Source organism: Rothia sp. HMSC065B04, assembly GCF_001812285.1.
In the GTDB taxonomy this organism is placed as follows: Bacteria; Actinomycetota; Actinomycetes; order Actinomycetales; family Micrococcaceae; genus Rothia; species Rothia mucilaginosa.
Genome location: NZ_KV808411.1, coordinates 1 through 57,671, shown reverse-complemented (window position 1 = coordinate 57,671; position 57,671 = coordinate 1). Strand labels below are relative to the sequence as shown.

Genomic DNA, 57,671 nt, shown 5'->3' with positions numbered 1-57,671 from the left:
CAAAAACGTATGGTGCTCGCGGTACACCGCGAATTTTCAACCATTATACGCGAGGAACCGCGCCCCGCCCCTACAGGCAGTCACCGAACCAGCGGTGCATCCCGCCGTTGCCTCAGCCCTAGCCGAGGTTGCGGTAACGCATCGCGCGGCGCGCCTCCAGGTCATCCTGACGCTCACGCAAAGCCTGACGCTTATCATACTCACGCTTACCGGTCGCCAAAGCAATCTCAACCTTCGCACGACCATTCGAGAAGTACATCTTCAACGGAACCACCGTGTAACCGGTCTCCTTCAGCTTCTGCGCCAGCTTATTAATCTCAGAACGATGCAGCAGTAGCTTACGGCGACGACGAGCCGCATGGTTCGTCCACGTACCGTAACCGTACTCCGCAATATGAATACCCTCGAGCCACATCTCGTTATCGGTCACCTGGCAGAAACCATCCACAATGGACGCCCCACCATCACGCAGAGACTTCACCTCAGTACCCAGCAGAACAATACCCGCCTCATAGGTATCCACAATGTTGTAGTTGTGGCGAGCCTTCTTATTCTGGGCAATAATCGCGTTATTCGGGTCCTTCTTCGCGTCTTTCTTCTTTTTCTGAGCCATCACTCAATCCTTATACGTCTTAGCTCTCTTCAGCCGCGCGCCCCGAAGCACGCCAGCGAATACCAGCATCAATAAAGGCGTTCAAACCGCCATCCAAAACATTAGAGGTATTACCCTCCTCATAGCCGGTACGCAGATCCTTCACCATCTGGTACGGATGCAGAACATAGGAGCGCATCTGATCGCCCCAGCTTGCCTTAATATCACCGGCAAGCTCCTTCTTCTTCGCGTCCTCCTGCTCCTTACGCAACAGCAACAGGCGAGACTGCAGCACACGCAAAGCCGCCGCACGGTTCTGCAACTGCGACTTCTCATTCTGCATCGACACCACAATACCGGTCGGCAAGTGAGTCATACGCACCGCCGAATCCGTCGTATTCACCGACTGACCACCCGGGCCCGAGGAGCGGAACACATCCACCTTAATCTCAGACTCGGGAATCTCAATAGCATCCGTCTGCTCAATCAGAGGAATCACCTCAACCGCCGCGAACGAGGTCTGGCGGCGGCCCTGATTATCGAACGGCGAAATACGCACCAGGCGGTGAGTACCCGCCTCCACCGACAGGCGACCAAAAGCATACGGTGCGTTCACCTCGAAGGTCACCGACTTCAAGCCCGCCTCCTCAGCGTAGGAGGTGTCCAGAACCTTCGTCGGGTAGCCGTTCTTCTCCGCCCAACGCAGGTACATGCGCAGCAGCATCTCCGCAAAGTCAGCGGCGTCCACACCACCGGCGCCCGAACGGATCGTCACCACAGCCTCACGCTGATCGTACTCACCCGACAGCAGCACCAGCACCTCTAGCTCTTCCAGCTTGGCGCGGATCTCACCGCACTCACGCTCAGCATCAGCGAGCAGCTCGGCGGCAGTCTCCTCATCCTCCGCTTCGGCAAGCTCCACCATCACCTCAACATCATCAATGCGAGAAGACAGCGAACGCAAACGGTTCAGCTCTGACTGCTTATACGACAGTGCACTCGTCACCTTCTGCGCGTTCTCCACGTCATCCCACAAATCGGGCGCGGCAGCCTGCGCAGACAGGTCCTCAATGGCGCGCTCAATCCCCTCAATATCGCTCACAGCAGCAATAGAGGTGAAAATCGCGCGAAGCTCTTTAATCTCAGCAGAAAAGTCGAAGGATGCCATAGCTTTTAACACTATCGCGAAACTGCCAGAAAGTCCCGCCGTTACAGTCCGCAACAGCCCACAGCGCAGAAGGATGGGGCATACAGAGGGCAGAAGCCGCGCAACGAAGACATAAAAAGGCATAAAACGAGGGCACATCCGCTAGCCGTTACACTACCTTGCGGATGCGCCCTCGCAGTCTATGGGGCTCAAACGTCTCTAATCGGTGGACGGGCCCTGGCTCGTCTTCAAACGCGACGAACCGTGAGCGGTTACCTCAATACCATCAGGCACCAGAATCGACAGCAGCGGCGGACGAATACGAGCCGACAGGTACACGTGCACACTGTGATCAGAATCCACGGACACGTTCTCCAGACGCAACGCCTGAAAATCCTGCCCCGGCTGAACCTCAGCCAGGTACGCACTCGCGTACTCCCACGCCGCCGAACCACTCGCTTCATCAGGAGTGCGCATCGTGCGGGTAATCGAGTTCGCCTGAGCATCCGCCATATCCTGCAGATGCTGAGTCTGCAGATACGCACCCGTAATCGCCACCGTCACCGAACCGATGAGCAAAAGCAACGCCAGCATGCCCACAATCAGCGGGGCAATGCTGCCCTCTTCCGGGTCTGAGGCGACCGGGTCAGCGGCGAGGCGGTCTGAGGCGATCGGGTCAGCGGCGAGCGCCCGGCTCTGCGCACGGGCTCGAATCTTCATGTTGGCACGAGCCAGCAAACCATTAGGAATCAGCATGACCAGACCCCCAACTCGTCGCATGAGAACTCACCGGAATCACGCCGCCACCCATAAACGAAGGCAGAAGCGGAAGACGCGCCTGAACCGTCACCGTGGCGTACGCCTTTGTACCCGAGACGCATTCCCCCGACGCACAGCTCAACGACACGCTCACATCGGAGGGCTCAACCCCGTAATCCGCGGCAGCATGCACCGCCAGACGCTGAGCCAAATCCGGGCCAACCGACGAGTCCTGCGGCTGCTCCTGCACATACAGCACCACCTGGGCGCTCGCCGCATGAGCCGCCATCACCGAAGACTGCAAGCTAAAAATCGTCAGAATGCCGTAGAGCACCGGGATGAGCAAGGTAATGCCCAAACCCAGGAACTCCACAATGGCGCTACCCTCTTCAGGGGTGTGCTGGTTAGAAAGAGGCCGATCAGAGCGGCTCTTCAGGCGTTCCTTCACCCGCTGCCGAAGCGAAAAGCCACTAATCACCGGAACGATGCTCCGCATAAATCGCATGCCCCTTCACCTCAATAGAATCCGGAAAACCCCACGGGCCCAGCACCGGCAACGGCGACTTCACCGTCACCTCCAAAGTGCGCACACCCGTAGAATCACTACTCTGACGGTACGAAATATTCTCAGCATACGAAGACGGAAGAACCCCCTCAATCATCTGACGGGTACGCTCCATGCCCTCCTGCGGAGTGCGGTCACGCATCGTACCGTAACGTGCCCCAGCCGCCGCAGCATCCACCAACATGGTTCGTGCATACAGGGCGAAAGAAACCTGCAGAATCGCCATAGTCAGCAACACCAACAGCGCACCGACCATGACGAATTCCGTGCTGGCATCACCGCGCTCGCTCTCCTCCACAGAATATTCCGCGGAGGATAGCTCAGCGGCAGTCAGCTCAGAAGCGATGCGGGGCTTACGCATTACTGGTGAACCAGAGCAATCGCATCGTTGAACATCTTGGTCAGAGCGGGCTGAGCAATCGCCAAGATAGCGGCAACCAGCACGGCGCTCATCATGGTGATCATGACCCAGCCGGGCACGTCACCGCGCTCGGGGTCATCCTGCTTGTTCTTCAGGCGCAGAGCCAGCACGGATGCGATAGCCAGGGCAATCAGCACGGTGAGGGTGGTGCGGAAACGACGGAACATGATTTTCTCCTTCAATCAAAGGGTGTAGTGTGTGGTTGGTGCGGCGCGCCGGGCAATCAGCCCAGCCCACCGCGGTGCAGCCGGTACGGTGTGTACCCGCCGCAAAATCTAAAAGTTCAAACGCATGAGCGACAAGCCCGGGAAGACCGCAAAAATCACCGTCAGCGGCAGGATAAAAAACACCACCGGGGCGAGCATCGCAATCTCCTTCTTACCGGCTGTTTCCATCAGCTCACGCTTAGCGTTATCGCGCACATCCTGAGCCTGCGCACGCAACACATCAGCCAGAGGGGTACCGCGCTCAATCGCAACAGCAATACCCTCAACGAAGCGGCTCAACGCCGGAACGCGAGTACGCTCCGCAAACTCCTGCAGCGCGCTCAGCAGCGAAACACCGGTGCGGGTCTGCGCCAAAATCTCAGAAAACTCACGAGCCAACTCGCCGCGAGAGGTCAAACAGATACGCTCCAGGGCCGCCAGCGCCGACTCGCCCGCTGTCACCGACAGAGCCATCATCTCCGCCAGCGCCGGGAACTCAGCAACCAGCTGCTTCTCACGCTTAGTCACCGCCTCACCCAGCCACCAGTCACGCGCCAGAAAGCCGCTCAAACCGCTCACCAGCACCAGCACAAGAGCCACCAGGATGGAGAAACGCTCCTGCACCACGCCAATGACGGTCAGCGCACTCATGACGGTCACACCGGCAAGAGCCCACAGCAGCTGCTCAGCACGAAACGCGCTCACACTCTGCGAAGAGCCAGCACGACGCAGACGCTCCTGCACCGAACTATCGCTCAGCGACGAGCCACTCAACGACGAAGACAGCGAACGCAGAAGCGGCGCGCAGAACGCCGAAATCGCCTCCAACAGGCTCGGCTCGCGGCGCTCCTGCTCCTTCAAAAGCGACTCACGTAGAGTCTCACCGCGCAGCTGCGACGCCACACGATCAGAGAACGAAATACTGCGAGTATTCAGCACCGATGAGAGAATCAGACCCACGCCGGTCGCCAGCAGCAGACCAAAAATCAGAGGCAGATTCATCCGAAAACCCTCCGTTCACGCGGCAACTCACCAATACGCAGCATCAGACGATACGCCGCCAAAGAAATAGCGGCACCGGCAATCATCAGCATCGCACCGGCAAACGAGTTATACACCATGCGCGCGGCAGGCTGAGTCGCCATCAGGCACAACACAAACCAGGGCGCCACGCAGGAAAGGCGAGCCGCATTCACAGTCCACGACTGACGCGCCAGAAGCTCCGAACGGGTACGCGCATTCTCACGCAGAAAATCACTCAGCGTACCCAGCAGCTTACCCAGGTCCGAACCACCCACCTCGCGGGCAATTTTCAACGCCTCAATAATGGTGTCCGCCACCGGGTCAGAGAGATACTCCTTCAAACGGTTCAGCGACTGCACGAACTCACCCGACGCACGGTAATCACGCGAGAAATGGGCAAAGGCATCACGCAGCTCTTCCGGGCCGCGGTACGAGAGCTGAATCAGCGCCTCCGGCAGGGACAGACCCGCGCGAATCGCAGAACGCAGGTGGTCCACAGCATCCGGCCACAGCTGCCAAATACGGGCATCCGCCGCGCGGGCACGATGATTCACGACCACGCGAGGCGCCACAAAACCACCAATCAGGCCCAGCAGACCCAACGGCAGAAGCTGAGTGACCATCAGCAACAACACCGAGGCAGTCACGCCGCTGGCAACGCTCACCCACATGAACGTGCGAGGCGTCAACGAATGCATGCCCGCCTTACGCAACGCCACGACCAGCGCCGGGTCGTTACTCGGCTTCGGCGGCTTGCCGTTATCAGGAAAGCAGGAAAGGTAAATCAGGCAGACGCCCAACCCCAAAATCAGGCTCAGAAACAGAGGCATTACTGACCCGCCTTCGCCGCAGCCAGCACCTGCTCGGGGCGGTGACCGGCACGAATCCAACGGTCCGGGTTCGGCAGCTCCAACGCCACACACATCATCTGACCGTCACGGCGCACAAACAGCGGGGACATCTCAATCACGCCGTCCTCAACGCGGCCGCCCAGCATGCTGATCTCTTCGACCTGGCGCTGACCGCGCGAATCGCGGCCGCAATGCACCACAATGTCAAAGCAGGACGCCACGGTCGGCACCACGAACGCCGAGGAAATATTCTCGCCCGCCAGCAGCGGCAGGGTACAAATCTTGGTCACCGCGTCACGCGCTGAATTCGCGTGAATCGTGCACATACCCGGCAGACCCGCGTTGAGCGCAATGAGCATATCCAGGGACTCCGCCTCACGCACCTCACCGATAAGGATGCGGTCCGGGCGCATACGCAGAGCCTCCTTGACCAGGCGGCGCAACTCAATCGCGCCGGTGCCCTCGAGGTTCGGCTGGCGGCATTGCAGACCCACCACATCGCGTAGCGGAACCGCGAGCTCAAAGATTTCTTCGCACGTAATCACGCGCTCACGCGGAGGAATGGATGCCGACAGGCAGTTCAGCATCGTGGTCTTACCCGCCTGGGTTGCGCCCGAAACGAGGATGTTCATGCCGCTCTCCACCGCCGCGTGCAGTAGGGACGCCGCGCCGGCACTCAGCGAGTTCATGCGCACCAGGTCGGGCAGGCGGCGGGCACGCACCACGAACTTACGGATATTGATGCTCGTGTGCCTGCGAGTAATATCCGGAATCACCGCGTGTAGGCGGGAGCCATCCGGCAGGGACGCATCAACAAACGGGGAGGAAAGGTCCACACGACGACCCGAAGGCTTGAGCATGCGCTCCAGCAGGCTATTGATCGCCTCGGCGCTCAGGTGCAGACCGGTCAATTCGCTTTCGCCGTTGCGGGCGATAAAGATTTCATCGGGAGAGTTGATCCAGATTTCTTCAACGCTCTCATCATCGAGGAACGGCTGAATCACGCCGAAGCCGCAGATTTCATCGTGCAGGCGCTGAATCACGGATTCACGGTCACCCAAATCCGGCAGGGAAATGCGGGCGCGCCGCTGCTCATAATCGTTCAGGTGCTCGTCAATGAGCCCGCGCACCGCATGCTGGTCCTCGTGCGGGTCCAGGCTGCGGTGGCGCATTGCCTCACGGATATTTTCTTCGAGCAGAGTTAGATGCTCCGCCCGGGTATCCAGTACGGTGTTCTCCATTGAAGTGATCCGATGCTGTGTGGTGTGGTTGTGTGGAATACGGTGAAGCATTGATACATCAATGCCACCATCACCCTACCCTCAGCGCATCAAATTTATCAAAATGTAATAAAACACCCCTTAATATTTACGAGTATAGTATTTGGGCATTTTTGATGCCTGGAATTGCGCATATCGTTACCCAACGTGCACTAAAATTCAAAGTGCCTAGTCAGCTGTGACTTGCAGAACAGTTGCAGGTACACCCCTCGAACCGCTCACCGTTAATCACTGCCATATTGCACTCGGTGTACACGTAACATTTCGTCTTAAAAGCCGCAGCCTCCCCTAGTAAAACGCAAGAACCCTACCCAGCAGCAGCACCTTCCCGGGCACAGCTTTCGGGCGCTCCTTCCCGTGCGCAACTTTCGGGCGCTCCTTCCCAGGCACAGCAAAGGGGCGTGCACTCCCCCAACGGGAATACACGCCCCATCACAAGCAATCACCTAGCGGTTAGTCGCCGCCACGAATCACCTTCACAGCTTCCTTAATCGGACCGTCAAAACGCAGGTTACCGTGCTCCAGCACCACGCCGCGGTCACAAATCTTAGACACCAAATCCAGGTCATGGCTCACCACGGCAAGAGTCTTACCGGCAGAGCACAGCTCCTGAATCTTCGCAATACACTTCTTCTGGAACGGCTCATCGCCCACCGCAAGAATCTCATCCACCAGGAAGATATCCGGGTTCGTATGAACCGCAACCGAGAATGCCAGACGCAGGTACATACCCGAAGAGTAGAACTTCACCTCGGTATCGATAAAGTCGTGAATCTCAGCGAAATCCACAATCGAATCGAAGGAAGCCTCAATCTCCTCCTTGGACATACCCAAGATCGCGCCGTTGAGGTACACGTTATCGCGGCCAGTCAGATCCGGGTGGAAACCAGCGCCCACCTCAATCAGACCCGCAATATTGCCGCGAGTGAGAACCTCACCCTCATCGGCGCGCATCACGCCAGAAATCATCTTCAGCAGCGTGGACTTACCCGAGCCGTTCAGACCCAGAAGAGCCACACGCTCACCCTGACGAATGTCCAGGCTCACGCCGTTGAGCGCATTGAACTTCTCCGAAAGATCACCCTTGCGGCCCTTAATCAGCCACACAAAAGCTTCCTTCATCGAACGGGTGTGGCGCAGAACGAAGCGCTTCACCAAATTCTCCACGTGAATCACCACGGGAGCGTCCGGGCTCACCGGCGGGAACTCAAGCTTCTTAATATCCACAGAATCAGAGCTCCTGGGCGAAGTTGCCCTCAAACTTACGGAAGAGCAAATCACCAATCAAAACGGTCAGCAGAGAAATACCAAGGGCAATCGGAGTCCAGAAGCTGAAAAGATGCGGAACCACCTGCGAAGCAGGAAGCGCCAAATCCTCAGGACGGAGCGTCGGATGCCAGAAGCCATAGTGGAACAGCTCCACCGCAACGGTCAGCGGATTAAGCATGAACACGTTGAACACCCACGGATAGAGAGTGTCACGCACCATGGTCCAGGAGTACAGCACCGGCGAGAACCAGGTAGCCACCATCAGCAGCATGTCCACAATGTTCTCCGAATCGCGGAAGAACACGTTCGCCACACCGAAAATCAAACCCAGACCATAGGACAGCATCATCACAATCAGCATGCCCGCCAGAATCGACCCAAACGCCAGGAAGGTCGGGGACCAACCCACCAAGAAGCAGGCCAGCAGCATCACAGCAATCTGAGGCACAAAATGCACCAGAGCCACCCACACCGTCGACAGCGAGAACAGCTCACGCGGCAGGTAAATCTTACGAATCAGCGCGCTGTTAACCACCATGGCGCGAGCACCATTACCAAAACCCTCCGAGAAGAAGTTAATGGCAATCATGCCCGAGAACAGGTACACCGCATAGTTGTGCATACCGCGTTCCAAGCCAAGGAACATACCCATGGCAATGTAGAACACCAGGAACTGCACACCCGGCTTAATGTACGACCACAAAATGCCCAGCACCGAGCCGCGGTAGCGGACCTGGATTTCCTTATCGACCAGCAGTCGAAGCAGGTAGCGGTTCTTCACCGCATCCAGGATGCCGCGCCCACGGCCGGGCGCCTTCAGGGGAACAGACTTCAGATCGTTCATCGGGTCAGCTCAGAATCCGTATGCTCAGCGAAGGTCTTAGCCCACGCATCGTAGGAGGCAACCTCAGCAGCCTTCGAACGGTACTGCTCACGCAGCTTATCCCAACCGGTCACCAGCTGAACGTGCAGCTTAGCGGCCTGAGCCAGCTTCGACTTGAGCTGCTCGGGATCGCGGCGGTACCAGAACAGACCGGTACCCTCAGCGTTAGTCGCCAGAGCCGAATCGAACTTCGACAGGGTCCACCAGTTGGTCTCACCGTAGTTCAGCTGAATCTGCGGGTGAGCCTTCGCCTCTTCACTCACCGGCTTGAGCAGCTGACGAGCAACAGTCTTCGCGGTCCAGGAAGCAAGCTTCTTGTAACCGGGGGACGCAAAGGCGCGGCGGCCACGGAACGGAGGCTTCTTCGTCTGGATAGCCGGGAAATCATCCACGTTCGGCTTCACCTGAGACTCCGGGTACTCCTTAGCCATCGCACGAATCACCGGCAGACGCTGCGAGAGCGAGGGGTGCAGGTGCTCGGGGCCGGAGAGCAGATCCTCCAGCGCCATCAGGCGGCCAGCCTCGGTGTAGTACTGCATGGACAGGGTGTGCTTGACGTCCAAGAACAGGGACTCCAGCAGCACGCGGCCACCCTTATCGAAGGGCGAGTGCAGCAGCGCCGTAATGAGGCGGTTGCGCTCGTGGTAGTACGCCTGCCAGCCGACCGAGTCATCCTTATCGGTCCAGGACACGTGCCACACGCCCGCACCGGGGAAGGACACGGTAGCGAAGCCCGCGGCCTTAGCGCGCAGACCGTACTCAGCGTCATCCCACTTCAGGAACAGGGGCAGAGACAGACCGATTTCCTTGATGACGGTGGTCGGGATGAGGCACATCCACCAGCCGTTGTAGTCCACGTCCACGCGGCGGTGCAGCCAGGGGGTGTTACGCAGGTTGTGGTGACCCAGGTTGTGACCCATCGCCATGTCATCGTGCGGCTTAGCGTAGAAGTTACGCCACGGGTCAACAACCTCACCGAATGCGTGCAGGACCGAACGGTCGAACATGTCGAACATGTGCGCACCCACGATGGTGGGTTCCTTGCAGTAGTTCGCGAAGGTCACCATACGCAGGATCGACTCGGGCTCAACGATAACGTCGTCATCGAGTAGCAGCACGTAATCGGAACCGTTGTTGACAGCCTCGAACATGCCGCGCGAGAAGCCACCGGAACCACCCAGGTTGCCCTGGTTGATAATACGGAACTTACCGGAGAGGGGCTTGACGACCTCTTCGAAGTCCTCGTGGTCCTGCACCTTCTGGGTGCCCTGGTCCACAATCAGGAACTCGTGCACGGCATCGAAAATCTCGGGGCTCTCACCCAGAGCACGAATGTTGTTGATGCAGTACTCCACCTTGTTCATGGTGGTAATCTGCACGGTTGCCTGACCAGCCTTCACGTCTGCGCGGGGCTCAATGTCGCCCAGCCAGTTCGCTTCAATCAGCTCAAGGTCGCCGGTGCCAGCCAGGTCGAACCAGTACCAGCCGCCGTCACCGAACGGTGCCAGGGGCAGGGTGAAGGTGTTGGTCTCCTCGCCGGAGAGCAGCTTCGCATCCACGCGCTGGATCACGCCACGGCCATTGGACTTGTACACAATGACCATGCCCTCGCCGCGAGTCTGAACGCTCAGCACGACCTTCTGCAGGTCAGTCCAGCGGCGCCAGTACGAAGCGGGGAACGCATTGAAGTACGTACCGAAAGACAGGCTCTGGCCCGCGTTCACGGTGATGGAGCGGCGGCTGTTCAGGCTGTTCGCGGCATCACGGTTCGCGCTAGCGTTCGATACAGACTGACCGGAGGTGTTCATCGCCTCCGCAATGGAGGTGGAAGCGTCGCCGTCAATACGGGTGGGCAACTGAACGCCGGTTGCGACACTCGCGTCCACGTACAGGGGCACGACGTCAGTCTCAACCGCGCTCGGGAAAATAACCCGCTGCAGGTTCTTCAAAGTCTTATCAGCCATGGTTATGCGTCAACACCACCGGACTCGATCTTCGCACCGTTAGCGAAATGCGGGCGGATCTTGTTGTCGAACATGGACAGTGCAGCACCGATAGCCATGTGCATATCCAGGTACTTGTAGGTACCCAGGCGGCCACCGAACAGCACGTTGTTCTCACCCTTAGCCAGGTCGCGGTACGCCAGCAGCTTCTCACGGTCCACGGAGGTGTTGACCGGGTAGTACGGCTCGTCGCCCTTGTTCGCGAAGCGAGAGTACTCGCGCATGATGACGGTTGCGTCCTTGGTGTAGTCACGCTCGGGGTGGAAGTGACGGAACTCGTGGATGCGGGTGAAGGGAACATCAGCATCGGGGTAGTTCATCACGGAGCAGCCCTGGAAGTCCTCAATCGGCAGGACTTCTTCTTCCAGGTCGATGGTACGCCAGGACAGGTCACCCTCAGCGTAGTCGAAGTAGCGGTCAACCGGGCCGGTGTAGACCACGGGAATCTGACCCAGGACGTTCTCGCGAGAGTACTGGTGACCGGGCTCGAAGAAGTCAGTGTTCAGGTGCACCTCAATGTTCGGGTGCGCCGCCATACGCTCCAGCCATGCTGCGTAGCCGTCAACGGGCAGACCCTCGTACTTGTCGTTGAAGTAGCGGTTGTCGTAGTTGTAGCGAACCGGCAGGCGGGAAATGATGGATGCGGGCAGCTCTTCCGGCGGGGTCTGCCACTGCTTAGCGGTGTAGTGCTTGATGAACGCCTCGTACAAGGGGCGACCAATCAGGGAGATGCCCTTATCGTTCAGGTTCTGCGGGTCGGTGCCAGCCAGCTCGCCAGCCTGCTCAGCGATGAGCGCCTTTGCCTCTGCGGGAGAGTAAGCTGCGTTGAAGAACTGGTTGATGGTGCCCAGGTTAATCGGCATGGGGTACACGATGCCGTTGTGGCGGGTGTACACGCGGTGTACGTAGTTGGTGAACTCGGTGAAACGGTTCACGTACTCCCAGACACGCTCGTTGGAGGTGTGGAACAGGTGCGCACCGTAGCGGTGCACCTCAATACCGGTCTGCTTCTCCTTCTCGCTGTATGCGTTACCACCGATGTGGGAACGGCGGTCCAGCAGGGCAACCTTCAGGCCCAGCTCAGTGGCAGCCTGTTCTGCGATGGTCAGACCAAAGAGGCCCGAACCGACTACTACGAGGTCAGCGGTCAATGTTTTCTCCTGTATTATCACGGCGCACCGCCGCTTCTGAGAGGGCGGTATTCACCTACCAGATTGGACACATCCGAGGGTTCTCAGTCGCGCCGCAATCCGCACGGGTGGGTGCAAAAAGCCCCTCCCGTGATGGATATAGTCATAATCTAAGATACCTGTTTATCAAGCACTACGCATACTTATGACGTGCTTTTAGGGGCTTTTGGACTATTGTTCGCACACTCTTTCTCTGTGTGAATATTCTTCGCGAACCCCGAGGTCAAGCCGGTCTGAGACAGTTCTTTCTTCTGCGTATTTTTACGGTCTACTCATGGTGAAGGAATTTTATTTACGGGTAAATATTCACCCTGTCCTAGTTGCGGCGGTAATTACCCGCCACCTAGAGCTGTAGGCGCAGGGGGGTGGTTCGAGGGTGGCGTTTCATGGCTCTCACGCGCTACAAGGAAGCACCCCTGCGGCATATTTGGGGATGCGCGTTGGTGCACGCGAGAGGTGATTGAGGTGGTTTATCCACAATTTTTTGAAAAATAGGGCGAAAAATTCAAAAAATACGAACATATTAGTTTACCTACAGATAATTTATTGAGCTTTAATGCTTTTTAATGTTTTCTGAGGGTATGACTCTCTTCTTTCTCGACCACCACAACACAACCAACGCGCTCCCCTACCCCCGCGTACTCCGACTCGACGGCGAGGCGGCACCCAACGGGATACAGCTGCGCCCCGGTAGCGCACACCAGCAGGCTCTAGAGCAGGCACTCAACCACACCCTGCAGCACCCTGCGCCCGGCGCGCACGCTCAGGCACAGGAAACGACGTTCCAGCTACGCCCCGCGCACGATAAGGACCCCGCCGGCGCCTCGATTGCGCCAAACAGCCACGTTCCGAACGAATCTCAAACTCCGGGCGCGCCCGCCGTCAGCCTCCTGCGCATTCTGCGCGGACCCGAAGCGGGCGCAACCTTCCCCATCAGCCGCGGCCGCACCAGCCTCGGCAGGGCGACACTACCTGCCCGTGGAGGAGAACAGCCGCACCACATTCACCTGCAGGACCCCTTCCTCAAGCCGGTGCACGGCAGCTTCTACGCCGATAGCTCCGGCATCCGCTGGATCGAGAAACGCCCCGCCGCAAGCGAGGGCAGCGAGAAGGCACATGGCAGTATGAAGGCGCAGGGCGCCGAGCCGCGCATCCTGCGCTGGGACGAACCTTTCTGCCTCGGCTCCTCGCTCTGCATGCTCACCTCCCCCAGCGCAGACGGCGAACGCACCGTAGAAAAGGCGAGCACGCCTGCCACGACCTCTGGCGAGCTCGCGCAGACGCTTGCTCCCCTGGGCGACGCCGGCAACCCCTTCGAGCCAGTAGTCGTAAATCCTCCCGCGCCGCGTAAGCTCAAGCAGATTCTGTTGAGCGTGTGCCTGCCGATTGTGGTGGGTCTGATTATTGCGCTGGTGACCGGTATGTGGTTCCTTCTGCTGATGTCTGCGGCGTCTTCGCTGCTGATGCTTCTGCATTTCTTTGGTGGTCGGGCGGAGAACCGTGCCGCATCGCAGCAAACTCATCAGGCGGCTGAGCAGGAAAAGGAACGTGCCCTCGCCCTGCCGACCGCAGGCGACCTGGCGATTTCGGGCACCTCTGCCCTGCATGATGCCGCCTACCCGGCTATTGTGCTCGGGTGCGGTCCCCGCCAGCCCTACCTGCGCGGCCGCAACCTCCCGCTGGGCACTCTGGAGAAACAGGATGCACCCCACTATCTGCCGCTACCCACCCCGACTCTCGGGCACTACCTGAAGCTGGAGGAGGCACATCTGCGCGCCTACCTGGTGCAGCTGGTGGCGGGCTATCCGGGTGCGGTGCACGTTCTGCTGGCGGGTGCTGAAAGCGCTGATCAGCAGCGCACCAATAGTCTCTTGCAGACTCTGGCTGTGGTGCCGGGCGTGAGCGTGCATTGCCTGCCGGGCGTGCAGCATGAGAAGTATCTGCAGGCCCTGCAGAGTAGCTTGCAGTCGGAGCTTTCCGCATCTGTTCCGCCGCTGATTCTCATGCCCCTGCAGGCGAGCGCTATCTACGCTCCCCTGCTGACCGCGCTGAACTCTGGGGCGGTCGCGGAGTCTTCGCCGTCCCGCGCGTTCGCCTCCCCGCGTGAGCAGAAGATGAACGCCCCGGCGCTCTGCGTGCTGGGCAGTGCTGAGGGTGATAGTTCCGCCCATGCACCCGGTGCGCTTTTTGGTGCCGCCTGGGTTGAGTGTGCAAGTGAGGGTAGCCACCGTCAGAGCATCCGTTACCGTACACAGGGTTACGCGGCGCCGCCGGTGCAGCCCACCGAGGGTGTCTACCAGGTGCACCCTCTGGCGTGTGAGGGTCTGTGCCAGCACGCCGATGGGCTCAGCGTTGAGGCATTCTGTGCCGCTCTTGAGAACCTGTACCGCGCCGGGTGCGAGCAGGAGCAGGGCGCGCTTAGTGAGGCTCAGGTGCACCAGTCGGCGCATCTATTCTCTTCCCTGCAGGCGCAGAGCGCGCGGCAGAAGAATCGCACCGATGACATGGCGGTGGAGTCCGTTCTGCAACGCTGGTCCGCTCAGCGTTACGCCTCCGATATTCGCTGCTACCTGGGTGTTTCTTCGGGTGGCTCGCTGAATATTGGTCTGTCTGAGCACGGCCCACACTGGCTGCTCGGTGGCACGACTGGTGCCGGCAAATCGCAGCTGTTGCGTTCGCTGGTGCTCAGCGCTGCGCTACGTTACCCGCCCGAGCGCCTCGGCCTGATTCTGGTGGACTTCAAGGGCTCGGCTGGTTTGGGTCCTCTGGCTCAGCTACCGCATGCGCTCAGCGTGTTGAGCAATTTTGATGTGTCCGCGGTGGAGCGTGCCCTCGAATTTTTGCGCGCAGATATTCACCGCCGCGAGGTGGATCTGCAGGCGCTCGGCGTGAACTCCTACCGCGACTACCTGGCGTCCTGCCAGGCGGCGGGTACCACTCCGCGCTATCCCGAGCTGCTGATCGTGGTGGACGAGTTCCGCATGCTCATCGATTCCATGCCGGACGCTATGGCTGAGCTGATGCGCATTGCCACGATTGGTCGCTCGCTGGGTCTGCACCTGGTGTTGGCGACTCAACGTCCGCAGGGTGCTATTTCGCAGGATATTCGCGCCAATATTGCCACGAGCATTTGCTTGCGTGTGGCGAGCGCGCAGGATTCCTATAACCTGCTGGAGCATGAGTCTGCGGCGTATATTTCGGCGGCGCATCCGGGGGCCGGGTATGTGCGTCTGCCGGATGGTCGTTCCCTGCCGTTCCGCGCCCCGCTGGTGGATGCGGTCCCGTCGAGTAGCGATGCCCGTCCGGTGCAGGTGCTGGGTCTTGAGGAGGGTGGCTGGCGTGAGCTGACTGCTACTTCTGTTGTTCAGAAGGCTGGCGGGAATGAGGATGAGCTGCTGATTCGTTCGGCGCAGCAGATTCGTGCGCTCTATGAACGCGAGTACGCGCCGAGGGGTCTTCGGAAGAATGCGGCAGTTGAGGATGAATACTGCCCGATTCCGCCGGAGCTTCCCGAGAACACCCCGCTGCCAGTGGTGCAGGCGCCGGTGAGCGAACTGGTAGCGTACGGCATTGATCCGGCGGCTACCTCTCAGGTTGTAGATTCTCAGGAACCCGCCAATTCTGGCACCGCTTCCGCAGGGTACCTACTGGGTGAGTTGGAGATTGCCCGCTACGGCGTGCGCCGCCCGATCAGCTGGTCGGGTCAGCAGGCGCTGGCACTGCTGGCTCAGAGCGCCGAACGTGCCCCGATGCTTTACGGTCTTTTAGCTCAGGCATTCGCCGCCCGCACGCCGGTTGTTCTGCTGACCTCTGACGGTGCACTCTACCGCGACCTGGAACCCTACGCCGGTGCCTTTGAGACGCTCGTGGGTGCGCAGGAGCTTTCGCATCTGCGTTTCTGCCTGGAGGAGCTGCGCGTCCCGAACCTGTGGGGCACCGAGGCTTCCGCCCGCCCGCTCATTGTCGTGGACGGTCTGGACAGCTGGCTGGAGGCGCTGGTCCGCCAACCCGATACGGAGAACCTGCTCTACGATCTACTCTCGCAGGGGTGCCGTCGCGGCTATTCGGTGGTGTTCACCTCCGCGTTGAACCCGCGCGGTCGTTTCGCGGCGGCGGCACATTCCACGCTGTTGAGCCGCCGCTTCCTGGACGCCGACCTGATGCGTTCCACGAGCAAGGACTACCCGACCCCGGCGCAGAGCCACTACTGCGTGGAAGGTTCCATCAATGAGGAGCTAATCGGGGATCAGCCGCTGAGCGCGTCGATTCTTTCGCCCTGCGTTGCGGGTTTCCGGGAGCTGATTCAGGTTCTGCAGAGTAACGCCGCGAGCGCTTCTAACGGGTCGAGCACTCGCCCCGGCACTCTTCTGAGGCAGTTCCCCGAGTACTATCGCATGCCCTCGACCGAGTACGTGACCGCCGCCCACGCCGCGTGCAATCCGCAGGGCGCTAAGCTGTTGGTCGCGTTTGACCGCCGGCAGATGCCGGTGTGGATGAGCGCCCCGGCTGGCGCGGTGGTTCCGGTGCAGGGTGCCCGTTCGGCGGGTAAAACCACCCTGCTGGAAAGCATTGCTCAACTCAACCCGCAGCTGGATACCCTCATCCTTGAGGGTTCTGGCGGCGCCTCGGGTTCTGGCGGCACCACGGGTTCTGGCGGCGCGTCGGGTGAGCCGCCGAGCGTGGAGCGTACCCGCGCGCTCCTGGACTCGGTGACAAACCCCGCGCACACGCTCGTGCTCGTCGACGATCTGCAGTACCTGCAACCCGCCGTTCAGCAGCTACTTCTGGAGCGTCGCGGTGAGTTCCGCGCCATGCTGGTCGCCTACACGCCCTGGCCGAGGCGCGCCTCCTCACCCCTGTTGGCTGCGCTCATGGGATGCTCGCGTGCGCTTCTGCTCGCACCCGCATCCCTGGCGGATGCCGACATGTGCACCGTGACCGCGCTACCACTGGATCGATTCACGCAGGGTGAGCAGCCCGCAGGCCGCCTCGTGGTGGTGGACGGTGCCTCCGTGTGCGCAGCGCAGGTTCCCCTGGTGCTGAGCACGGCTGCACAGGCTGTAACAGCTACGCAGAAGGTGCCGGTAGCGGTCTAGAGTGAGCATTCTAGAGCCAAGCCGTCTAGGGTTTAGCGGCGCTAGGGGTTTAGCGGCGTCGGCGGCTGTACTTCTCTGCTTCTTCGCCCGATGCTTCGGTGACCGCCTCAATATAGCGGCGGCTACTGGGCATGAGCACAAAGACGAAGGCAGCCGCCGCACCAATAACACCCGCAATCGTGATGGACTGGCTAATGTTCAGACCGTAAGCACTCACGTTCATAACGAGGGTACTTGCGGTGACCCACAGGGCGCAGAGGGTAATCAGGATCATGGGCAGGCGCGATCCGAAGCGGCCGCGGTAGAAACGCAGACCGAAGTAGGTCATGCCAGCGGCAATGAGCACCTGGAGCACACCGCCCACAATCGCCTGAGCGGTAGACATTCCGCTGACGATAAAGGGGTAGAGGATGCCGCGAATCAGAATGTATGCTGCGAAGGTTTCGGTCAGGGCGAATGCATAGATGACGTTGAACGGGCGTGACGTCATGGTGGGCTCCTCATGGGTAGTGTCGGCGGCAGACCGGGGTGTACTCGGTCCGATGTGCTGGTCGATGCGTTGGTGCGTTAGCGGGTGGGCGCTCCCCCGTCTCGGGTTCACCGCCTCGTCGTCGGTGCGGCATTTCAGGGGTAGGTACCGCTTTATATTATGCCTGAGGTGCCACTCACCCAGCCGCCCGAGTCTCGCCCATGAGACGCGACGCAGAATCTGTGTGTCAGCATGCGATTCCTCATCCTCTCAATTAGACAAAGGTTAGCCTAAGTGATAGATGCCTCAGCGTAATACTGAAGTTTTTAGAGAAAAGTACTTGTCACATCCGCTCCAACATGCGAAAGTTGATAAGTCAATTTTCACCCTAACGCTGGGTGAGCGTCCCATCATCGGATGTATTTGACACGCACACAGGAAAATAGATGTGTCTTGCCACCGCGTGAGACCGTAAATCATGAAGGAGGTCCACCGTGGATTGGCGTAGTCGTGCAGCTTGTTTGGACAAGGATCCGGAGCTGTTCTTCCCCGTAGGAAACACCGGACCTGCCCTGTTGCAAATTGAAGAGGCCAAGACTGTCTGCCGCTCTTGCGAGGTTGTAGACGTCTGCCTGAAGTGGGCCATCGAGACCGGCCAGGACTCCGGCGTATGGGGTGGCACCAGTGAAGACGAGCGTCGTGCGATGAAGCGTCGCGCAGCTCGTGCCCGCCGTGCATCCTAACTTCCGGAGTATTCAATAGGGCATCAAAAGCGTGGTGCAGTGATATAAAGTCACTGCACCACGCTTTTGTCATATACAGAACCTATCTAGACAGCAAACTGCCACCACCCCGTACTCGGGGCGGCGGCAGTTCTATATGTCATACGAGAAGGGGCTTAGACGAGCACCGCGGTGATGACCACGCGGGTACCGGTCGGTTCGTTAGCCTCCCAGCGGATTGAGCCGTTCAGCTCGCTTGCCACCAGGGTACGCACAATCTGCATGCCCAGGCCTTCCTTACCGGTCACCGGGCGGTAGGCGTTCGGGCCGGACTCTTCAATCTTCTTATCGCCCATGCCCTTACCGTCATCAGTAATCACGACGGTGAGGATGTTCTCCCCCTCATCGTTGGTACCGCGAATACCCTCGAGGGTCACAGTGCCGGTCTCACCGTCCAGGCCGTGCTCCACAGCGTTCGCGACAACCTCGTTGATAACCAGCGCCAGAGGGGTAGCGAACTGGCTCGGCAAAGATCCAAAGGAACCAATCAGCTTGGTAGACACGTGCTGGCCGGGGGAAGCAAGCTCAGCGGCAAGGTGGAACTGACGCTCAATCAGCTCGTCAAAGTCGACGTTCTGAGTCAGACCCTGCGAAAGCGCCTCGTGCACGGTAGCGATTGTTGCCACGCGACGCATCGCCTGCTCCAGGCCCTGACGTGCCTCATCCGTGGTCATACGACGCGACTGCAGGCGCAGCAGAGCGGACACGGTCTGCAGGTTGTTCTTCACGCGGTGGTGAATTTCGCGGATGGTCGCGTCCTTGGTCATAAGCTCCAGCTCGCGGCGGCGCAACTCGGTCACGTCACGGCAAAGAATCACGGCGCCTTCACGCTCGATACGGGCGCGCCTCTGTGCCAGCAGCGGGATGGAGCGCATGGTCACGCGGGCACGAGCAATAACCAATTCGGTGCGCAGGTCACTACGGCCCGCCAGGACGAGCTGCAGGGTTTCATCCGCCTGTTCACCGGCAGGAAGCATCGCACGGGTGACGTCGGCAAGGTTTTGCTTTTCGAGGTAGCCGGTCATGCCCATGCGGTTGTACATGGAGTTCGCGTTCGGGGAAGCGACGACCACACGACCGGAGGGGTCAAGCACAATAATGCCGTCGATCACGCGGGGGTTGCCCTGAGTGTTATTTCCCTGGGCGAGGGGGTCGGGCCACAGGCCGGAGTGCACCATGGAGAGCATGGTATCAGCAGTATATTCGTAGACCTCGTCGCTGATGGAGGGGTAGCCACTGGGTGTGGCAATCTTGTGGCTGGTCAGCAACGCAATGGTGCGGTTGTTGCGCACGATGGGCACGAAGGTTACGTGTACGCGCGGGCGGGCACCAACGCCTTCACCGCTTCCTTCGTCGGTGTAGGTGCTGATGTTCTGGTCAATCCAGACGCGGTATGCTTCGTCGCGGATTCCGTCTTCCATGTCGTGATCGATGATGTCGTGGTGGAAGAGGGTTCGGACGTTAGAGGGGCGCACGTGCGCGAAGGCACGGAAAGTACTGGTTTCGCTGGGGCCGGAGACGGCATCCGGGGAACTGCCGTCGGCAACAACGTAGTCGGTGGGGAACCATAGAACCAGGTCACTCTGGGCGATGTCAGAGATGACCTGCCATTCGCCCATGATGAGGTGAACGCGTTCAGTGTCGCCGGGACCGAAGTCGCAGGCGCTCATAATTCCTTCTGCAAAAGACATATGTTTGTGTGCTTCCCTAAGTTCGGGTGTGTTCAACCATTTTACGGTTTGTTCGCCGCAAATCCCATTCAAACGACAATACGTGGAATAGTTTACAGAGCATTTCTTGGAGCGCGCTTTTTAATCGCAAATATGACGCCCTGAGATGAGATGAACCCCTCAACTTTGAGGTGAAATATTCGCGCTACTGCCCTGCATTATTGTCACCTTCCCCGATTCAAAACCCCGGCCCAAAACCCTACGTAAAACCCGGCGTAAAGACACAGAAAACCCGGCATATCGGCGCTCTGCAGTTCCTAGAAGAAACCGAGAAAAACACCGATACGCCGGGGTTTCGTTCGCCCGCCTCTGGCGGGCATTAGTTGTAGCTGACGGACCTGTACGCCGGGGCTGAAGTTAAGCGCCGGGGCGTACCGCGTACATACCCTCGAGCATAGCCTCCAGGGACTGCACGACCGCGTGGCGGGGTGCGACCTCCAGCAGCGCTTCACCGTTGCGGCGCAAACGGTCCATGACCTTCCGTTCGTACGGAATCACGCCGGCGAGCGGAACCGACAGGTAGCGCGCCCAGTTATCGCGCATCTTCGCCTCGGGATTGAACCCGGCGGCTTCGCGGCGGCTGCGGTTGAGCCAGTACTGCACATCCGTTTCGGGGGCGAAAAGATCCGGGCGTGCCTGCACCTCGCGGGCGAGGTTAATCAGGCGCGGCAGGCCGATGACGTCCGCTTCGCCCAGCGCAATCACGCGGTCGGAGCAGGCGAGCGCGGTGAGGGTCGCGGCGTTACGGCGCGGTGCCGGGCCGTCAAAGGTCAGTTCCTCGTCGACCTCAATGGGGGCGGCAACATCGCAAATGACCAGGTCGTAGCGGTGCTTGAGCCATTCGAGTACCTCGGCGAAAGCGCGGGCGCGCACCTCGGGCCAACGCGAGGAGGAGGTGATGCCGCTCAAGAAGTCGAAGGTGCCGTTTTTGAGGGGCACTCGCTCCATGATGGCGCCGGCTTTCTTCTCGTCGAGCTGGGCACGGTCGGCGTCCGAGCAGAGAATTGCCAGGCCGGAGCCGGTATCCTCGAGCGCCATGAGCGCATCCAGGCTGGGCGCGTAGGTGTCTGCGTCGATGAGGCAGACCTGCTGACCCTGCTGCGCCGCGAGGGCGGCGAGGTTGAAGGCAATGGTGCTTCGACCGGGTGCGCCGTGAGTGCCCCAGACGGTCACGATTTTGCCGAGGCGGTGGCCGGGCTGGTAGCGGGAAGGCGCGGCGGGGTCCTGGTTAATGTCGGGGTGTTGCGGCAGGGTGCCGTCGTTGTTCTCGTTCTGCACGTGCAGGGCGTAGTCGCTACCGGGTGCGAAAGAGTCGACGATGGCGGCGGCCTGGCTGAGCACGGATTCCTCGTTGCTGGGCGCAACGTTACTGGGCATAACGGAGGAGGCTTCCGCCGGGTCGTGCGCGCCGGGCGCGTTTCCGGCGGGCACCGCGGGGTCGATTCCGTAGCTTCCGTAGTCGGCTCCGTAGGGCGCGCCGGCGTTTATAGCAGCGCCCGCGGCGGGGTCGTAGCCGTAACCAGCTGAATCATACCCAGCCGGGCGGTGTCCGCCGTTATCGTAACCGTAGCCACCGTCGTAGCCGTATCTGGATTCGTAGGCGCTGTCGTACCCGTAACCGGCATCCTGACCGTAGGGAGCGTGCGCCTCCGGCTGATGTACAGGCTGCGCGGGAATGCCGTAGCCTACCGCGGGGCGGGCGAGTGCCGCATCCACAGCCTGTTCGAGCGAGCCCAGGATTTCTTCGAGGGCAGCTTCGGGGCGGATGCGGTGCGCATGCGTGGGCAGCGGCAGGTTGTCCGGGGCGATAACCGCCAGGAGCACTTCGGAGGCGGCGAGCGCATCCACAGTGGAGGCGCTCATTTCTGCGGGCACGTGGACGCAGAGCAGCACGCGGGCAATGCCTGTGTGCGCCATGCCGACGGCTTCGCTGAAGTCCTGCACGGTACGCGCCACGGAGACGCGGCCGCGCTGGGATTCGATGCGGGTCAAGAGCGAGCCGTCATCGCCGTAGAGGATGACGGGGATATTCACTGGCCCTCCCCGTAGGTGCCGGGGATGAGGCTGATCTTGGAGTCGCTGTTGCTTTCCTTCACGAGGTCGGTGAGGGCTTCTTCCTTGACCCACAGCTGCACGGTTGCTTTGCCGTTGGCGCCGAGCACGCCCTCATCGACCGTTACGGCAACGATTTCGGCATTGGTGACGATGGCGCGGGCACCGTTTTCGGTGCGGTTATCGCTCTTGGTGTCGGGGTTGCGCGGGCCGGAAGTCCACACGTCCACGCGCTCGCCTGCCTTCAGTGCGGAGGCGGCGGTGCGGTCAATGCTGACGGTGGCGAGGCGGCGCCCCGGGGAGGTTTCAGTGCCTACCGATTCTTTGCTGATGAGGTTGCCGGCGGGGATGCGCTGGGTAGCGATTTTGCCGTTCATCTGTGCGGCTTCGGCGCGGGTGAAGTACTTGTCTTTGGCGGAGTCTATGTTCGCTTCGACTCGGGCGAGTTTGTCTTCGGTAATCTTCTCGCCGAGGCGGATTTCACTTTTGGCGGTGTAGTACTCGGTTTTGCTGTTATTGGCTTGCACGTAGAGCTGCACGCCGGTGATGGAGACGAGCACGAGAAGTACACCGAGGATGAATCGCCAATCCTTGACGGTGGGCCTTTTGAGGCGCTTGGCGTGGGGCTCGGTGAGGGTGGAACGCTTCGTCGCGTTCTGTCGTATGCGCATGATGTGGTTGTGCCTTTCGGTGCGGAAGCCGGCGGTGATTCCGGTGTTGTTCAACTGACCGATGAGCGAGTGGTGTGTTTTCGATAGTGCTTTGGTTGGTTCTGACACTAACCCTAACAGCATATTTCATTTAGTACTCTCTCTCAACAAGAGTCGTGTTTATGAAATATTTTTGAGTCTTGCCCCTTTTGAAGGGGTGATTAGATAACTTTTCAGCTCATATAAGGCTTTTTGTGAGCAAATTTCACGGTGATGGCATATACTGAAAGTACTCAATAGATGTTCTGTATGGACTCTATGTAAAAGGCCACTAACGGTGGCTAAGGGGCCCAGGATTTCACTCACGGAAAGGAACAATTCGATGACTGCACCTCGTTTCCTCACTCTGAGCGACGTTGCCGAGGAGCTGCAGGTTTCGCTTTCGCAGGTACGTGCTCTGGTGCGTAGCGGCGAACTTCCCGCCATCCAGATTGGTGGGCGTAACCAGTGGCGTATTGAACGCTCTCGTTTTGAAGAGTACATTACCGAGCGCCACGAGCAGACTCTGGAGGCAATTGCTTCCGGCAAGCTCACTGCAAAGGCTAAGGCTGAGTAGCATTCGACATGCACCTCGCGGGCGCAACGCTCGAGTGGTATTAGAAAGGTCCGCTCCTCTCGTTGAGATTTCAATGGAGAGGGGCGGACCTTTTTGTGTTTATTGTTGCTTTTATAAGGGAATTTATACTTGTCGAGGCGTTTTTATGGGCGTTCCCACAAATTGAGCTGCCCACTATTTACCCCGTGCTTTTAGCGTGAGATACGGGCGATAACTGCGCTAATACGAGCCAGCGGAATGGTGCGCACGCCAGCGCCGCGAGGTGCACGGGAGTAGCCGGAGGCGCCCTGACCATAACCAGCCTGCCCGTAACCTCCCTGCGCACCGTAGGCTGCACGCGCGTACTGGTCGCGTTCGTGGATGCGCGGGTACTGTCCACCGTTGAGCAGGCGCAATTCGAGGAAGTCGGCGCCAACTCGCTCAATCACGCCATCGTAACTGACGGTGCCGCCTTCGAGGGAGAGGCGGACGAGCTCGCGTGCCATGGCGAGGGAGCGCAGGGCGAGCTGGATTTTCATGCGGTAGCGTTCGGGGCGAACATCAGCGCGTCCGGGAGCTATGCCGCCTTCCCACCAGAGCATTCCACGCAGGGGGATGATGATGTTTTCGCCGCGCGCTTCGATGCTGACCCATTCTTCGCCGACCATTTCGAGCTTACCTTCGTAGGTTTGCATGTCGGTGGCGCAGATACGGATGGGGCCGCCAACTTGTGCGAGGAGGCGGTCGTCGAGGGTGATGGTGGAGTACTGGACGCGGGCGACTTGGCGGGCGTCCTGTTCCATATCCCAGGCGCGTTCGGAGGCGAGGCGCGCCTCAATGTCTCGTAGGAACTTTTCCATTCTCATGCTATGACCCTACCTGAGGATGGGGGCGGATACGAACCGGGACATTTTCTGGTCAGATGATGATTCTCAAACCTGATTTTTATACCAAATTCCACCAAATTATATGTTTTTCATGCATTTTGATGCTTTTTGCTTCATTTTTAGCGTGACTTCCTGTATAAATGAAGCAACACCAAAACACATCAAACACACCATTTGGAGGTCATTGTGGACCATCTTTCCACGCCGGGTCAGGCGCCCGCAGCCTTCGCTTCGCATCCCCTTGCATCCGTTGCTTCTCTGGCATCCGGCGCTGACGCAGGTCACGAAACCAGCACCAAAGCTAGCTACCAGGATGCTCTGCTCTTCATCGCCCCTCCCCTACTTTCCGCCGCGGTCTTGGGCGCGTTAAGCGTGAATCTGCACCGCATCCCCTCGGCACACCCGCTGGCAGATGCTTCGTTGCTCTGCGCTGGCGCGGTAGCAATCCTCATTACCGCCTGGTGGTTCATCAGTTTTATCTACGCGCTCTTCTACGCTTGGTCTTTGCGCGTTTCGAGCCACAACGCTGACCGCGCGGTGCTGAAGGTTCCGGCAATTTTCCGTCCGCGTTTTATGCGCCGCATCGTTCTGACACTTGGCGGCACGGCTCTTGGAGTGGGGGCGGTCTTGGCTCCCGCGCAAGCTACGGTGGTTACGCCCAGCAACACCGGGGTAAACGGCACGGAGGGCATGCCGCAAACGACTATTTCGGCGGTCATGACCACAGACTCAATGGGCGCTGCAGCTTCAATGGGCACCGCGACGGCAGATGCCAGCCCGGGCTCCAACGCAGATGCGGCTCTCTCCGATACGGCCCCGGATCAGTCCGCTACTCCTCTGGCACTCTCTGCTGAGGTTCCCGATATTCCCCTGGCTCCTCAGCCTTCGGAGGCGGCAGGCTCGCTGCAGGATCGCAGCCCGTTCTTCTCCCCACCCCGCGCTGAGGCGGGCACCTACTCCTACACGGTCCAGGCGGGCGATACGCTCTGGTCAATTGCCGCCGAGCAGCTGGGTGAAGGCACCGACGCCTCCACCATTTACGACTACACTCTCGATATTTACGAGGCGAATAAGGACGCTCTGGGTCAGAACGCCGAGCTGCTCTACGAGGGGCAGGTTCTACAGATCCCCGAACAGCCCGTTCACTAACCTCACCCGCGTCTTCCACCCCATTCCGCCTCATCCCAACAGTCTTTCGTTCGCTCGACTCACCTCACATACCCCTGCACCGAAAGGAGCCGTCATGAGCTTCTCCAACCTTCTCCCCCGTTCCCCGTGGACCCCGCCGCATCAGCCTGCCTCCCGCGACAACCAGCCTGCCAGCCCGTATTCAAAGCGTCAGGCGGCTCGCACCTCCCAGCCGGTGGCTCAGTCGGTGCCCCAGCCCGCGAGTGCCGAGCAGGTCGCTCCGCTACCGGAGCAGGGGCAGGGCACGATGGCTCTGGTGCAGAGGCGGAACAGCGCGTCGGTCTATTCGCTGTTGCCGCTGCCGCGTTATGAGCAGCATTCGGCGCAACGCCCGAAGGTAGTGAAGAGGGGCCGCCCGCTGCGTCCTGCGGATGCATTGGCTCGCCAGTTGGAGGGTCGTTGCGCGGGTGTGGCGATTGCTTACCTGGAGATCATGTCGGCTCGTCGTTCGCGTCAGCAGCTGGCGCAGTGGGTGTCAGCAGATTGTTTCCACCGTCTGCTACCGTTCTTCCCCAAAAATCCGCGTCAGGTGCGCAAGGAGATGCTGTTGACTCTTCCGCCGGTTCTGCTGCGGGTGCGAGCGCAGAAGGTGCACGAGGAGCTTTACGAGGCGGTGGCGCTATTGCGTTGTGCGGATAAGGTTCGCGTGGTGACCATGCAGATGCGGCTGATTCACGGCATGTGGCTGATTACCTCCATCGAGCAGCCGCAGAGCCGCTTGGACGAAGACTAAGGCTTCCCCGGCTTCCCCTACAAAACACACAGACAAACAGAGAGGGTGCGAATCCGGTATTGGATTCGCACCCTCTCTGTTGCGTCTATAGCGTTTTCGGGTTTACGCCGGGTTTACACCGAGGCTAGCTCTCCTTGGTGCGCTCAACGTGAACCTGCTCGTGACCGTCCTCATCGGGGGCGGAGTACTGCAGGAACTTCGGGCGCGAAGGCTCAGCCAGGCGCACAGCAGAAGCCTGAGTGCGCTGCTTGGACAGGTCCAGGTTGAACAGGTAGGTCACGGTCTCTTCACGGATCGCGCCGAGCATCGACTGGTACATGTCGTAGCCTTCACGCTGGTACTCGACCAGAGGGTCACGCTGAGCCATCGCACGCAGACCGATACCTTCCTTGAGGTATTCCATCTCGTACAGGTGCTCGGGCCAGCGCTCACCAATGACGGACAGCATGACGCGGCGTTCGATTTCACGCATGCTCTCTTCGCCAACGCTCTTCTCGCGCTCTTCGTAGATGAGGTGTGCGTCCGCCAGGACTTCCTTCACGATCTGGTCGCGAGTGATCTTGGTGCGGTCGCCGGCGTCCTCTGCCAGGTCGTCCACGGTGATGGAGATGGGGTACACCTGCTTGAGGGCGCTCCAGAGCTCGTCGAAGTCCCAGTCCTCGGCGTGGCCTTCAGAGACGCGGGCGTCAATGATGGTGGTCAGCACCTCGTCCACGAAGCCGGAAATCTGTTCCTTCAGGTCGTCACCGTGCAGGATGCGGCCGCGGTCCTTGTAGATCGCTTCACGCTGGCGGTTGAGCACATCGTCATACTTGAGCACGTTCTTACGCTGCTCAGCGTTACGACCCTCAACGTTTGCCTGTGCGGTAGCGATGGCGCGGCTAACGATCTTGGAGTCCAGTGCGGAGTCCTCGGGGGCTGCCGCCATGAGGCGGGTTGCCATGCCGGTGTTGAACAGGCGCATCAGTTCGTCGGTCAGCGACAGGTAGAAGCGGGACTCGCCCGGGTCGCCCTGACGGCCGGAACGACCGCGCAGCTGGTTGTCGATACGGCGGGACTCGTGACGCTCAGTGCCGAGCACGTACAGGCCACCGAGCTTGGTGACTTCATCGTGCTCTTCTTTAGCGGCGTCTTCGCAGGCCTTCAGAACCTCGGGCCAGCGTGCCTCGTATTCTTCGGAGTTGGTGTTCGGGTCCAGGCCGAGCTCACGCATCTTCTCGACGGCCTCAAATTCGGGGTTACCGCCGAGCATAATGTCGGTACCACGGCCAGCCATGTTGGTTGCCACGGTGACGGCGCCCTTACGGCCCGCCTGCGCAACAATGGCTGCCTCACGCTCGTTGTTCTTCGCGTTCAGCACCTCGTGGCGCACACCAGCCTTCGCCAGCTGGCGGGACAGGTATTCGGAGTTCTCCACGCTTGCGGTACCAACCAGAATCGGCTGGCCCTTCTCGTGGCGTTCCTTAATGTCCTTGACGACCGCCTTGAACTTGGCAATTTCGTCGCGGTACACCTTATCGGGGTTGTCGATGCGCTGCACACCCTTGTTGGTGGGGATGGGCACCACGCCGAGCTCGTAGGTGTTCATGAACTCTGCCGCTTCGGTTTCCGCGGTACCGGTCATACCGGAGAGCTTGTCGTACATGCGGAAGTAGTTCTGCAGAGTCACGGTCGCCATGGTCTGGTTCTCAGGCTTGATTTCGACGCCTTCCTTCGCCTCAATCGCCTGGTGAATGCCGTCGTTGTAGCGGCGGCCCGGCAGAATACGACCGGTGTGCTCGTCAACAATCAGGACCTCGCCGTCAATGACCACGTAGTCCTTGTTGTTGGTGAACAGCTCCTTCGCCTTGATGGAGTTGTTCAGGAAGCCAATGAGCGGGGTGTTCTTGGATTCGTAGAGGTTCTTCACACCCAGGTGGTCTTCCACCTTGTCAATGCCGGATTCGAGGATGCCGACGGTGCGCTTCTTCTCGTCTACTTCGTAGTCTTCACCGCGCTTGAGCAGGGTTGCGGCAATGCGCGCGAACTCTGCGTACCAGCGGTTCGCCTCACCGGCTGCGGGGCCGGAAATGATCAGAGGGGTACGTGCCTCATCAATCAGGATGGAGTCGACCTCATCGATAATGGCGAAGTTGTGGCCGCGCTGAACCTGCTCCTCCACGGTCCACGCCATGTTGTCACGCAGGTAGTCGAAGCCAAACTCGTTGTTCGTACCGTAGGTGATGTCCGCGGCGTACTGCTTACGACGCTCGTCCGGCTCCATGGAGGACAGAATCACGCCGCACTCCATGCCCAGGAAGCGGAACACACGACCCATGAGGTTCGCCTGGTACTCAGCCAGGTAGTCGTTCACGGTCACGATGTGCACGCCCTTGCCGCTCAGGGCGTTCAGGTATGCGGGCAGGGTCGCGACGAGGGTCTTACCCTCACCGGTCTTCATTTCGGCAATGTTGCCCAGGTGCAGTGCAGCGCCACCCATGAGCTGCACGTCGTAGTGGCGCTTGCCCAGGGTGCGCTTGGACGCTTCACGGACTACCGCGAAGGCCTCCGGCAGCAGAATATCGAGGGATTCGCCGTCCTTGACGCGCTCGCGGAACTTGTCGGTCTCCGCTCGCAGTTCCTCATCGGTCATCGATGAGAAACTGTCCTCGAGCGAGTTCACCGCCTTAGTGTACGCTTCGAGCTGTCGCAGAACCCTCTTATCGCCGGTTCGGAGGATTTTCTCCAAGAAAGATGCCACTGAGCTTCTACTCCTTGCTTGTTTCGGTACCCTCACCAAGGGCGCGCGAAAGTGCGCGCGGTGAGGCCTTCCTACATATTGTATGGCAGAGCCGCCTAATTCGCCCGTCCGAGCTCTTTTTTACGCTGTGCGCCCACGAGGTGACATTTGGTGACGCTCGAATCTTTCACCTTCCGGTTGAGGCGGAGCCGCCCCATCCGTCTAAAGGAACGTCTAAAGAAACAGATGTGTGGAAGGCAAAGAAAAACCCGGGGGCCTGGAGAAACACGGTGTGTGTTCCCAGACCACCCGGGTCTTGAGCCTGCTCGCTGAGTACGACCTCTAAAGAGCCTTACGCCTCAGCATTCAGCAGGTACGTTAGTTTTACTCGTTGTCCAGAGTAATGATGCCGTAGCTCCAGCCCTTACGGCGGTATGCCGCAGCCGGTGCGCCGGTCTCGCTGTCAATGTACAGGTAGAAGTCGTGACCGACCAGTTCCATACGGTCAACAGCTTCTGCGGGAGTCAGACGCTCACCCTTGAAGCTCTTGTGGCGAATCTCGATGGGAGATGCGGCTTCGTCGGCGAGGGTGACCTCGCTGTTGTCGAATGCTGCTTCTTCAACCGGAACATCCGGCAGCAGAATCTCGGTAATTGCTTCGGTAACCACGGGAATCGAGCCGGTAGCGTCCGCCACGGAGACGGGGTGCTTGCCACCGCGCTTGTGCAGCTTGCGGCGGTCACGTGCACGGCGCAGACGCTCCAAGAGCTTGCCGTAGGTTTCATCGAAGACCGCGAACTTGTCGTGACCCTGGGCTTCGGAACGGAGGACAGGGCCGGTACCAACAACAGTAATCTCAACGCGGATGGACTCGCCACCCAGGTGACCGTCCTTGCTGAACTTGACGTCGATGTCCTTCACGTTATCGCCGAGCTGCGCGAACTTCTGAACCTTGTCGTTCACGTATTCTTCCAGGCGTTCGGTGACCTTGATATTGCGGCCGTAGATGTTGACTTCCACGATCATTCCCTCCAGGTTGGGGGCTTATACCGCGTCCGGTTGGACCCGGTACGGGGGTTCGACTCCAATGCCGTTCCCTTGTATTTATTTTAGTACGAAACATGGTTTATATCACTAGATATGACAAATATTTAGCCCAAATAATAGCTATTCGTCGGTCTGCGAACTTTAACAGCTAAAAATCGTGTATCTCTTGCAACTAACTACAAGAAACGCTACATCTGAGCTTTTTTCGGTACCGCCGCCACGGCGCACACGCCCAGCACCCGCGAACCCGCCTCCTGCAGCACGCGCACCATCTCGGAGGCAGTCGCACCGGTCGTCACCACGTCATCACAGATAATGCTCACCCGCCCCGCACACAGGGCGGGCTCCATGACACGCAAGGCACCGTGCATCCGCTCGGCACGACCCACAGCACCCAGGCCCTTCTGCTCGTTCTGCGCACCGGAAATCGCATCAGAAATAATGGAGGCGCCACTCCCCCGCTGTTTACGAGGAACGTACCCGATAACGTCCACAGCGCGCACCCGCACCGAGGCAGGCAAACGCCGATTGAGCTGACGCACCGCCTCCTGCACCAAAAGATTCGCCGGCGCATAGCCGCGGCGGCGCACACTCTGCGCAGACGACGGTGCCGGAACCAACAGAATCTCAACCGGCGCAGAAGAACCGGGTTCAGCCTGAAGCTCCTCCCGGCGAGCGCGTAGCAACTCATACACGCTACGCGCCAAACCCTCGCCCAGCAGGGGCAACAAATCGGTGCGGCCGGCATTCTTCAACGCCAACAGCGCACGCGGCATGATTCCCTCATAACGGGATGCCGCACGCACCTCAGGGGCACCTCCGCCAGTAGCGCAGTCGCCAGAAGACAGAGGCTGCAGAACCTGTACTTGTTCCACACGAGCCAACGCCGAATGCAGCTGCGGCAGACACGCCTCGCACAGCGGCGAACCTGCACCATAGGCAACCGGCACCGCACAGCACGGGCAGGTACGCGGCATCAGAACCTCACCCAAAGACCCGCCGGCGCTCTTGAGAGCACCCGCAAGCCCGGTCAGAGACTTGCTCAGGGACCCGTTCACGGGCTCGTTCAAACCACGCTGTTCTGAACTCACCGAAAGCAACCTTTCCGCGCGCTATACCCGGTGCCCGAGGCTAACCGGCGTAACTAATCTCGTGCAGAGTCGTATCCAGACGGATCCAGCCGCGCTCCTCCATCAGGTAGCACGAACCGTCAGAACGGTGGGCAATAATGTTCGACGTATTATCCGCCGTCGAAATGGTCATCACGCCATCCAGACGGTCCAGCTTCGTCTCTTCACCGCTGAGGGAAATCACCTCAGACTCACCGTTCTTCACGTTCACCACCACGACGCTCTGGTCGCCAGCCCAACGGGCATTACGCGGAGTCACCGAAGAGCTCAGACGAACCATCTCCGTCAGGCGCAGAGGCTTGCCGGCATCATCACGCACAATACCGGAAATAATCACAGCCGACGCACCCTCAGTTGACGCCACAATCGCCATGCGCGCACCATCGTGAGAGACGTTCACGCTCGTAAAGCTCAAATTACGCTGCCACGACAGACCAATATCCACGCCGCGCTCGCGCTCATTCGCGTCCTCAGAGTCCGGCTTGAACGCACGCACAACGCCCGTACCATCGGCAGCCCACACCCAACCGTACGCATCAAAGCTCGGAGCAGTCAGAGCGGTACTCTGCCACACGCGGCGGGCAGTACCCTGATACACCGTGTACAGGCTCGCGGCATCATTCGCCAAGCATGCATAAACATCCGCAGTGTAACCCATCGCCGGGGAGCTCAACTGGCTCACGCCACGCAGAAGCAGCTGCTCGCCCGCGTTGCTCATGTAGTCATCACGCGCCACCATCTGGCCGTTCGAATTAATAGCAACCGTGCGGGCAGGAACACCCGGGTTCAGCTTCACCGCAGAAAAGCCGCTCGGTGCATTCTCAGGAATCAAAGTACCGTTGTAGAACACCTCGGTCTTACCCAGACCGGAGAAGTTCTCCAAACCGTGCATAATCTGCTCACGCACACGCGCCAAACGGTTATCGTCCAGGTGCTCACCCGAAAGACGAACCAGCACATCCTGGTTATCGCTCATGGTCGCCGTCTCAAGGCTCATCGACTCGTTCAACGCCGAGAACGCAACATCCTTCAGGTAGGAGGCCGGGCCAGCCATCAGCGTACGCACCAGCAACTCAAAATAGCGGTCCGTATGCGGGAACCAACGAATATCCGGCACAGCATAACGGAACGCACGATCATAGAAGTACAGGCGGCACGGGCTAAACACGCGCTCAAACTCGGCACCATCCAGCCACAGACCATCCGGGCAGGAGCTAATACGCCACTGGTTATCTTCCATAACCATGGTGAAGTCCTGAGTTTCAGTCTGAGCCTCCGGGAAGGTGCTCGTAATACCCTGACTATTCACAGTCGCCGTCTGCTGGAAACGCACATGGTAGGTACCCTCGGCTGCTCCACTATCGTCACTGCGGGGCTGCACCGTATTACGGTACACGCGAGTCGTACCCATAGGATTCCAACGACCCGCAAAAGAAGAACTCAAATACTGGCGCGCCACAGCATAATTCTCAATGCTGTCCACACCAGCACGCACGAAGCCCTCAATAATCGCCTCGGGGGTAGCACCCGCCAGCGGTCCCGGCGCACGCGCCGGAGAAGTATTAACGCTCTTCACGTCCAGACTGCTGCTGTGCTGAGTCACTCGATCGTTCGAAGGAAGACCCGCGCAAGAGCTCACGAGCGTCGCCAAAGACACCGCGCCCCAAGACAGCGCGGCGCGTCGAGAAACAATAGCCCTGTGAGCCATGGAGGTCTTAACCTTCCTCTACGAACAAAGACAAACAATCACCAACTACCGTTGCAGGCCGTCGCAACGCGGTGAAAAGATAACCACGGCGAAATAGCAACACCGTGAAAACATATCTGCATTGATTGTACTGGGTGAACAGTGCAAATACGCAAGGATAAGCGCAAATACAATCACGCCCATCCCAATCCTCGGCCCCAATCTCCCGCTCTATGACAGATGCTTTATGCAGGAAGCGGAGCCCTCTCCTACCGACCTTTAGAGGTTATCCTCAATATTCGCTCGAGGAGCAATATTGGGCAGCGTATCCTTCGCGGTCGCCGAACGATGCGCACTCACCTCAGGCTCACCCGTCACAAGAACCGGCGACTCACCCAAAGGCGCACCGTGAATCAGCGGCAGGTTCATCGTGAAGCAGGCACCGCGGCCCTTCTCGCCCCACGCCTCAATCGTGCCGCCGTGCAGACGCACATCCTCAGCAGCAATCGACAGACCCAGACCGGTACCGCCCAGGGTACGCTTACGCGAAGTATCAGCACGCCAGAAACGGTTGAACACCTGAACAGCCTCATCCTCAGACAGACCGATACCGTGGTCACGCACCGCAACACCCAGGTTCGTGGCATTCGCACCCACGTACACGTCAATCGGGCGGGACTCGCCGTGCTCAATCGCGTTGTACAGCAGGTTACGGAGCACACGCTCAATACGCACGCGGTCCATATCCACCATGATGCTCTCATGGCTCGTATGCACGTTCAGCTTAGTATTCGTGCGCTCCAGGTGCGGCAGAGCCTCCTGCAGAATATTCGACAGCACACGCATGAAGTCTTCCGTGTCAATGGTCAGCATTGCGCTACCGGCATCGAAACGAGAAATCTCCAGCAGGTCAGAAAGCATCGACTGGAAACGATCCACCTGATCGTGCAGAAGCTCCACGGTGCGGCTCTGCGTGCGCTCCATCTCGTTACGCGTATCGTACAGAAGCTCCGTACCCAAACGAACCGTCGACAGCGGAGTACGCAACTCGTGCGAAACGTCAGAAACGAATCGCTGCTGCAGAGTCGACAGACGCTCCAGCTGAACAATTTTCTCCTGCAGCGAGTCAGCCATCAGGTTGAAGGAATAGCCCAGACGCGCCGCCTGGTGCTCACCGTGTACAGACACACGCTGATCCAGATCGCCAGCAGCCAGCTTCTCCGCCGTAATAGCGGTCTGCGTAATCGGGCGGACCACAAAACGAGTCACAATCCACACCACAGAAAGCACCACAGCAAGCAGCGCGCAGAAACCACCAAAAAGAACAAAGTTAATATGCGCAATCGTGGCGGAAGAATCCGTCATATCGTACACAAGGAACAAACCGTAATTAGGGTTCTGAGAAATAGAAATATGTGTACCAACAATAAGCACCGGATAGGTACGCTCACGATTATTTTCGACAGTAGTCACCGTAGACGTCTGCCAGAAAATACCCTCTTTATTGCGAACAGTTTGTTTGAAATCATTCGGAATACTCGAAGAATTCAAAGAATTATTACTGCTCTGCTCAGGAATAAAACCCTGCTTACCTTGACCTTCCAAAGGCACAAGAATCCAATTGCGCTTACCCGAGCTACCCGCATCCAGCACGGTCAGGGTACGGCTCACATTACGGCGAATTTCGCTGTCACTACGGGCCTCAGAGGAGTCCAGCACGCTCTGAACGTTACGGAAACCACTCTCCGATTCCGCCAGCGCCTGACCCTTCTGATTCTCAAAAAGACTCGTCGCAATCTGGCTCGACAAGGACCAACCCACCATCAAGAAGCTCAGGAACATCATGATGCCCGCAGTACCCAAAGCACGGAACTGCAGAGATTCCTTCCACAAACGCTGAGCGCGCTGCATCAGGCTCCTACTACTCTGCTTTTTCGCCTTACGCGGCTTGGAAGTGCGGGTACGCGAAGAGGCGGAGGCTACCGCCTCCGCCGTCAAAGCGCCGTGCTCATGGCTCGACTTCGCAACAGACAATCAGGTTATCCCTTCGCCTATGAATAGGTTCCGATTAGCTACCGGAAGATCCCACCAGCTCGGTCGGAATCTTATAGCCAACGCCACGGACCGTCTGGATAAAACGATCCGCACCCAGCTCATCAAACTTAGCGCGCAAACGCTGGACGTGCACGTTTACCAGCGAATCGCTCACATCAGTGTAACCCCAGACCATATCCAGCAGTTCCTGACGGCTCAACGCCTGACCCGGGTGGCGCACCAGCGCAGCCAACAGGTCAAACTCCAGAGGAGTCATCGGAACCTCAGTGCTGTGGTACTTGACGGTACGGCCGTCCATATCCATGACAATATCGCCAATAGACACCACCAGCTGGCGGCTCTCACGCGGACGCAAACGGGTACGAATACGCGCCAACAATTCAGCGTGCTTAAAAGGCTTAGCAATGTAATCATCAGCGCCAGCCTCAAGACCCTTAACAACATCTTCAGTGTCGCTTTTAGCGGTCAACATAATAATCGGCACATTAGAAGAACGACGAATTTGCTGGCACACTTCAATACCGTTCATGCCAGGAAGCATCAAATCCAAAAGCACCAAATCGGGAGTGGAACGCATAAAAGTTTCAAAAGCGCGTGCACCATTTTCGCAAAAAACGGCGTTGAAACCCTCCTGCGCGAGCACGAGGCCAATCATTTCCGCCAGAGCATCATCATCATCAACCACCAAAATGGTGTGTGCATCGCTAGCGCTCACAGTACCTCCCTAAAGAAATGTCGTAAATACTTACATAAAAATGCTGATTCTCTAATCATACCGCGCGCTCAGCCAAAGCACGGGCACACTCTGTCACACGAGCCAGGGAAGCCGTGGCATCCAGCACACTCACCGTACCCGAAGCCGCCCCAGCAGACGCGGAACCCCGCTGAATACGCTCATTAGGCATCAAACCCACCGCGCTCAGCTGGGCAGATTCAAGACCAACCTCACGCCACAGGCTATGCAGGCGGCGGACCTGATCCGGCACCCGCGCAGAGGTCACCACCGGAAGCCACAGCTGAGCCTGCGCCTCCAGAAGCTGCGCCACGGGTTCCCATGAACGAGGGTCACTCAGCGGCGGAACCTGCAGCGTGCCGGGCCCCTTGAGGCGGGCGCGATCAGGGTGCAACAGCAAAGCGCAGGGGGCGGCGCCCTCAACCTGCATCGCCTTCACCAGCGCCAAAGCATCAAGGGTAGGATGCGCCTGGCTCAGCAGCTTCAGCTCCTGCACCGGCTTGAGCGCGGTGCCGTCCACATCAAGGATGAGCTGCAGGTTCAGTTCAGCGAATCGCTCCGCCACACGGCGGTACACCTGCTGATAGTAGTGAGGCTGCAACGCCGACAGGGAGCGGAAACCACTCACCGTAGGAATCGAGCCCTCCATCAGACGTTGAAACTCCGATTCATCCAGCTGCACGGCAATCAGCGCCCGCGGGGCCTGCAGAGCCTCACGTAGAGAATCCACCCAGCGTTCCAGGCCCTCCAGGAAAGACTCCAGCAGGTCACGGCTCGCCCCGGCATCGCTGATAGCACGCTCACCGCCGGGCAGGTAGATGCTCGCGGCAAGGGTCAGCGGGCCGACCAGCTGAATCTTATACACCGCAGCAGTGTTCTGCCCGGAGCCGAAACGTTTCTTCTGCGCACCCACGCGATCAGCGAGAAGGTTGATGTCCGAGAGCAGACGATCCTGCGCCAGGGCAGACTCGCGTGCTCCCCTGCCGCCGCTATGCACCATGCGCCAGCCAAACGAGGCACCGTCAAAGGCAAGCCCCTCGCACACCGCCAGCGTGCGTGCCAGCGGGGTGCTCTTCCAACCCAACGCCGGAAGGTGCGGCAGGAACGACAGATGCGGGGAGCCCAGCTCGCCCTCCACGCGGGACATCGCCTCGCCCAAATCATCACCGGGAAAATCACCCAGACCGCTGGCACGCACCAGCGGACGCTCAGTGGCGAGCGCGGCGAGGTCCTGTTCGGTCAGCTCGTCCCCCTCGGGGGCGCGGTACTCACCGGGCAGGAGCAGGCGCTCCGGCACAGGTTCGGTGCGGGCAGCCTGGCGGTTGGAAGAATGAGCGGGCATAGGGGTTTATCCAGAGGGATCAGATAACGTACAAATTCAAACGTAGCGACGCGAAAGTAGCGCGTTACTAACCTTCGGACTTCTCAGCTTCGGTTGCCTCGCCGTCCTGCTCAGCCTGCTCGTTTGCGATGCGCACGTGGTGGCGAATCACCTCAGAAATAATGAAGTTCAGGAACTTCTCCGCGAACTCCGGGTCCAAGCTGGATTCCTTCGCCATGGCACGCAGGCGAGCGATCTGTGCCTCTTCACGACCGGGGTCGCCGGCGGGCAGGTTGTGCTTAGCCTTCAGGATGCCCACGCGCTTAGTTGCCTGAAAACGCTCCGCGAGGATGTGCACCAGCGCTGCGTCAAAGTTGTCGATGGAGCGGCGCATGGCGAAGAGCTCTTCGTAGACTTCCGGTGCGACTTCATCGCCCATGGAGGTGGCGTGGGGGTCAAATTCGCAGGACGTGTTCTCGGCGGTCATCGGTTTCTCCTCAGATCGTTTGTGGTCTTCTATGCGATGCGGTTGCGGTGTGGTTGGGGCAATCCGCGGGGTGTCTATCGCTGGGAGTTGGCGCTCAGGGTTTCCTGAATATCTTCGCGGTCCAGTGAGTAGGCGCGGGCGATGGTGGACTGGCCCAGCACGCGGGTGCCCTGGTAGAGCACCATGGTCTGGCCCGGTGCCACGCCGGAGAGCGGGTCCAGCAGGCGCACTACGGTTTCTAGGCGCAGTGCGCCTTCTTCTTCAGCTTCGGGGTCGGGTGCCCAGGTCATGTACGCCTTGGCGCGGACCGGGTCGGCGTGCGCGCGAACCTGTGCGGTCACCTCGAACTCTTCACTGCGAGCGCCCAGCTGTGCGGGCTCTTCCAGGAAACGTGCCGCCTGTTCCACGGGGACACCCGCCCAGGTGGCGCGGATACCGCGGATTTCGTGCACGGCAAGTAGCTCGCGGGAGCCGACGATGACTTCATTTTCCTTGGGGCGCACCTCAAGCACGAAGCGAGGCTTGCCGTCGGCGGCGGGGCGGCCCAGCGCCAGGCCCTTACGCTGGCCTACGGTGTACGCCTGCGCGCCGGGGTGCTCGCCGAGCACCTCGCCGTGGGTGTCCTTGATGAGGCCGGGGCGCATTGTGATGTGGTCGCCCAGCCAGGCGCGGGTATCACCTTCGGGGATGAAGCAGATGTCGTAGGAGTCCGGCTTCTTCGCCACGGAGAAGCCGCGCTCTGCCGCCTCCGCACGCACCTGTGCCTTGGAGGGGGTATCCGCCAGGGGGAACCAGGCGTGCTTGAGCTGTTCGTGGGTGAGCACGCCGAGCACGTAGGACTGGTCCTTGGCCCAGTCGGCGGCGCGGTGCAGTTCGCGGTTACCGTCTTCGGTGGTGATGACGCGGGCGTAGTGGCCGGTCACTACGGCGTCGAAGCCGAGTGCGAGGGCGCGTTCGAGTAGCGCGGCGAACTTAATCTTTTCGTTGCAGCGCATGCAGGGGTTGGGGGTTCGTCCGGCTTCGTATTCGGAGATGAAGTCGTCGACGACGTCTTCCTTGAAGCGTTCGGAGAAGTCCCAGACGAAGAAGGGGATGCCCAGCTGGGAGCAGACGCGGCGGGCGTCCATGGAGTCTTCGAGGGTGCAGCAGCCGCGGGAGCCGGTGCGCAGGGTGCCGGGCATGCGGGATAGGGCTAGGTGAACGCCGACTACTTCGTGTCCTGCTTCTACGGCGCGGGCTGCGGCGACTGCGGAGTCAACGCCGCCACTCATAGCTGCAAGAATTTTCACTGCCTATCCTTCTGTTGTGTTGAGCTTCTAGGAACGTTCGGAGCGTGCCCTGTGTGCGGGCGGACTTTCCGTTACTGTAGCTACCCATTGTACGCAGGGGCTCGGCGGGATATTGGGCAGTGCACCCTCAGCCAGCCCTCAGCGAACGCTGAGATTGCAGGCTGAGGGCGGTTGGGTATCTTCTCTTCTGCTTTTCTAATGCCAGCGGGAGGCGTCCGGCAGCTGCGAGGACAGTCCCGCCTTTGCAGCCTGTTCGTAGGCGGCGGGTAGTGCCGCGATGAGGCGCGCAATATCGGCTCCGGTGGTGGAGTGGCCGAGGGTGAATCGCTGGGCGCTGCGGGCGGTGTCTTCGTCCATTCCCATTGCCATGAGCACGTGGGAGGGGCGGGTCACCCCGGCGTTGCAGGCGGAGCCGGTGGAGCTGCTGATACCCTGCATGTCCAGCACGAAGAGTAGGGTGTCACCTTCGGCGTTTTCGAAGGTGAAGTGGGCGTTGCCGGGCAGTCGCTTCTGTCCGGGGTATTCTTCGGTGAGCGGGTTTTCGCCGCTCAGGTGTGCCTGCGGGATAAGCGCGCTAATTGCCGCAACGAGTTCGTTGCGTAGCGCGGCGATGCGGGCGGATTCTTTGTCGAGGTGCTGTACCGAGTGCACGGCGGCCTCTGCGAAACCTGCGATGGCGGGCGCGTCGATGGTGCCGGAGCGTACGGAGCGTTCCTGACCGCCTCCGTGAAGCACGGGGGTCAGCTGCACGGCGCGGGTTGCGACCAGCGCGCCGATGCCCATGGGGCCGCCGATCTTGTGGCCCGAGATTGCGAGGGTCGCTACCCCGCTGGCGTGGAAGTCGATAGGCACCGCGCCGAATGCCTGCACAGCGTCCGAGTGCACGGGAATACCGTATTCAGCAGCAATGGCGGCGATTTCGGGGATGGGCTGTACGGTACCGACTTCGTTGTTCGCCCACATGACGGTCACGAGGGCAACGTCTTCGGGGTTCTTCTCGATGAGTTCGCGGACGGTCTGCGGGTTGACGCTACCGTGCTCGTCTACGGGGATCCATTCGAGCTGCGCGCCCTCTGCCTTTTCGAGCCATTCGCAGGTTTCTTCCACGGCGTGGTGCTCGATGGAGGAGACGAGAATTCGGGTGCGCTGCGGGTCTTCTTCGCGGCGCTTCCAGTAGATGCCCTTGACCGCGAGGTTGTCCGCCTCGGTGCCGCCGGAGGTGAAAATAACCTCGGCGGGGTCCGCTCCAACAGCGCGGGCGATGCGTTCGCGGGCGTACTCGACGGTGGCGCGGGCATCACGTCCGGTAGCGTGCAGGGAGGAGGGGTTGCCGCCGTTGCGCATCTGTTCGACCATGGCGTCGATGGCTGCGGGCAGTACGTCGGTGGTGGCGGCGTGGTCGAGGTAGACGCGGCCGTTCTGACGGTTGGTTTCTGCGCTCATGGTTCCTCCTACTGGGTTGTTTGGCGGCTTTTTTCGCCTCGCTTATTTTATCGCGCCCTGTCCGAGCTCTTCTAGGTGTGTTCACCTGCGGCTGGGTCGGCGAGCGCTACTGCCCCGGGACGCTCAATGCTGGTCGGGGGCTGTTCCGGGCTGGTCGGGGGCTGCGCGGTACACTTAGGAACGTGTTCAAGATTCTTTTCTATACCCCTGAGATTCCGGGCAATACCGGCAATGCTATCCGTTTGGCGGCGATTACTGGCGCTGAGCTGCACCTGGTGAAGCCGCTGGGCTTTAACTTTGATGATGCGCATCTGCGCCGCGCGGGTCTGGACTATCACGACCTGGCGGTGGTGACGGTGCATGAGACCCTTGAGGATGCGTGGGAGGCTCTGGCTCCGGAGCGTGTTTTTGCGTTCACGACGACTGCTTCGACTTCGTATGCGGATATTGAGTACCGTCCCGGTGATGTGTTCATGTTTGGTCCGGAGTCGGTGGGTCTGCCCGCTGAGGTTCAGCAGGACCCGCACGTGAGCGAGCGGGTGAAGATTCCGATGAAGCCGGGCCGCCGTTCGCTGAACCTGGCTAATTCTGCGTCCATTGCGATTTTTGAGGCGTGGCGCCAGAACGGTTTTGAGGGAGGCGCCATCTAGCATGGCTGCAACACACCATAATCTGCCGGAGCATCTGGTTCAGCAGATTCTGGAGACAGCCCCTCCCCTGGCTGAACAGATTCGCCTGGATCCGCAGAATAGGGAGTTCACGGAGCAGGGTTGGGAGCCGGTCTATTCGGCGTCCCCGAAGGCACGCATCGTGGTAATTGGTCAGGCGCCCGGGCGCGCCGCGCAGGAGAGCCGTATCCCGTGGAATGACCCGAGCGGTGTGAAGTTGCGCGAGTGGATGGGCGTAACGGACGAGCAGTTCTACGACCCCGAGCTGATTTCGCTACTGCCGATGGATTTCTACTACCCCGGTAAGGGCGCGCACGGCGATAACCCGCCGCGTAAGGATTTCGCGCCGAAGTGGCATCCGCAGCTACTGGAGCTCATGCCAGATGTTCAGCTGATTCTGCTGGTGGGCGCGTACTCTCAGAAGCATTACCTGGATGGTGTGCACGCCCCGAAGGCGCAGAAGAACCTGACGGAGACGGTTCGCGCGTGGGAGTCTTACCTTCCGAAGTTCCTGCCGCTGGTGCATCCTTCGCCGCTGAATTTTAGGTGGCAGGCGAAGAACCCGTGGTTCGAGCAGGAGGTTGTCCCGGCTTTGCAGAAGCGCGTGGGCGAGGTTCTCGAGGGCGCCTGACCCACCCCCCGCTCTGCGGCACCAATGCATTTTGCTGTACTAACGCAAGAAGCTCCCACCCCAGCGTTTGGGGTAGGAGCTTCTTCGTTACGCCAGGTGGCACTCTTGCTGAGCGGTTAGTCCTGCTGAACGGTAGAGTCGGCTGAGCGGGTGTTTCTCAGCCGTGCCCTTCAGCGCTCAGAGGCAAGACGTGTTTTACTTCTGGCTGTCGGCGTCGCCCAGGGTCACGGTGATGTCCTGGGTGGAGGAGCCGCGCTTAACCTTCAGCTTCAGATTAGAGCCTGCCGCTGCGGCACGTACGGTACCGTTGAGCTCTTCGCTCTTGTTCACGGCGTGACCGTCGGCTTCAATCACTACGTCACCGGCACGCAGACCTGCCTTTGCGGCGGGGCTATTAGACTCCACCGAGGCAATTTCAACGCCACCGGGGATGAGCTTGGAGGAGCCCGAACCGGTGTCTGCGGGGCTGTTCTTCACGCTCGCGCCCAGGTAGCCGTGAGTTGCTTTGCCCTTGGCGATGATCTCGGAGGAGATGCGCTTGGCGTAGTTGGAGGTAATGGAGAACGCCATACCGTCGGCGGTGCCGCCATCCTGGCTTGCCTGGCCCTGCGCGTTAATGCCGACCAGTTCGCCCTTGAGGTTCACCAGCGGGCCACCGGAGTTACCGTGGTTGATGGGAGCGTCAACCTGAACCATGGGGATGTAGTTCTGGCCCTTCGCATCGGCAGGCTGCACGCGGTTTGCGTTCGAGACCACGCCGGAGGTTACCGATTCGCTACGACGATACGGCGCGCCGAGGGCAACCACTACCTCGCCGGAGACCAGCTTGGAGGAGTCACCCCAGGTGATGGGCTGCAGGTCCAGGCCGGAGGGGTTAATCTTCAGGACCGCCAGGTCAGCGGCAGAGTCCAGGCCCACCACGGTTGCGGTGCGTACGGTGCCGTCGCTCAGGCGCACCTCAATGGTGGATGCTTCTCTGGAAGATTCGAGGGTAACCACGTGGTGGTTGGTGAGGATGTGGCCTTCCTTGTCGAGGATAACGCCACTACCGCCGCCGGAGGAGGAGCCGTTCGAAGCAACGATGGTCACGGTAGAGGGCAGGACCTTCTTCGCGGTTTCTGCTACGCCTGCCACGGTGGAGGAGTTGCTGATATTGGAGCTGACGGAGCCGCGCGAGGAAGCGCTGGAGGAGCTGTTGTTCGATGCTGCGATGCCGCCTCCGACGCCCGCGCCAACGCCGCCGCCAACGAGGGCTGCGAGCAGAGCTGCGGTGAGCACAACACCGGCACCGTAACGCTTGTTGTTATCGGTGTTCTGAGGTGCAGACTGTGCCGAAGCGACCTGAGCAGCCGCCGCCTGGGGGTAGGTGTATCCGGGAGAGGCGTATGCCTGCGGGTATGCGTTCTGACCCTGCTGCTGGTTTGCGGGCTGGTAGCTTGCCTGTCCGTTCACGTTCTGCAGGGGACGGGTTGCATCCGTGACGCCGTCATTGCCGCCGTAAGACCATCCGTTGTTCTGAGTCATAAGTTCTCCTAGAGTCGCGCGTGTGCCTCACCCTGGGCGCACGCTATCTTTCTACTGTAGAGGGTGTTTTATGGCGTTCTATATTTTTTTGCTGTTGGTTATCGGGGAGTTCCCTGGGAATTTTCCTCACACCCTTTCATCGGCAGCTGATTCGCGGGTCTGAGATACCCGGAGATTTGCCCGACGGCTAGTTTGTTTTGGGGCTTTGTTCGCTACTCGCTCTCATGTTTCTCTTTTAAAGCGCCCAGTTTTTCTCCACGGTTTACACAGCATGATGCTTCTTGGTACACAGCTTGAACACAGGGTCAGTCCGTAATGTTGAAGGCACATAGAGCCGAGAACAAAGGCAAAGGACAAAGGCAAAGGAGAAACCCATGATGATCGGAACCCTGATTTTCTGTGCGGTCTTGGCAAGCTCCATCGGTATTGGTGCGGGTATTGTGGCGTGTTGCTCGGGAATGGTGTACCGCCGTCATCGTGCGGAAAAGGCCTCCGAGTTGGCTCAGCAGATGGCTACCCAGGCGCTGACCGCCGGTAGGTAGCGTATAGAGTTTGATAGTTTTCCGGGGCGGGAGATGAGAGCCCTGCACCGGGAGGGGCGAGAATCCCCAGTATGTCCCGAAGGGTCGGTGTGAGGACCGGCCCGGGTGTGATAATGAGTTGAGTGATGATTGATGCGGCGTGAGCCCGGTGCATGAGGGCACACGCCGCATCGTCTTTTAACTGTGAGACGGGCGCGGGATGCACCGGTGGAAAGCACTGGCGGAAAGCACCCGGCACCCCGGCTACTTCCCTTTTAGTATGCGGTAAGGCAACGGCGTTGCGAGCACCCGGGATTTAGCTGGGTTATGGTGAAGTTATGAGGATTATTTCTGCTGTTTTCGCTCTTGTTGGCGCGTTGCCGGCTCTACCTGCGGCGGTGGCGTCTTCCCTAGACGGCGCAACCCGCCTGTATGCGTTGCTTATATTTGTTCTGATCTGCGCGATGGTGGCGTTGTTTGCGTCGTTGAGCCCGTCGCGCCGTCGCGCGCGTGAGATTAGGCGGCAGGTATTGCAACAGCAGCAGCAGAACCAGGCGATGAATCAGCAGGTATCCAATCAGCAGATGCCGCCTCAGCAGATGCCGCCTCAGCAGGTACAGGGCGCGGTGAGCTACCCGATGCACTACCAGCCGAAGCCGGCACAGCCCAGCAGTAGCGATCAGCAGTCGGTGCAGGATCCTGTTCAGAACCAGGTACCGAACCCCGCGCAGGCCCCGGTATCTGCAACGCCCCAGGCGCAGTCCCCGCTCCCCCAGCAGATTCAGGCGCCCTCGCCTCAGCCTCCTCAGCCGGTGGCGGCACCGTCCCCACTGGAGCCAATGCAGGCGGGCAGCGCCGACTCATCTTCGGGGCAGAACCATTCAGCAGAAAGCCAGGAGCAACAGAGCATGCCCCAGAACACCCCGGCGCAGCCTGAAAAGCGCCCGCAACAGGAGGCCGCCCAGCAGACTCCCAAGAGTAACCCGGCACCCTCCGACCCATTCTCTTTGAGCACCAACTTCAAGCTCATTCCCCCTCTAGAGAACGCACAGCGCAGCCGCTACCCCATGGTGCTTTCTGCCAGTAAATCTGAGGATGAGGTCTTTGCGTTGCCGTCGATTAGCGGTGTGCCGCAGCATCTGTTGGTCGGCACGCAGGAGAATCATGTTCCGCTGAATCAGCGTCAGCGCTGGGAGCAGGTCAGGATCCTGGAGAACTACCTCATGCGTGCGGTCATGAACCTGCAGACGCTGGAGCGTGCGCAGGTTTCCCCGCTACACAGCTTCAAGGAGACTGCCCAGGCTGACCGCGCGGTGCTTGCCGCCGAGCTGGAAGAGACGATTCGGAAGTCTCGACTGAAGCTGAGCGGGGCGTTGGAGTTCTACACGTCCCTTCCTCGTCTGGCGGAGGCTCCGGGCTCTTTCGCTTTTGCCCGCGATCATGCGCTCTCGCTGAGCGCCGCCGTCATCAGCCTGACGGAGGAGTGCTTTGAGCGTACCTTCCGTTGGCGTCTGCTGGAGGATACTCTCCCGGATTCTTTGAGCGACCGCCTGTACGCGGTGCGTTATCTGCGTGAGAGTGCCCAGAAGCTGGCGGCTTTTGTGGAGCTGAGCGAGTTTGACCGCGCTATGCAGCTTGCCGAGACCTGGAAGAAGACGGCCCGTAAGGATTCAAAGATTGATGAGGGCAAGCTCTGGAATGAGATGACCGAAGTCGCCTGTGACGTTCTGCCCCAGTTGCGAGAGCGGGCATTGAAGGGCGTGCAGTCTACGTTTGAGTTTAGCGAGCTCTTCTACCGTTCCGGCGATGATGGTACGCACCGTATGCTCCACCCGGAACAGCTGAGCGAGTTTGAGCTCAAGGGCGTGCAGTCCACGCTGGAAGAGCGCCTGGAGAAGGTACGTCTTGAGCTTCAGGATGCGGAGTTCTGCGCCGCGGTCTTGAGCTTGCAGGCGAACGCTGTCATTGAGCTTCTTCAGGAGCTTCTGCAGGTTGAACGGGATGGCGTTCTGGCGGAGGTTGTGACCGATTTGCGGGCGCTTGCTCATGACTCGCCCGACCTTGCCGAGCAGCCTATCCAGACGTTGATGTACACGCGCGAACAGTACGCCCCCGAGGGGGAGGATCTGCCGACCATTGGCGAGCGCATCCGTTCCCTCTCGAGTGTTCCCGAGGTTCTGGCGTTCGTTCACTACGAGGGACCAGTGCTTCTGACGGGCGTCTCGGATCCGTATAAGGCGTTTTCCGGGGAAGGCTCCTTCGAGGGTCTGCTTTCGGAGGAGATGAAGTTATCTCCCATGCCGCTGTCGGTGTTGCGTACTCATTCACGGCTTCTGCAACAGGTGCTTCGCCTGCAGAATCTGCGGTTGAAGCTGGCGTGGGTGAGTAGTTGTAGCGGTTACATGCCTTTGAGCCTGGTCGAGCGGTATTACGTCGGCCCCTCTGCCGGGGATGAGGATTTGAAGGAGCTGACCGAAAATATTGAGGCGCTCGCTGAGCTTCTGGAGGCTCGCGCTAGCTCTCGGGAGTATAGGGGCCGTGACGTGCCGGTCCCCCGCTTCCTGTGGTCGCAGATGCGGAAGCAGGCAGAACGCAGTTCTAGGTTGCTGAATACGGTGCAGTTCTTGGGCTGGATGTTCGCCTCGTCGTCGCGGGTGCAGGTGGTGAACGGCGTAGCACAGAGTATCCACGATGTTGATGCCGCGGAGGTGGTGGAGCATCTGATGAGCAATCTGCAGATTGCGCGTCGACGCTAACTAGCTGAATAGCCGGTGGGCCGGGGTCTAGCATGAGCCTAGACCCTGGCTTTCTTATATACCGGCTTTCCTGTATACCAGCTTTCCTGTATAAAGCCTGGGAAGTCGGTAAACGGTCGGCAAACAGCGGCGCAATATTCTCGTATCTGTGCGTATGTGTGGCTATGCCACCGCTACACTAATAATGTGACCAGCACTAAGGTGTGCGTTGAACAAGCACGCCGTGAAGTGCAGGTCCGTTCATACTTCACGACAACGGAGGAAAGACCATGACCGAGCACGCCTTTGCGCGTCAGATTCGTCCCGCACGCCCTCGCCTGCGCACTATCTTGGGTGCCACAGCGCTGGCGGCAGGTCTTTCTTGTGCCCCGGTGGTTTTGCCTGCTGGTTCTGCATTTTTGAGCACGTCGGCGCAGGCTGCTGACCCGATGCAGATTACGGGCACCACGGTGTACGATTCCACGAAATCTTTGGGTGATACCGCTACTCTGAAGTCTAAGATTTCGGCTCTGTCGAAGAAACACAACGTGGATTTGCACGTGGTGGTTATCGATAAGTTTGAGAACCCCTCGGGTTCCCAGGCGTGGACCAAGGCCCTGGCTACGAAGAACAACTGGGGTTCTGCCGATGTGGTGCTGGTGATTGCTACCGAAAGCCGCCAGGCGTATTTCTTGGCGGGTAGCACGAAGACCCTGTCGAGCGATCAGCAGACTAAGGTGTACCAGAACTACATCAAACCGAAGCTGCAGAATAGCGACTATTCGGGTGCGGCTCTTGCCGCGGTTGAGGGTATCGAGGCCCAGAAGGGCGGTAGCTCTTCGGGTGTTGTAACCGGCGTGCTCGGCGTGGGTGCTGCGGCGACCGTGGGTGCTGGCGGTTACGCGATGTACCGCCGCCGCAAGAAGAAGAACGCTCAGCAGCAGCCTCAGCGTTCCTACGGTGCGCCTCGTAACTACTCCCCCATTCCGGAGGTTCCGCTGGAGGAGCTACGCACCCGCGCCGGTAGCGCCCTGCTGCAGGCTGATACGACGATGAGCCACGCGAAGCAGGAACTGGATTTTGCGCGCGCACAGTACAGCGATCAGCAGGTTGCTGAGTTCGCTCAGGAGATTGCGCGTGCTGAGGATCTGATGCGTAAGTCCTTCCAGCGTCAGCAGCTTCTGACCGATAGCATTCCGGATACTGAAGCTGAGCAGCGTGCCTGGTTGACGGAGATTATTGATAACTCTCAGGAAGTCACCCGTATTGCTCAGGAGCAGGACGCTAAGCTGGCTCAGTTGCGCAACCTGGAGCAGGAGGCGCCGCAGGCTATTGAGGCTCTGGCTCAGCGTCTGCCGCAGCTGCGTGCCTCGGTGGAGGAGATTGCCGCCCAGTACCGCGCGTTGAAGGAACGTTACCTGCCCAGCGCGCTGGAGCCCATTTCGAAGACTCCTACCCTGTTGAAGTCGAACATGGTGCTGTGCGCCGCTGAGGTTGAGAAGGCTCAGGCGACCGTTGCGACGGCTCGCTCGGAGGCGGTTGCTCACCTGCGCACCGCTGAGGAAGCCGCCTCGCAGATTCAGGCGCTGGGTGCGGCAGTGAATACCCGCTCGCATGAGCTGGAGCAGGCTCAGCTGGGTCTGAGCACCGACCTGCTGAGCATTCAGCGTGACGTGGCTGAGGCGAAGAGCCTGGCTGCATCTCAGCGCCGCGATGATTTGGGTGCGGTCGCTGCCGGTATGGAGGCGGTGCTCAACCAGGTCAACCAGAGCGCTTCGGCTCGCCCGAATGACCCGCTGACTCTGGCGAACCAGCTGCGTCAGCTTTCCGCCGAGCTGGATAAGGCAATGACGAATATGCGTGCTACCCGCGAGCGTTCTCGTGCGGCTTCGCAGAACCTGGATCGTACGATGCGTTCTGCCTACGCTGCGGTGAACGGTGCGCGTAGCTACATTAATAACCGCCGTGCTGCGGTGGGCCCGATGACCCTGACCGCTGTTTCTGAGGCGGAGCGTCACCTGGGTCAGGCTCAGCGCTTGGCTTCTTCGGATCCGCTGAACGCCATGAAGGAAGCCAACATGGCGATCCAGAAGGCGACCGACGCGCAGAACCGCGCTCAGAGCGAGGTCGGCAACTACTACAACAACCAGAATGACCGCGGCGGCGGTAGCTTCGGCGGTGACCTGGCAAAGGGCCTGCTGCTGGGCGCTCTGATGACCGCAATGAACTCCGGCACCAGTAGCTGGGGTAGCAGCGGCGGCCACAGTGGTGGCGGTAGTAGCGGCGGCAGCTGGGGCGGAGGCTTCAGCGGCGGCGGCGATTGGGGTAGCGGCGGCGGTGACGGCGGTAGCTTCTAACCGCCTCCGATGCTAACGATTCTGTCGGTCGGTTTCTGTAGGTTTTTCTACAGTCTGACCGGCGGGGTGGCTAGCTTACCTCACCGCTTTCTTCCCCAGTCGGAAAACACCTGAGGTAATTTACCAAAAGTTTAGGTTGCAGAAATCAGGCGTGCATCATTTTCACAGCATGCACCCAGAAATCTGCCACATAATTAGTTATACGGGCACGGCTCACGAGGAGCGTAGTGCTCCCCCGCAGCCCGTGAACAGAAAGTAGGAGATTATGGCTAAGCAGACCATCTTCGGCCGTATTGCACAGCTCACTAAGGCAAACATCAACGCTCTGATTGATGCAGCTGAGGACCCGGAGAAGATGCTGGACCAGATGGTTCGTGACTACACCAACAACATCCGCGAGGCGGAGGCTGCAGTAGCACAGACCATCGGCAACCTGCGACTGCTCGAAAAGGACCACGCTGAGGACGTCAAGGCCGCTCAGGAGTGGGGCACCAAGGCTCTGGCAGCTTCTAACAAGGCTGACGAGTTCCGCGCAGCTGGCGACGTTGCCAACGCTGACAAGTTCGATAACCTCGCGAAGATCGCTCTGAACAAGCAGCTGCTGGCTGAGAAGGCTGCACAGGCTGTTGAGCCTCAGCTGGCTTCCCAGACTCAGGTTGTCAACCAGCTCAAGGACGGCCTGGAGAAGATGCGCTCCAAGCTTGAAGAGGTCAAGTACAAGCGCGATGAGCTGACCGCACGTCAGAAGACTGCAGCAGCTCAGACCCAGGTGAACGACGCTCTGAAGGCGTTCGACGTTCTGGACCCGACCAGCGAGATGAGCCGCTTCGAAGAGAAGGTTCGCCGCGAAGAGGCACGCGTCATCGGTCAGCAGGAGCTGGCAGCTTCCTCCCTGGATGCTCAGTTCAACACCCTGGACCAGATGGAGCGCGAGACCGAGCTGGACGCTCGCCTGGCTGCTCTGAAGGCAAAGAACGCTCCGGCAGCTCCGGCTCCCCTGGCTGTGGAACTCCCCACCCAGACTCTCTAAACCTGGGATTCTCAAGCCTGAGATTCTCCAGCCTGGTCTAGCGCATAGCTTCTTGAGCTAAACCTATAAAGATCCGCCCCGTTCCTGAACTCATCAGGAACGGGGCGGATCTTTATGCGTTAAGGGGTGCGAGCTTTAGTTCGCGTAGATGTACAGGTAACCAGCCATAGCGGAGCGGGTGACCGCATCCGAAGAGGTGGAGCCGGTACCGATACCGTTGGAGGCGGCCCACGCCAGAGCCTGGGACGCGTAGCCGCCCTGAGCCTGTGCCGGGGAGCCAGCTGCACGGTACATGAACTCAGCCATGGTGGACTCGGTGACGGCCTCCAGGGGGCGGAAGTCGCTACCGTTGATGCCCTGCTGGCTCAGCCAGAAAATCTCCTTGTACGCGGGGTGGTTGGCCGGAACGTCGCTGAACGGCGAAACAGCCGGTGCGTTCACGGCGGGGCGACCAGCCACGCGGTACAGGTAGGTTGCCAGCTGCGCACGGTTGACCGATGCGTTCGGGCGGAAGGTGCCGTCCGCGAAGCCGAGCATGATGCGGCGATCAGAGTTCCAGCTGATCTCGTTGTAGTTCGGGTTCGAGGAGGACACATCAGTGTAGCCCAGCGCGGGGGTCTTACCGGCGAAGTCCAGGGAGGACGCCAGGATGTGCGGCAGGTCGTAGTCGTGGTGGCTGAAGCCGTCAATCAGCTTCACGCGGGCGTCAGAGAAGCCAGCGCCCAGGTATGCGTTGTAGCCGGACTCGACTGCGCCTCGTGCGCTCCAGGTGACGGGGTTGGTGTTACCGGAGGTGTCCTTCGCGCCAACCCACCAGTACATGGGCAGACCCTTGGTGGTTGCATCAGCGTCCACGGAGCCGTCCGAGTCGCCGCCTGCGACCATGATGGAGCCGCCGCCATTACGCCATGCGGTGTTGTGATCGGTCAGCTCGTAGGTGATGAACTCAGCGCCACCGGAGTAGCCCATGGTCCACATCTGGGAAGCGTCCAGGTTGTTCTGGCCGATGAAGGAGGAAGCGAAGGAGCGGAAGAACTCACCGTTGGTGTTCATGTCTTCCCACCAGGTGATGCCGTCACCGGATGCGTTGGTGTCCGGGGAGATAACCGGTACGAAGACCATGTTGCGGGCGTTAGCGATCTTGCCCATTGCCGCGAGCATACCCTCGTCGGGGGTGTAGACTTTGGACTCGTCACGCTGCCAGTAGTCACCGTCGAAGTAGAAGACCACGCCAACGGGCTTAGAGTAGTCCAGGTTGTTCGCGTACACGTGGTACTGGGAGGTGGTGCCCGCCGGGGAGGTGTAGCTCTGGTAGGTTGCGGAGCTCATGGTGCGGGCACGCTGAGTGTTCTGCTTCTGCTCAGACTTCTGTTCGCTCTTCTGCTCAGCCTTCTGCTCGACCTTGGGAGCGGCGGTTGCCTTACCCTTGGTAAGCGAGTTGCTCAGAATCTGCGAGAAGTTGTAGTCGAAGTGGCCCGAGCCGTTCAGAACGGTCGCGGAAGCGTTGGTGTAGCCGGCGTTGCGGTAGGCGTTGTAGCCGCCCTCAACGGCCCCTCGTGCGCTCCAGGTCTGCGGGTAGGTCTCGCCGGAGCCATCGTTCGAGTTTGCGTACCAGAACATGGGCTGGGACTTCAGCGCAGCCGAGGGGGTGCCCTCGTCCAGGCCGCCGCCAGCAATCATGATGGATCCGCCGCCGTTGCGCCAGGTCTGGGGCTTAGTGTTCAGCTCGTAGGTGATGAACTCAGCGCCACCGGAGTAGCCCATGGTCCACACGTTGGAGGAGTCCACACCGTTAGCCGCAATGAAGGAGGAAGCGAAGGAGCGGAAGAACTCGCCGTTACGCTCCATGTCTTCCCACCAGGTCACGCCAGCATCGTAACGGTTGGTATCCGGGGAGATGACGGGCACGAACAGCATGTTCTGTGCCGCAGCGGATGCAGCCATCTGAGCCAGTTCACCGGAGGGGTCGTAGACCTTGGACTGGTCGTTGCGCCAGTAGTCACCATCGAAGTAGAAGACCACGCCAACGGGCTTGGAGAAGTCCACACCCTCAGCGTAGACGTGGTACTGCGAGGTGGTACCCGCCGGGGAGGTGTAGGACAGGAAAGTCTGGTTGGTGCGGGTTGCCGCCACACCGGATGCCGCCTGGGTAGCCTGTGCAGGCTGAGCGGTGGGGGCAACATTCTGGGTAGCTGCGGGGGTCTGTGCAACCTGCGCCAGGGTCGGCTGAGCGGAAGGCTGTGCAGCCTGTGCCGCCTGTGCAGACTGGAAGGTAGCTGAGGGAGCAGCCTGCTGGGTTGCTTGTGCGGGCTGAGCAGCCTGTGCAGTGTAAGTCTTCTGGATGGGCTGAACCGCGGTCGTTGCGGGAGCCTGCTGAGTCTGCTTTGCCTGTTCTGCCTGCTGGCGGATCTGCACAGCAACCTGCGAGAGGGTGGGCTGCACGGTGGAGGTGAACAGGGACTTCGGAGCCTGGGTAGCTGCGCCGGGGATGTCCTGAACGACGGGTGCGAATGCGGAAGCGGGTGCTACCAGGGTGCTACCGAGCACGGAGGGTACGGCGATGGCTGCGAGAGAGCCAGCCTTAACGGTGCGGGGGCGAAGTGCCATGGGTTGTCCTCGTTGTTGGTGTTTCGTGGGGCGCGGACGCCCGAGAGTGGTTGAGTGATAGGTGGTCTATAGGTGAGAAGCCTATAGGCGGTCGGCCTGCGAATGTGATGCCGCATGGAGCAAGTCCAGTAACCGTCCCGTGTGTGTTGCGGGGGTTTCCTCGTGTGATGGAGGGGTGCAGTATTCATTTCGGAGAGCTACGCGGCGGACCGCGGTGACCACGTACTCAAAGCTACCAGGTCAAAAAGCCTTTTCCAGCGGTTTTTTGGGGCTATTTTTGGGTATCGAACAAGATTCAATCTTAACAAGAGCTTTTTCTAAGCTTCTAGTTTAACTTGAATCACCCTCAAGTAGAGGTTGAATGGGCTATTTTTCCTTGATTTTCCGGGGTTTTTGAGCGTTTTTTGAAAGAGTTTCAAAAAACTCTACAATTAACTTGAATGTTTTATATGTGACTACAATCACTTTCAGAGTGAATTGTTGCACTCGAAGACCATTTTCTTCCAAAAACCGCGGAATTCCGGGGCAGAACGGGTGATTTCCAAGCCCGGAATATAGACACCTTTCGCATATTCCACTTTGAGAATGCACTTTGAGGCAAAAACAGCCCCCTCGCCACTCCCCCACCCAGGCATCCTATCGGACCCCTCATCACGCTCTTGAGACCCGCCCCAGAGCCCCCTTCAGGACCCCTTTCAGATCCCCTTTCAAGGAGCTCAAAAGCAGCGTCTCAAGAAGGCGTAACCACCCTCCAGCAACCGCTCGGAAGTGACTCCACCACCCCCATGGGCACACCCGCTTGAAGCCCCGATAGACGGACTGAGGAATACCTCGAAAGACGCATCGGGAGACGTTCCGAAACCAGTCCAGGGTACTTTCACGACGGTTCTATGAAATTCCGTGAGGAGGTTTCAAGAGGGGTTTCGAGAGGCCGAAAGATCCACCTCAAGCACCCCGGAAGGGGCAGCAGGCTGCCCCCCCCCATCAGTCTCCCCGAAGCACCGCCCCGACAAGGTTCAGAAGACCCCCTCCGCAGATTACAGAAGGCAGGAGATACGGAGAGGCAGGAGATATAAAGAAAGCCGCCCAGCAGGCGGCAGAAAGGTAGCACAAGAAGAAGAAAAGTAGGCGGCAAATGAAGACAGGTCGCCGACAGGAAAGGTGCAGGAAGGTGGCGAAAGAAGGCAGACCGGCGGTCGGAAGGTGACGGGAGGACAGCAGAAGGAGACAGGTCGGCGGGAGTACGGGTTTTAGGGAATAAAAAAACTCCCGATAGCTAAGCTATCGGGAGTTATCCGTTGCGGGGACAGGATTTGAACCTGCGACCTGAACATTCTGAAAGTTGCCCCTACTAATCTTGCATCGTTGTATCATAGCAGTGCGGGTAACTTTCTGTTACCTGAATATGTTCAGATTCTGAGAGCTTGGAGAAGTCGTGGTCACCGTTGACCTTGACACCCGTGTTGAAGAGGTTGAGGAAGCTGTTTGTCCTCACATCACCTCGAAGTTCCTGTGCGCCCCTGGGTGCCCGACGGGTGGCATTGCATGCTTCACTGCCCAGTGTGCTAACGGCTGCGGCATCTCTGTTGGCTGCAAGTGGTTAGTAGCTTTGTCGCAGCAGTCGGCCCTGGAGGGAAGGCATCCTAGGCCTTACCTCCAGGGCCGTTTTCTTTGAAAGGTAGGCCATGCCAGCTATATCGGTAACTGATTTGTCGGTTGGGTACAAGAATTCCCCAGTAGTGAGCGGCATTAACTTGCAGCTAAATACTGGCAGGATAATCTGCCTCCTTGGACCAAATGGGGCAGGTAAAACCACCTTAATGAAAACGCTCCTTGGTCGGATAAAACCAGTAAGTGGCCACATTAGATACGATCAGACAGACATTAGCGAAATGTCAGCTGCAATCGACCATCCAAGCTACTTTCCGTATCTGAGCGGTAAACAAAATGTACAGGTCGTCGCGGCATTCTGGGGTCTGGATGTTGATCCTGAGTCGGCCTTGGATAGTGTGGGCATCGTCCGCGCTGCCCACGGGCGGAAAGCCAAGGACTACTCGACCGGCATGAAGGAACGGCTGGAGCTTTGTCTTGCTTTATTATCTAGACCAAGATTTTTGTTCCTTGATGAGCCACAGAATGGTTTGGATCCAGATGGCATGATCTCCTTGTCTGCGACGCTTCGTCGTTATCGGGACGAAGGGAACTGCGTTGTAATATCAACGCACCTCCTCCATGAGATTCAAGGCGTCCCGGATGAGTGTGTCGTAGTTCGTAACGGCAAAGCTTTGCATATCCCCGACCTCAACGGCGTGAATCTCGCGGACCTATATCACCGGGGGTAGGACCATGCGAATTACTTCAGCTATCCGTGCTTTGCTTACTTACTATTGGAACATCTGGTATTTTCTCGCGGCTATCTTGGGCTCAATGGCGTCACTATTCCTCGGTGCATGGATTTCAAGTGAGGCAAGCGGAACTCCAATAACAGGGGGATACAGCTTCTTCTTTACTGGAACGCAGCCACTAATTTCCCTCGCATTACTCTTTATACTTGATGCTAGGGTTTCCAAGGTCCACTACGGGGGTTTGCCTCAGCAGGTATACATTGCCTGGTTGCCTAGCGTCCTACGCACCATCTGTCGAACACTTTCAATAGTTCTTGTAAACCTACTTAGTGTGCTGCTATTCGATCTAACAATGGTTTTGTCTGGTTCGAAAATGCACTCTGGGCTAGCAACCCTGCTTTGCTTTCTTACCTTCCAAAGTATACTAATTGCTCTGATCTACTCGACATTAGAAAGTCTCTCAAAACCTCCGACTGCCGCGGTAATTTCAGGTGTTCTTCTGTACTTCTGGATAGTGCTACCCGGTAACCTAGCTGACAATGCTACCCCATACATATCAAACGCCCTCCACTCCGTAGGGCTGAATCTCAATGGTACCGCAATCTCGTTCGTAGATATCCAGGAGCAATCAAATTTCGGTTTCTCTGCGCTTATCCCGGTACCAATCCTAATTATTACCTATGTTCTTGTGGCTAGGTTTCGAAGTAAAGGAGCAGTAAGAAAATGAAGTCTTTGTGTTCTATCGAGCGAATTGCAATCATTCGTTGGGTCACGATCGCTTATCTCGGTGCACTAGTTCTTCCGCTGCTGTTTCTCCGTTATGGAAATACCATTGCCGTAGCGCAATCCGCGTTACTCATCATGCTCCCAATTGCCACGGCAGGTCTAGCTTTGTCGCATGCTAAGGTCCCTGCCTCGTACGTCTCGTTTAGTATTCACGATAAAGTTCTGCTCCGGTTCATTGCTAAATCGCTGCTTCTCGCACAAGTAGTTAACCTTTGTTTGAGTCTGCTTTATGTCTCTATCATTGGCGAGCTTGTTAATGAGCGACTGTCGAGTCATACTGCTTTAGTACTTGTTTTCTCTTCGGTTGTGCTAACTCTGGCCTGTTTTGCGCTTCGGCTTTGGACTACTTCATTAGTTTCATGGATTGTTATCATCTTTTTTGTGGTGGCAGGTCTTCCGATTAGCACAGGTGATTTTGCGAACTCACCGATCTTGTTTGCTGTCGTTCCCACGACTTGGATTTTAAAAGGCGCCACCTTTGGCTCCTATATATTTTCTACCGGGTTTCTGTTGGCTGCGATAAGTTCGGGGTTTTTACTAACGTCGGTGAAACGTGCATAGCTATACTTCACTTGGAAAAGCGTATGTGAGGATAGCTGCACTTCCAACGGATAGGTTTCCAAGTGACGGCAAAGCGAAGTCAGCGTTTGCTAAACTGTTCTATCGAATCCCAGTTTGAGATCGGTCCTTGCAAGTTCCACACCTTCGTTTTATTCCGCTATCACGAAGGCTATTTCCGGCTCTTCCGAGTTGAGTGTGGGTGACCAGGTATTGGTCGGGGGTTGTGGGTAGAGGTCGAGGTCCTTGATGATGAGCGGACTTCTACCACCGCGATCTTCAAAGGACCTCCTGTTGACTTCTTACCGTGACGGATCATGGGGCAGCCACACACAGAGCACGATGCAGTATTCACAGGAACGAGGCAAACACGACCAACTGAAAGAGTGACTTTCCCGCACCAGAAAGCCGAAAAGTCACCCAACCAGCAACACGTAGTGTCCTATAACCCAGAAAGAAAGCTCTCCCTGGAAGCCACTGAGGCTTCCAGGGAGAGCAGTCAGAGAGTGCGAAAGACGAATACACCGCTATCAAGCGTGAGGCGGCCGATGGGGGAGTCGTAGGTGGCGAGCGCCGGATCAGAATTGCTCGGGGTGATCGCGGTAGGCATACGCCCACACTGTCACGGCGACAGTCACAGCGCGAGTCCACGCGTCACGGACAGCGTCCAGTTCTGCGCCCTCGAAGCCCTCCGCCAGGAGACGGTGCCCGACCTCCACAGTCGGCGCGATGAAGGCGAGCACGTAGCGCAGAGGCACGAATGGCGTCGAGTCCGCCCCATCCGCCGCGTTCTTCGCCGCGGTCATGTGTCGAGCTCCGATCAGGTACTGGTAGTCCAACCACGCCTGATCCCGCTCGCGCGTGCACATGTCGATGATCCACTGGGCGAATCGGGGCTTTGACGCCTGCGCGTACTCGGGGTTCGGCTGTCCATCCGGATGCGCGGAATGTGCTGCCAGGTAGGTCTTTTGAGCCAAAATCCCGCGCCACGTGTCGACCATTTCCATGGCATGCGGCGCCAGGATGGGTTCTGCTCGCGCGAGCAGCTCTGCGTCACCGGGCTGGACGTGCGCGGCGGCCTCAATCTGGCGTAGATCCTCGAGTGTGAGCGGAGACGTGGGGACGGCATCGGTGCCGTAGGTGTACCCCGACGAGTGGTCGTAAGCGGTCATGCGAACCTCCTTGAACTTATGCGTCAATTGTAGAACGTGCTCTTGCTCAGCTCAAGTCCTGTGGAGTGGTGTAATCGTTTTGTGTCCTTCGGGTTGGGTTATGCGCTGAGTTGGAGTGGGGTGTCCTCCTGCCCGGTGGGTTGTGGTGTGAGTCGTGATTTGGTGAGGATGTCGAGGCTGAGGTAGCGTCGGCCTTCGGCCCATTCGTCGTTTTGTTCGGCGAGGACGGCTCCGACTAGGCGGATGATTGCTTGTCGGTTGGGGAAGATTCCCACGGTGTCGGTGCGTCGGCGGATTTCGCGGTTGAGGCGTTCATTGGGGTTATTGGACCAGATCTGGGTCCACACCCCGGTGGGGAAGGAGGCGAACGCGAGGACGTCTGCCCTGGCTTGATCGAGGTGATCACACACGGCGGGGAGCTTGTCGTTCACGTAGTCCAAGAGCCGGTCGTATTG

Annotated in this window: 46 protein-coding genes; 14 read left to right on the top strand and 32 right to left on the bottom strand. The window is 59.2% G+C overall.

Features of this window, described 5'->3' with window-relative positions:
* Nucleotides 1-118 precede the first annotated feature (118 nt).
* The 13 genes from smpB to glf all read right to left on the bottom strand — a co-directional run bounded on the left by smpB (nucleotide 119) and on the right by glf (nucleotide 12,150).
* Nucleotides 119-613, bottom strand: coding sequence for an SsrA-binding protein SmpB (gene smpB, locus HMPREF2845_RS08825; protein WP_070634492.1), 495 nt, complete (start codon nucleotides 611-613; stop codon nucleotides 119-121).
* A gap of 19 nt (nucleotides 614-632) precedes the next feature.
* Entirely contained in the window at nucleotides 633-1,760 is a 1,128-nt protein-coding gene (gene prfB / locus HMPREF2845_RS08820; protein ID WP_049327697.1) for a peptide chain release factor 2, read from the bottom strand.
* A 198-nt stretch (nucleotides 1,761-1,958) separates the two neighbouring features.
* On the bottom strand, nucleotides 1,959-2,519 hold the full coding sequence (locus HMPREF2845_RS08815) for a pilus assembly protein TadG-related protein (RefSeq protein ID WP_083308755.1): 561 nt from the start codon (nucleotides 2,517-2,519) through the stop codon (nucleotides 1,959-1,961).
* Nucleotides 2,482-3,003 (bottom strand): pilus assembly protein TadE, encoded by a 522-nt coding sequence (locus HMPREF2845_RS08810; RefSeq protein ID WP_083294477.1) that lies wholly within the window; start codon nucleotides 3,001-3,003, stop codon nucleotides 2,482-2,484. The genes HMPREF2845_RS08815 and HMPREF2845_RS08810 overlap by 38 nt, the downstream gene beginning before the upstream one ends.
* The gene (locus HMPREF2845_RS08805; RefSeq protein ID WP_049344011.1) at nucleotides 2,969-3,424 is read right to left on the bottom strand and encodes a TadE family protein; all 456 of its coding nucleotides are present in this window, start codon (nucleotides 3,422-3,424) and stop codon (nucleotides 2,969-2,971) included. Before HMPREF2845_RS08805 ends, HMPREF2845_RS08810 begins: the two co-directional genes overlap by 35 nt.
* Nucleotides 3,424-3,651 (bottom strand): hypothetical protein, encoded by a 228-nt coding sequence (locus HMPREF2845_RS08800; RefSeq protein WP_005505403.1) that lies wholly within the window; start codon nucleotides 3,649-3,651, stop codon nucleotides 3,424-3,426. Before HMPREF2845_RS08800 ends, HMPREF2845_RS08805 begins: the two co-directional genes overlap by 1 nt.
* A gap of 108 nt (nucleotides 3,652-3,759) precedes the next feature.
* Nucleotides 3,760-4,692: a type II secretion system F family protein gene (locus tag HMPREF2845_RS08795; protein ID WP_049345773.1), complete on the bottom strand. Its 933-nt coding sequence runs from the start codon at nucleotides 4,690-4,692 to the stop codon at nucleotides 3,760-3,762.
* On the bottom strand, nucleotides 4,689-5,543 hold the full coding sequence (locus tag HMPREF2845_RS08790; RefSeq protein WP_070634491.1) for a type II secretion system F family protein: 855 nt from the start codon (nucleotides 5,541-5,543) through the stop codon (nucleotides 4,689-4,691). The genes HMPREF2845_RS08795 and HMPREF2845_RS08790 overlap by 4 nt, the downstream gene beginning before the upstream one ends.
* On the bottom strand, nucleotides 5,543-6,805 hold the full coding sequence (locus HMPREF2845_RS08785) for a TadA family conjugal transfer-associated ATPase (protein ID WP_070634490.1): 1,263 nt from the start codon (nucleotides 6,803-6,805) through the stop codon (nucleotides 5,543-5,545). The genes HMPREF2845_RS08790 and HMPREF2845_RS08785 overlap by 1 nt, the downstream gene beginning before the upstream one ends.
* A 492-nt stretch (nucleotides 6,806-7,297) precedes the next feature.
* Nucleotides 7,298-8,071, bottom strand: a complete 774-nt coding sequence (locus HMPREF2845_RS08780) for an ABC transporter ATP-binding protein (protein WP_044150294.1) — start codon at nucleotides 8,069-8,071, stop codon at nucleotides 7,298-7,300.
* A gap of 4 nt (nucleotides 8,072-8,075) precedes the next feature.
* A complete protein-coding gene (locus HMPREF2845_RS08775; RefSeq protein ID WP_012903227.1) occupies nucleotides 8,076-8,957 on the bottom strand; it encodes an ABC transporter permease in 882 nt (293 codons plus the stop codon).
* The gene (locus HMPREF2845_RS08770) at nucleotides 8,954-10,960 is read right to left on the bottom strand and encodes a glycosyltransferase (protein WP_070634489.1); all 2,007 of its coding nucleotides are present in this window, start codon (nucleotides 10,958-10,960) and stop codon (nucleotides 8,954-8,956) included. Before HMPREF2845_RS08770 ends, HMPREF2845_RS08775 begins: the two co-directional genes overlap by 4 nt.
* A 2-nt stretch (nucleotides 10,961-10,962) precedes the next feature.
* Nucleotides 10,963-12,150, bottom strand: coding sequence for a UDP-galactopyranose mutase (glf, locus tag HMPREF2845_RS08765; protein WP_005508581.1), 1,188 nt, complete (start codon nucleotides 12,148-12,150; stop codon nucleotides 10,963-10,965).
* A 620-nt stretch (nucleotides 12,151-12,770) separates the two neighbouring features.
* On the opposite strand from glf, the gene HMPREF2845_RS08760 reads away from it, so the two are divergent.
* The gene (locus tag HMPREF2845_RS08760) at nucleotides 12,771-17,285 is read left to right on the top strand and encodes an FtsK/SpoIIIE domain-containing protein (RefSeq protein ID WP_246824659.1); all 4,515 of its coding nucleotides are present in this window, start codon (nucleotides 12,771-12,773) and stop codon (nucleotides 17,283-17,285) included.
* Between the two features lie 49 nt (nucleotides 17,286-17,334).
* On the opposite strand, the gene HMPREF2845_RS08755 is transcribed toward HMPREF2845_RS08760, so the two are convergent.
* On the bottom strand, nucleotides 17,335-17,775 hold the full coding sequence (locus HMPREF2845_RS08755) for an alpha-N-acetylglucosamine transferase (RefSeq protein ID WP_070634487.1): 441 nt from the start codon (nucleotides 17,773-17,775) through the stop codon (nucleotides 17,335-17,337).
* A 473-nt stretch (nucleotides 17,776-18,248) separates the two neighbouring features.
* On the opposite strand from HMPREF2845_RS08755, the gene HMPREF2845_RS08750 reads away from it, so the two are divergent.
* A complete protein-coding gene (locus HMPREF2845_RS08750; RefSeq protein WP_005505386.1) occupies nucleotides 18,249-18,497 on the top strand; it encodes a WhiB family transcriptional regulator in 249 nt (82 codons plus the stop codon).
* Nucleotides 18,498-18,652: 155 nt separating this feature from the next.
* On the opposite strand, the gene HMPREF2845_RS08745 is transcribed toward HMPREF2845_RS08750, so the two are convergent.
* The 3 genes from HMPREF2845_RS08745 to HMPREF2845_RS08735 all read right to left on the bottom strand — a co-directional run bounded on the left by HMPREF2845_RS08745 (nucleotide 18,653) and on the right by HMPREF2845_RS08735 (nucleotide 22,989).
* Entirely contained in the window at nucleotides 18,653-20,227 is a 1,575-nt protein-coding gene (locus HMPREF2845_RS08745; RefSeq protein WP_070634486.1) for a sensor histidine kinase, read from the bottom strand.
* A 396-nt stretch (nucleotides 20,228-20,623) separates the two neighbouring features.
* On the bottom strand, nucleotides 20,624-22,300 hold the full coding sequence (locus HMPREF2845_RS08740; RefSeq protein ID WP_049337849.1) for a CpaE/TadZ family protein: 1,677 nt from the start codon (nucleotides 22,298-22,300) through the stop codon (nucleotides 20,624-20,626).
* On the bottom strand, nucleotides 22,297-22,989 hold the full coding sequence (locus tag HMPREF2845_RS08735; protein ID WP_049337893.1) for an SAF domain-containing protein: 693 nt from the start codon (nucleotides 22,987-22,989) through the stop codon (nucleotides 22,297-22,299). The genes HMPREF2845_RS08740 and HMPREF2845_RS08735 overlap by 4 nt, the downstream gene beginning before the upstream one ends.
* A gap of 361 nt (nucleotides 22,990-23,350) precedes the next feature.
* Between HMPREF2845_RS08735 and HMPREF2845_RS08730 the strand changes: the two genes are divergently transcribed.
* Nucleotides 23,351-23,584, top strand: a complete 234-nt coding sequence (locus HMPREF2845_RS08730) for a helix-turn-helix domain-containing protein (RefSeq protein WP_044150292.1) — start codon at nucleotides 23,351-23,353, stop codon at nucleotides 23,582-23,584.
* Between the two features lie 191 nt (nucleotides 23,585-23,775).
* On the opposite strand, the gene HMPREF2845_RS08725 is transcribed toward HMPREF2845_RS08730, so the two are convergent.
* Entirely contained in the window at nucleotides 23,776-24,423 is a 648-nt protein-coding gene (locus HMPREF2845_RS08725; protein WP_246824658.1) for a histidine kinase, read from the bottom strand.
* A 213-nt stretch (nucleotides 24,424-24,636) separates the two neighbouring features.
* Here HMPREF2845_RS08725 and HMPREF2845_RS08720 point away from each other — a divergent pair, with 213 nt between their 5' ends.
* Entirely contained in the window at nucleotides 24,637-25,599 is a 963-nt protein-coding gene (locus HMPREF2845_RS08720) for a LysM peptidoglycan-binding domain-containing protein (RefSeq protein WP_070593942.1), read from the top strand.
* A 94-nt stretch (nucleotides 25,600-25,693) separates the two neighbouring features.
* Nucleotides 25,694-26,371, top strand: a complete 678-nt coding sequence (locus HMPREF2845_RS08715) for an Rv3235 family protein (RefSeq protein WP_049342198.1) — start codon at nucleotides 25,694-25,696, stop codon at nucleotides 26,369-26,371.
* Nucleotides 26,372-26,495: 124 nt separating this feature from the next.
* Here HMPREF2845_RS08715 and secA read toward each other — a convergent pair whose 3' ends face one another.
* The 10 genes from secA to HMPREF2845_RS08665 form a co-directional block, all read right to left on the bottom strand.
* Entirely contained in the window at nucleotides 26,496-29,111 is a 2,616-nt protein-coding gene (gene secA, locus HMPREF2845_RS08710; protein WP_070634484.1) for a preprotein translocase subunit SecA, read from the bottom strand.
* A gap of 363 nt (nucleotides 29,112-29,474) precedes the next feature.
* The gene (gene hpf, locus HMPREF2845_RS08705; RefSeq protein WP_012903212.1) at nucleotides 29,475-30,116 is read right to left on the bottom strand and encodes a ribosome hibernation-promoting factor, HPF/YfiA family; all 642 of its coding nucleotides are present in this window, start codon (nucleotides 30,114-30,116) and stop codon (nucleotides 29,475-29,477) included.
* A gap of 209 nt (nucleotides 30,117-30,325) precedes the next feature.
* The gene (locus tag HMPREF2845_RS08700) at nucleotides 30,326-31,228 is read right to left on the bottom strand and encodes a ComF family protein (RefSeq protein WP_239662328.1); all 903 of its coding nucleotides are present in this window, start codon (nucleotides 31,226-31,228) and stop codon (nucleotides 30,326-30,328) included.
* 40 nt (nucleotides 31,229-31,268) lie between these two features.
* On the bottom strand, nucleotides 31,269-32,975 hold the full coding sequence (locus HMPREF2845_RS08695; protein ID WP_049352640.1) for an LpqB family beta-propeller domain-containing protein: 1,707 nt from the start codon (nucleotides 32,973-32,975) through the stop codon (nucleotides 31,269-31,271).
* 258 nt (nucleotides 32,976-33,233) lie between these two features.
* Nucleotides 33,234-34,988 carry an MtrAB system histidine kinase MtrB gene (gene mtrB, locus HMPREF2845_RS08690; protein ID WP_049352642.1) on the bottom strand — a complete coding sequence of 585 codons (1,755 nt, stop codon included), beginning with the start codon at nucleotides 34,986-34,988 and terminating at the stop codon, nucleotides 33,234-33,236.
* 34 nt (nucleotides 34,989-35,022) lie between these two features.
* Nucleotides 35,023-35,724, bottom strand: coding sequence for an MtrAB system response regulator MtrA (gene mtrA, locus HMPREF2845_RS08685; protein ID WP_012903206.1), 702 nt, complete (start codon nucleotides 35,722-35,724; stop codon nucleotides 35,023-35,025).
* A 55-nt stretch (nucleotides 35,725-35,779) separates the two neighbouring features.
* A complete protein-coding gene (locus HMPREF2845_RS08680; RefSeq protein WP_070634483.1) occupies nucleotides 35,780-37,084 on the bottom strand; it encodes a uroporphyrinogen decarboxylase/cobalamine-independent methonine synthase family protein in 1,305 nt (434 codons plus the stop codon).
* Nucleotides 37,085-37,151: 67 nt separating this feature from the next.
* A complete protein-coding gene (locus HMPREF2845_RS08675; RefSeq protein ID WP_070634482.1) occupies nucleotides 37,152-37,550 on the bottom strand; it encodes a chorismate mutase in 399 nt (132 codons plus the stop codon).
* A 74-nt stretch (nucleotides 37,551-37,624) separates the two neighbouring features.
* Nucleotides 37,625-38,839 (bottom strand): tRNA 2-thiouridine(34) synthase MnmA, encoded by a 1,215-nt coding sequence (mnmA, locus tag HMPREF2845_RS08670; RefSeq protein ID WP_070634481.1) that lies wholly within the window; start codon nucleotides 38,837-38,839, stop codon nucleotides 37,625-37,627.
* A gap of 195 nt (nucleotides 38,840-39,034) precedes the next feature.
* Nucleotides 39,035-40,282: a cysteine desulfurase family protein gene (locus HMPREF2845_RS08665; RefSeq protein WP_049345810.1), complete on the bottom strand. Its 1,248-nt coding sequence runs from the start codon at nucleotides 40,280-40,282 to the stop codon at nucleotides 39,035-39,037.
* 182 nt (nucleotides 40,283-40,464) lie between these two features.
* On the opposite strand from HMPREF2845_RS08665, the gene HMPREF2845_RS08660 reads away from it, so the two are divergent.
* Together HMPREF2845_RS08660 and HMPREF2845_RS08655 are read left to right on the top strand one after the other, a co-directional pair.
* Entirely contained in the window at nucleotides 40,465-40,932 is a 468-nt protein-coding gene (locus tag HMPREF2845_RS08660; protein WP_070507585.1) for a tRNA (cytidine(34)-2'-O)-methyltransferase, read from the top strand.
* A gap of 1 nt (nucleotide 40,933) precedes the next feature.
* Nucleotides 40,934-41,581: a uracil-DNA glycosylase family protein gene (locus tag HMPREF2845_RS08655; protein ID WP_070604456.1), complete on the top strand. Its 648-nt coding sequence runs from the start codon at nucleotides 40,934-40,936 to the stop codon at nucleotides 41,579-41,581.
* 195 nt (nucleotides 41,582-41,776) lie between these two features.
* Here the strand turns inward: HMPREF2845_RS08655 and HMPREF2845_RS08650 are convergent, their stop codons facing one another.
* Nucleotides 41,777-43,105 (bottom strand): S1C family serine protease, encoded by a 1,329-nt coding sequence (locus HMPREF2845_RS08650; RefSeq protein ID WP_049356510.1) that lies wholly within the window; start codon nucleotides 43,103-43,105, stop codon nucleotides 41,777-41,779.
* Between the two features lie 374 nt (nucleotides 43,106-43,479).
* Here HMPREF2845_RS08650 and HMPREF2845_RS09325 point away from each other — a divergent pair, with 374 nt between their 5' ends.
* From HMPREF2845_RS09325 to HMPREF2845_RS08635, 4 genes are all read left to right on the top strand, one after another.
* Nucleotides 43,480-43,647, top strand: a complete 168-nt coding sequence (locus HMPREF2845_RS09325; protein ID WP_168162430.1) for a hypothetical protein — start codon at nucleotides 43,480-43,482, stop codon at nucleotides 43,645-43,647.
* A gap of 317 nt (nucleotides 43,648-43,964) precedes the next feature.
* On the top strand, nucleotides 43,965-46,382 hold the full coding sequence (locus HMPREF2845_RS08645; protein ID WP_049356508.1) for a non-ribosomal peptide synthetase subunit: 2,418 nt from the start codon (nucleotides 43,965-43,967) through the stop codon (nucleotides 46,380-46,382).
* 269 nt (nucleotides 46,383-46,651) lie between these two features.
* Entirely contained in the window at nucleotides 46,652-48,718 is a 2,067-nt protein-coding gene (locus HMPREF2845_RS08640; protein ID WP_070634480.1) for a TPM domain-containing protein, read from the top strand.
* 265 nt (nucleotides 48,719-48,983) lie between these two features.
* Complete coding sequence (locus tag HMPREF2845_RS08635) at nucleotides 48,984-49,748, top strand: PspA/IM30 family protein (protein WP_005505336.1); 765 nt, start codon at nucleotides 48,984-48,986, stop codon at nucleotides 49,746-49,748.
* 135 nt (nucleotides 49,749-49,883) lie between these two features.
* On the opposite strand, the gene HMPREF2845_RS08630 is transcribed toward HMPREF2845_RS08635, so the two are convergent.
* Nucleotides 49,884-52,355, bottom strand: coding sequence for an S-layer homology domain-containing protein (locus HMPREF2845_RS08630; protein WP_049356503.1), 2,472 nt, complete (start codon nucleotides 52,353-52,355; stop codon nucleotides 49,884-49,886).
* A 1,435-nt stretch (nucleotides 52,356-53,790) separates the two neighbouring features.
* On the opposite strand from HMPREF2845_RS08630, the gene HMPREF2845_RS09510 reads away from it, so the two are divergent.
* The 3 genes from HMPREF2845_RS09510 (at nucleotide 53,791) to HMPREF2845_RS08620 (ending at nucleotide 56,047) form a co-directional block, all read left to right on the top strand.
* A complete protein-coding gene (locus HMPREF2845_RS09510) occupies nucleotides 53,791-54,030 on the top strand; it encodes a gallidermin/nisin family lantibiotic (protein ID WP_005505332.1) in 240 nt (79 codons plus the stop codon).
* Nucleotides 54,031-54,040: 10 nt separating this feature from the next.
* Nucleotides 54,041-54,697 carry an ABC transporter ATP-binding protein gene (locus tag HMPREF2845_RS08625; protein WP_049349449.1) on the top strand — a complete coding sequence of 219 codons (657 nt, stop codon included), beginning with the start codon at nucleotides 54,041-54,043 and terminating at the stop codon, nucleotides 54,695-54,697.
* A gap of 726 nt (nucleotides 54,698-55,423) precedes the next feature.
* Complete coding sequence (locus HMPREF2845_RS08620; protein WP_005505326.1) at nucleotides 55,424-56,047, top strand: hypothetical protein; 624 nt, start codon at nucleotides 55,424-55,426, stop codon at nucleotides 56,045-56,047.
* Between the two features lie 575 nt (nucleotides 56,048-56,622).
* On the opposite strand, the gene HMPREF2845_RS08615 is transcribed toward HMPREF2845_RS08620, so the two are convergent.
* On the bottom strand, nucleotides 56,623-57,216 hold the full coding sequence (locus HMPREF2845_RS08615; protein WP_005505324.1) for a protoglobin domain-containing protein: 594 nt from the start codon (nucleotides 57,214-57,216) through the stop codon (nucleotides 56,623-56,625).
* 98 nt (nucleotides 57,217-57,314) lie between these two features.
* Nucleotides 57,315-57,671: transposase (locus HMPREF2845_RS08610; RefSeq protein ID WP_210394537.1), on the bottom strand; the 357-nt coding region annotated here is incomplete at its 5' end.

Bases quoted from the DNA above. Each gene is read 5' to 3' on its own strand.
- HMPREF2845_RS08645 (WP_049356508.1), top strand. From the start codon at position 43,965: ATGAGGATTATTTCTGCTGTTTTCGCTCTTGTTGGCGCGTTGCCGGCT.
- prfB (WP_049327697.1), bottom strand. From the start codon at position 1,760: ATGGCATCCTTCGACTTTTCTGCTGAGATTAAAGAGCTTCGCGCGATT.
- HMPREF2845_RS08730 (WP_044150292.1), top strand. From the start codon at position 23,351: ATGACTGCACCTCGTTTCCTCACTCTGAGCGACGTTGCCGAGGAGCTG.
- HMPREF2845_RS08675 (WP_070634482.1), bottom strand. From the start codon at position 37,550: ATGACCGCCGAGAACACGTCCTGCGAATTTGACCCCCACGCCACCTCC.
- HMPREF2845_RS08665 (WP_049345810.1), bottom strand. From the start codon at position 40,282: ATGAGCGCAGAAACCAACCGTCAGAACGGCCGCGTCTACCTCGACCAC.
- HMPREF2845_RS08785 (WP_070634490.1), bottom strand. From the start codon at position 6,805: ATGGAGAACACCGTACTGGATACCCGGGCGGAGCATCTAACTCTGCTC.
- HMPREF2845_RS08770 (WP_070634489.1), bottom strand. From the start codon at position 10,960: ATGGCTGATAAGACTTTGAAGAACCTGCAGCGGGTTATTTTCCCGAGC.
- HMPREF2845_RS08745 (WP_070634486.1), bottom strand. From the start codon at position 20,227: ATGTCTTTTGCAGAAGGAATTATGAGCGCCTGCGACTTCGGTCCCGGC.
- HMPREF2845_RS08715 (WP_049342198.1), top strand. From the start codon at position 25,694: ATGAGCTTCTCCAACCTTCTCCCCCGTTCCCCGTGGACCCCGCCGCAT.
- HMPREF2845_RS08640 (WP_070634480.1), top strand. From the start codon at position 46,652: ATGACCGAGCACGCCTTTGCGCGTCAGATTCGTCCCGCACGCCCTCGC.
- HMPREF2845_RS08755 (WP_070634487.1), bottom strand. From the start codon at position 17,775: ATGACGTCACGCCCGTTCAACGTCATCTATGCATTCGCCCTGACCGAA.
- HMPREF2845_RS08800 (WP_005505403.1), bottom strand. From the start codon at position 3,651: ATGTTCCGTCGTTTCCGCACCACCCTCACCGTGCTGATTGCCCTGGCT.
- HMPREF2845_RS08795 (WP_049345773.1), bottom strand. From the start codon at position 4,692: ATGAATCTGCCTCTGATTTTTGGTCTGCTGCTGGCGACCGGCGTGGGT.
- HMPREF2845_RS08615 (WP_005505324.1), bottom strand. From the start codon at position 57,216: ATGACCGCTTACGACCACTCGTCGGGGTACACCTACGGCACCGATGCC.
- HMPREF2845_RS08625 (WP_049349449.1), top strand. From the start codon at position 54,041: ATGCCAGCTATATCGGTAACTGATTTGTCGGTTGGGTACAAGAATTCC.
- HMPREF2845_RS08725 (WP_246824658.1), bottom strand. From the start codon at position 24,423: ATGGAAAAGTTCCTACGAGACATTGAGGCGCGCCTCGCCTCCGAACGC.
- HMPREF2845_RS08775 (WP_012903227.1), bottom strand. From the start codon at position 8,957: ATGAACGATCTGAAGTCTGTTCCCCTGAAGGCGCCCGGCCGTGGGCGC.
- hpf (WP_012903212.1), bottom strand. From the start codon at position 30,116: ATGATCGTGGAAGTCAACATCTACGGCCGCAATATCAAGGTCACCGAA.
- smpB (WP_070634492.1), bottom strand. From the start codon at position 613: ATGGCTCAGAAAAAGAAGAAAGACGCGAAGAAGGACCCGAATAACGCG.
- HMPREF2845_RS08635 (WP_005505336.1), top strand. From the start codon at position 48,984: ATGGCTAAGCAGACCATCTTCGGCCGTATTGCACAGCTCACTAAGGCA.
- HMPREF2845_RS08735 (WP_049337893.1), bottom strand. From the start codon at position 22,989: ATGCGCATACGACAGAACGCGACGAAGCGTTCCACCCTCACCGAGCCC.
- HMPREF2845_RS09325 (WP_168162430.1), top strand. From the start codon at position 43,480: ATGATGATCGGAACCCTGATTTTCTGTGCGGTCTTGGCAAGCTCCATC.
- HMPREF2845_RS08680 (WP_070634483.1), bottom strand. From the start codon at position 37,084: ATGCCCGCTCATTCTTCCAACCGCCAGGCTGCCCGCACCGAACCTGTG.
- HMPREF2845_RS08760 (WP_246824659.1), top strand. From the start codon at position 12,771: ATGACTCTCTTCTTTCTCGACCACCACAACACAACCAACGCGCTCCCC.
- HMPREF2845_RS08815 (WP_083308755.1), bottom strand. From the start codon at position 2,519: ATGCGACGAGTTGGGGGTCTGGTCATGCTGATTCCTAATGGTTTGCTG.
- HMPREF2845_RS08805 (WP_049344011.1), bottom strand. From the start codon at position 3,424: ATGCGTAAGCCCCGCATCGCTTCTGAGCTGACTGCCGCTGAGCTATCC.
- HMPREF2845_RS08810 (WP_083294477.1), bottom strand. From the start codon at position 3,003: ATGCGATTTATGCGGAGCATCGTTCCGGTGATTAGTGGCTTTTCGCTT.
- HMPREF2845_RS08790 (WP_070634491.1), bottom strand. From the start codon at position 5,543: ATGCCTCTGTTTCTGAGCCTGATTTTGGGGTTGGGCGTCTGCCTGATT.
- HMPREF2845_RS08695 (WP_049352640.1), bottom strand. From the start codon at position 32,975: ATGGCTCACAGGGCTATTGTTTCTCGACGCGCCGCGCTGTCTTGGGGC.
- HMPREF2845_RS08650 (WP_049356510.1), bottom strand. From the start codon at position 43,105: ATGACTCAGAACAACGGATGGTCTTACGGCGGCAATGACGGCGTCACG.
- HMPREF2845_RS08630 (WP_049356503.1), bottom strand. From the start codon at position 52,355: ATGGCACTTCGCCCCCGCACCGTTAAGGCTGGCTCTCTCGCAGCCATC.
- HMPREF2845_RS08655 (WP_070604456.1), top strand. From the start codon at position 40,934: ATGGCTGCAACACACCATAATCTGCCGGAGCATCTGGTTCAGCAGATT.
- HMPREF2845_RS08620 (WP_005505326.1), top strand. From the start codon at position 55,424: ATGAAGTCTTTGTGTTCTATCGAGCGAATTGCAATCATTCGTTGGGTC.